The following is a 57671-nucleotide window of genomic DNA, read 5'->3' as shown; positions in this document are numbered from 1 at the left end:
AGTTACTCCTGGAATGAAAAGAGCGACACAAGAGGTATCGATTGAGGTGATTAGTTGCTCGAGCAAGCTTAGCTCGCAAATCGAACGTGGCGTTAAGAACCTTCTCGACAGATCGGTTCGTTTAAGCCATCAAACCCAAGATTCATCTACCTTGGTCTATCCACTAAAAGTCGGCCCCATTCGTTATGGTATTTTCTTCAATAATCGCGGCATGCATTTCGAAAACCTCAGTGATGCCAAGTCCTTTTACCAACAGCTTTCAAAAAGGAAGCTGGTTGAAATACCTAGGCCAGAACTCGGTAATGAGCCTTTTTCAAAGATCCCGTCAGTTATTCAAGATTATGCGGCAAGAGGGGCTATTCAGTACTTTTTACGCCAACGTGTAGAGGGGCTAGATGTGTATATTTTAGATGAAAATAATGCGTTAAATCATTATGTGCAGCAGGGAGCTGATGTTGAAGGGCTGGTAAGCCAGGTGAGTCATCACCATGCATTTAATGATTCAATATTAAAGAGAGAGCAATTTAACATGCCGCAGTTTTTTAAGTTAGAACGCTTGCAAGGCAAGCTGGTAGCATTGCCTTTTGGGCTATCAAAAGACGCTAACGAGGTGGAGTTTTAAACTGAATTTTTAACAGGAAAAAGAGGAGTGTTAGTTCTCCTCTTTTTTATAATGAGCTATTTGATATCTAGTTTTAGTCCACTTTGCTTGAAAATAGACTCGACAACAAATGGCATAAACTCATTGTTATTACGCTGATCTAACCATTTACCGTCGATATAGGCAAAGTGATAACCACCAAACTGTGTTGCCAACCAAATTTCATGCATCGGCTCTTGTTTGTTGATCACTATTTTAGAGTTGCCGTTAAATTCTAATTGTAAAACATTACCTGAACCATCGACATCGACGTCAGCATCTTGCTCGTCAATAAGAACCTCTAGCGCATTATCAATTGCTTGAAACATTTCATCGGCAAGTTGATGAAATTCGAAATCTGTTATAGCCATGCTAATTATTCCTCAGATTTTTAAGATTGCAGCGTTAATGCAGCTAATACTACCAATCCAACCAGTGATTACCAATCACATTAATTTTGGGGTTATTAAGTGCAGCTATAATAAAACGCCGTCGTGTTGTTTATATATTTGTTTTACATAGGGTTATTCTAGTGCTGTTTTCAACGGCTTGACGCATCCTTGATGTCGTGAAATATAGATAAATAGCATGCTAGCGGCTATTAACTCATCAATTTATAGTCTATTACCTATAAATCTTAGTAAAGCCCAACGCCTCTGAAACGAGCATGTTCAAGTAGGACGGGTATAATACTAAATAAGTGCTAAAAACAGCGGATATAAATGCGTTATAGGCTTGACTGATAACGGCCTTGTCTGCAAACATCAAGTATAACTATTTTTGCCACACTGCAAGACGTTGACATGGGTTGCTCCTGTCTGCGGTCATTGCGCTAAAGGGTCAACCGATGTTGAAAAAAATGAGACTGTTTTTGTTGCTGGGGCTTGGTAGCCTAGTACTTTTAGGTTGTGGGCAAAAAAGTGCGTTATTTAGAGCGCCTCCGCAAGATGTTAATCAACAAGCGAGCGATGAAAAGTCGCCTGACGCAGAGCCGAAGCAAAGCGAAGAAAGTAAGAAGGATTAAAGACCTTGGATCATTTTATATATCAAGCAGAAGAGCTGTACGCCGAACAATGTCAAGTCGCTGAATTAGCTCAGCAACATGGCACACCTCTTTACATCTATTCGCGAGCGACATTAGAGCGACATTGGCATGCGTTTGATAATGCTGTTGCTAACCATCCACACCTTATCTGTTATGCAGTTAAGGCGAATTCAAATATTGCAGTACTGAATGTACTGGCACGTTTGGGCAGTGGCTTTGATATTGTTTCAGGCGGTGAGCTTGGCCGAGTGATTGAGGCCGGCGGCGACCCTGCTAAAGTCGTCTTTTCTGGCGTGGGTAAAACCGTTGCTGAGATGGAGATGGCGTTAGAGCTCGGTATCTACTGCTTTAACGTAGAGTCGGCGGCTGAGCTGGAACAACTAAGCATTGTTGCACAACGTCTTGGTAAAGTGGCACCTGTTTCTTTGCGTATTAATCCTGACGTCGATGCGGGCACGCACCCCTACATCTCAACTGGGCTTAAAGAGAATAAGTTTGGTATTGCGATGGAAGAAGCTGAAACCATTTTCCTACGTGCTAAGGCGCTTCCAGGGTTAGAAATTAAAGGTGTAGATTGCCATATCGGTTCTCAGCTTACTGAGATTAAGCCGTTTTTAGACGCAATGGATCGTATGTTGGCCTTAATCGATCGTTTAGCGGTGCTAGGCATCGAGATTAAGCATTTTGATGTGGGTGGCGGTCTTGGTGTCACTTATGATGATGAGATACCACCACAACCTGACGCCTATGCCGCGGCATTGTTAGAACGTTTAGGTGGGCGAAATCTTAAACTTATCTTTGAACCTGGTAGAGCGATTGCGGCCAACGCAGGTATTTTTGTCACGCAAGTGCTATACCTCAAAGAAAACAGCGAGAAGCGCTTTGCCTTAGTCGATGGCGCGATGAACGATTTGATCAGACCTGCGCTTTACAGTGCATGGCAAAAAATTATTCCGGCGATCGATCGTGGCGGCGAAACTCAAAGCTATGACGTCGTTGGACCTGTGTGTGAAACTGGTGATTTCTTAGGTAAGGATCGCCAGCTAAACGTGCAAGCGGGTGATTACTTAGCGATTCGTTCATCTGGCGCGTATGGTTTTACCATGGCGTCTAACTACAATTCGCGCCCTCGAGCGGCAGAGTTGATGGTTGATGGTGATAATGCTTACGTGATCCGCGAAAGAGAAAAGCTTGCACAATTGTGGCAAGGTGAGCAATTACTGCCGTAAACTCAATAACTAGAATGTAGCATGATAAATATTATCCGCTACGGTTACCTTTAAGGAAGTCCATCTTGATTCAATTCACGAAGATGCACGGTTTAGGCAATGACTTTATGGTTGTTGATGGGATCACACAAAATGTGTTCTTCTCACCGGATCAGATCAAGCGTCTAGCAGACCGAAATTTTGGCATCGGCTTCGATCAATTGTTGTTGGTGGAACCACCGTACGATCCCGATCTTGATTTTCATTATCGGATCTTTAATGCCGATGGCAGTGAAGTGGAGCAATGCGGTAATGGCGCCCGTTGTTTTGCTCGATTTGTTAGCAATAAAGGCTTAACGCATAAGCATAAGATTCGAGTGAGTACCTCGTCAGGTAAGATCACCCTGAGACTGGAACGCGACGGTAAAGTCACGGTTAATATGGGTGTGCCAGTACTTGAACCGGCTAAAATTCCTTTTAATGCTAAGAAAGTGGAAAAGACTTACTTATTGATGGCGTCCAGCGGAACTTACCTATGTGGCGCTGTCTCTATGGGCAATCCACACTGTGTCATTGAGGTTGACGATGTGGCTAATACCGATGTCGATGCTATTGGCACTGAACTGACCCAGCATGAACGTTTTCCTAAAGGAGTAAACGTTGGCTTTATGGAAGTGGTCAACGCGGGCTATATCAAACTGCGGGTGTATGAACGCGGCGCGGCCGAAACATTAGCCTGTGGCACTGGCGCTTGCGCTGCGGTAGTTGTCGGTGTTTTGCAAGGTAAGCTCGAACGAAATGTACGGGTTGATCTGCCCGGTGGCACATTAATGATCAACTGGGATGGCGAAGGTAAGCCGTTGTGGATGACTGGACCGGCAGAGCACGTTTATGATGGACAAATTCCTCAATGACAGAAAATACCATGAAGCAACCACCGTTTGACGAGATCTTGATCCGAGAGTATCTGCTGGATAACCCCGATTTTTTTAGTCGCTACCCTGAGTTATTGCTGGCGATGCGTATTCCACATGCTGAGCGTGGGGCCGTATCCTTGGTTGAGCGTCAGCAGGAGTCATTACGCCAACGAGTTTCGCAGCTTGAAGAGGAGATAACAGCCTTGCTATCAATGGCGTCACGAAACGAACAGATCTACATGTTTAACAGTGCATTGTCGATGCAGATGCTAAAATGTGAAGATATGGGCGAGTTGCGTCAAGTATTATCAAGCGGCTTAAAAGAGCAGTTTCAGTTTAGCCACGTTCGACTAATAACCGTACATGACATCGATAGTGAACTGTCGCATATTTGGCGAAAACGCTTAGATTCAGGTTATTATTTTGGCCGCTTAACCATAGAAGAATCGAAACGTTTGTTTGGTTCTGAGGTCGGTTCAGTGGCGTTATCTCGGTTATCGAAGGAGTGTGGACAGGTGATATTTGCTATCGCAAGCACTGACCCTATGCACTTTCATCCAGAGATGGATCATCTGTTACTCTCTCAACTTAAGCAGTTACTGGATTATCAGTTGCCGAAAATTTAACCGCGAGGCTTTATGGCTGACAATAGATCGTCAAGCACGTCACCTTGGCTTATCGATTTTGAGCGTTACCTTAAAACTGAGCGACAAGTCTCAGCCTACACAGTAAGAAATTACCTGTTTGAACTAAAGCGGGTTGAAGCCCTGTTTGCCGAAGACGATAGCTGGCTAGCGTTACAACATGAGTCATTGCAAGCCATGCTGGCCAAGCTACATCGTCAGGGATTAAGCCCGCGCTCATTGTCCCTTACGTTGTCATCGATTAAACAATTCTTCGACTTCCTGCTAAGAGAGCAACAGATCTCAGTTAACCCCGCACTGAATCTTAGCGCACCCAAACAAGCCAAACCCTTACCCAAAAATATGGATGTTGATTCGGTTAGCCATCTGCTGGAAATCGATGCTAACGATCCATTAAGCTATCGAGACAAGGCGATAATGGAGCTGTTTTACTCCTCGGGTTTACGACTGGCGGAATTGGCAGCGCTCAATGTGACTGATATTAAATTTTCCCAAGCGCAAGTTAAAGTGCTCGGTAAGGGCAGTAAAGAGCGAATAGTGCCAATCGGTAAGTTGGCACTGGCTGCTATAACGCAGTGGCTTGATATTCGGCATGACATAGCATGTGAAGATGACGCGCTATTTGTAACGGCCAAAGGCCGGCGCTTAGCCCACCGTAGTATTCAGGCAAGGCTAACTAAGTGGGGCCAGGAGCAAGCGCTCAATGTGAAAGTGCACCCACATAAACTACGTCACTCATTTGCAACGCATATGCTGGAGTCTAGTGCTGACTTACGTGCGGTGCAGGAGCTGCTTGGTCATGCGAATTTATCAACCACCCAGATTTATACCAGTCTGGATTTTCAACATCTGGCCAAGGTATACGATGGTGCGCATCCAAGAGCAAAGAAGCGAGGCAATAAATCATGAAGGTGTTTATCAGGCCGCAAAGCTTTAGCGCTATTAGCTTTGATTTAGATGATACGCTGTATGACAATCGCCCTATCATTCAAAAAGCTGAAGCTGCCTCGCAGCAGTTTTTACAGCAACATTACCCGAAATCTACACAGTGGCAGTTGCGCGATTGGCATAGATTGAAGTTTGATTTGCTTCAGCATGCACCTGAGCTTCGCCATGACACTAGCTTGGCGCGTGTGGTGATGTTGGAGCGTGGCTTACTGATGCTAGGTTATGATGTTGCAGTTGCTAAAGAGGGCGCCAAGGCGGTGCTTGAGCAGTTTATTTTATATCGAAGTCAGTTTGCAGTATCGAAAGAGGTGCTGGAGTTACTGCAAGCATTAAAACGGCGCTATCGCTTAGTCGGGATCACCAATGGCAATGTTGATCACCTGCGTATTGGACTCGACGGAATATTTGAATTTGTGCTACATCCTGGCCAAGGAGTAAAGCAAAAACCGGCCAAAGAGATGTTTGTTCAGGCTGCACAGAGGTTAGGTATTCCACTGGCAAGTCTGCTTCATGTTGGCGACAGCGCGAGTAGCGATGTTGATGGCGCAAGGCGTGCAGGTTGTCAGGCGGTGTGGCTCAACCCAGGATTTGGCTCGGCGACTATAGCGCGAGCAAAAATGCAAGTTCCTCATTTTCAAATCCAATCCATTTTTCAGCTAGAGCAACTTCTTTAGCTCTTCGTGATGGTCGTTTAGACGCTGAAGCTATTTATGATGCTCGCAATGGTGGTGCAAACATGAGTAAATTTATTGATGCTGAACCAAAAATAAGAGAGCTGATTGAGCAACTTATTCAGCAAAAGCAAGCATCAATGAACTGGTCTCCGCTACAACAAACTGCAATTTAATAAAAAGGCTCACCTAAGTGAGCCTTTCCTTTTTATGCGGTTAGCGCAACAGCTTGGGGGAACAACACGTTGTTCTCAATATAGATGTGCTGCTTTAGATCTGCTTGAAATTCAGTAAGTGTGGCATAACAAACTCGCCATGTGGTACACGCATGCTCCGGTGGCTGAAAGCCATTAGTCAGCTCACTGATCTTTGCCATAATCTGCAACGCTTCATCATGCTCATGCAACATGGCATTAATTGGGTTACTGATATGGCCAAAACAAGTTTGGGTTTGCACTTGGTTATGTAGCCCTAGAATGGCCGGAAACAGGATCTGCTCCTCTTTCATTAGATGTGGCATCAAGTCATTGACAAGCGCATTAATCCAGCCTGCTAACGGCTTTATCTCGCTATGATTCTCGCCATGTGCACGGACCATTTTTTGACTGTATTCAATTAGCAGAGGTGTCTTTTCTCGCACATAGGTGTGATGCGTTGCTTCAATATAGTTAAGCAGATCGGGCAGTGGTAACTCCGCAAGCCCTTGGCCCTTTTCTGCGTTTTCGTCTAACGCTAGCAGGGCATTGATAAGTTGGTCTTCATCTGCATCAAAGCGTGTAATCGCGCGTTCTAAAGAGATCCCACCACCGCAACAAAAATCGATACCAAACTGACTAAAAATATGGGCTGTACGGAAGTCACTAGCGACCAATTCTCCGACGCGAGTATTCAGTAACACTTCTTTTGATTGAGACATGATGGCACTCCAAAAACTGCAAATAATATAACATACATATTATTTGCATCTTTTGTTTGTCGCAAACATTACTTGAGTAAAATGCTCGGGTAATCACACTTTTGGGTCAAAAACCTCACTTTAGAGGTATGCAGTGACTTACGCATAATGTCCATGTTCGCTATGAAGTCGATAATAATATTGCTTTAACCGCTGGAGTTGATAACGTATTCGACCGACAAGCGCCGTATCATCAGAGTTACACTGACGGCAACACCAATACTAAGACCTAGGACTTAATCGGGCGTCGCTATTATTTAGCACTGAAATGGGTTTTAAAGCGCAAGCTCGATACTTGCCTAAAGCCTAGGTAGCCAGGGTTAAACATAGGATTAAATATAGGGTCGCACAAAAGGTCAGCAATAGATTTACTCATAACAATAACAATAACAAAAGGTCAGTAATTATTTTGAGCCTAATAAAAAAAATTAAGCGAGTATTATCCGCGCACTTCCTACATAGATGGCTGATGTTGGCACTTGCCGTGCCTATCGTGATCTGGTCGGTTACCGGCAGCTACTTTGTACTAATGGATATTGGTTTTATACGGAGTGACCATATTGACAAGCAGAGTGTTGCCTATATAGACACAAACCAAATTAATTACCCGATATCAGCCGTGTATCAGCGCTATCCAGATGCAGATGACATCAGTTTGAAGCTATTGGCTAGCCATCATTACTACCGCATAAAACTAAAGGGGAAAGTATTTTTACTTAATGCTAATTCAGGCCAATTGTCAGCGGAAATAACAGAGCCGCAAGCGAGAGAAATAACCAAAGGCTTTCAGCATCAACAATCAATTCCACTAGAAGCAAAACTCATCAAGGTCGTACTGCTGCGAGAGGACGGGCCTGCAGAATTGGCCGCGCGTCATCTACCGGTGTGGAAAATGGACTTTGATGACAGCGCTGCCACGACCCTGTACTTGTCTGCCACTACTGGGGAGCTGGTTACTCGTAGGCATGACTACTGGCGCTTGTTCGATCTATTTTGGAAGTGGCATATCATGGATTATGACGATGGAGAATCCATTGACAACAAGCTGCTATTGATCACGGCTATCATTGCCATTATTTCAGTTATCGCCGGGCTACTGCTCACTTGGCAACGTCGACGGAGGTACCTGTAATGACAATTAAAAAACGGCAGGCTAGCGGAAAAATCAGAGCCTCAAACCAGCTTAGTAAGCGTATGAAACGCTGGATCAAAGTGGGTCATTATTGGATAGGCGCCTTGGTTAGCGTTCAGTTACTGTTATGGCTCATTAGCGGGGTTTATTTCAATCTCATCCCCCATGATGAGCTTAAAGGTATGGCGTACAACCACAGCCATCACACAGAGCAAAATCGACATAAATTTGAATCTCAGCGGCTACTCGAAATAGCCCCATTGCTCACTACTCGGCCTGAGACTGAATCAGTTAGCTTAGTCGCTCTAGCAGGGCAGCCTGTTTATCGACTCGATGCCAAAGTGCAGCGCTATGGCCACCAATGCCAGCAGCAGGGTTTAATCGACGCATACTCAGGTAAAACCATAAATATTGATAAGCCGCTGGCGATGCAATTAGCTAGCGATAGTTACATGGGACCCGGCAGCATTAGCAGTATTGAGCAGGTGGCAGCCCCCCATAATGATTGGCCTAAGCAGTGCAACCCTTTGTGGCTGGTGAATATGCAAGATGACCTGTCGACCCGAGTCTATATCAATGCGGTTAATGGCGAGCTGGTTGGTCATAAAAATGACCAAACTGATATCGCAGATTTTATGTTTAAACTGCATTTTATGGATTACCTTAATCAAGGCAGCTTTAACAATCCGTTCAGCTGGCTATTTGGTGTGTTAACGCTACTACTGTCTTTATCGGGGCTTTATTGGGTTGCAGAGAACCTAATGCAAAAACGATATCGCTTCACTGTTAAGCGTGCTGCCAAAAAGGCAAAGGGCTAAAATAAAAGCGCATCACCATCGTTGAGCCCCTGGTTTAACCCGGGTTGCTCAGCATTTTCTATTATGAGTAAGCCGTTGGGCCGAGGGCTATCTAAGATGGAGTCCTCGGCTGTTCTAATGGCAAATATATAACCAACATAGGCAAGATCCTTTAATTTTACACTCCAACTATTCACCGTCAGGCGACCAGCCTTGATCCTTGCTGACAACAAAAGCTTAGCTGGGCTCTATCGTTGAAACCCTGCAAATAAACCCTGCTGTCCTATACTGAGGAAATCTTTAATCAAAAAAATTAAAGTCACCAGAATAAAGGGTAGCAATATGTCAGACACTTTTACGAAAGGTATGGCTCGAAATATCTATTATGGCGGTAGTGTTTTTTTCCTACTGTTGTTTGCCGCACTCACCCTGCATACCACTAGAGAAATGCCCAAATACGACCATCGTGAAAACCTAACTGAGTCAGTCGCAAGAGGTAAAACGGTATGGGAAGACAATAATTGTATCGGTTGCCATACGCTCATCGGAGAGGGCGCCTATTATGCTCCAGAGCTGGGTAATGTTTATTTTCGTCGTGGCGGCGGTGATCTCGATGCATTTAAAGGCTTCATGCAGGGCTGGATGAAGATTCAACCTCTTGGTGTGCCAGGACGGCGTCAGATGCCTCAATTTAATTTGACTGAGCAACAAGTTGATGATTTGGCGGAGTTTTTAAAGTTCACCGCTGAAATGGATGTTAACAGTTGGCCACCGAATATTGAGGGGTAAGCAATGAATACATTAAAATTTCAATCACAATCAGTGGCAACACCTTACTTTGTTTTTGCTTTGATCTTATTTGCTGGCCAGATTTTGTTTGGCCTCATCATGGGTCTTCAATACGTCGTCGGCGACTTTCTCGCTGATGCCATCCCTTTCAATGTGGCCCGTATGGTGCACACTAATTTGCTCATTATTTGGTTGTTATTTGGCTTTATGGGGGCGGCTTATTTCCTCGTACCAGAAGAGTCTGAAACCGAGTTATACAGCCCCAAGTTAGCCATAGTGCTGTTTTGGATATTCGCGGTAGCCGGCACGTTAACCATACTAGGTTACCTATTGGTGCCATACTCAACCCTTGCCCATATCACCGGTAATGAATACTTCCCCACCATGGGGCGCGAGTTCTTAGAGCAACCGACCATCACTAAAATCGGCATTGTTATTGTCTGTCTTGGCTTCCTGTTTAACATTGGTATGACAATACTTCGAGGCCGAAAGACCGTCATCAATATGGTGCTGATAACTGGCCTCATTGGTCTCGCGGTATTCTTCCTATTCTCATTCTATAACCCTGCCAATATTGCCTTGGATAAACTCTTTTGGTGGTTTGTGGTTCACCTGTGGGTTGAAGGTGTGTGGGAATTGATTATGGGTGCCATCTTGGCCTTTATTTTGATTAAAATTACTGGAGTTGACAGAGAGATCATTGAAAAGTGGCTCTACGTGATCATTGCGATGGCGCTGATCTCTGGTCTGCTGGGGACTGGGCATCACTTTTTCTGGTTAGCGACTCCGGGATACTGGCAGTGGATAGGCTCGGTATTCTCAGCCATTGAACCGTTACCTTTCTTTGCTATGGTGCTGTATGCATTCAATATGGTCAATAATCGTCGCCGTGAACATCCTAATAAGGCAGCTACGCTTTGGGCATTGGGCACCGCGGTAATGGCATTTTTAGGCGCGGGCGTTTGGGGTTTCTTACATACCTTGGCACCTGTTAACTTTTATACCCACGGTACACAAATCACCGCCGCCCATGGGCACATGGCCTTCTATGGGGCTTATGCCATGATTGTGCTCACTATCATTTCCTACGCTATGCCCAAACTACGAGGTGTTGGCGAGGCGTCGAGTAATAAGGCGCAGGTGATTGAGATGTGGGGATTCTGGCTGATGACAGTCGCGATGGTCTTTATCACTCTGTTTTTAACGGGAGCCGGAATTTTGCAAGTCTGGTTACAGCGTATTCCGGAAAACGGTGAGGCACTTAACTTTATGGCCACCCAAGATAAACTCTCTATTTTCTACTGGGCAAGAGAAGCCGCGGGGGTGGTATTCTTAATCGGACTGATCACCTATTTGTGTAACTTCTTGGTTGATAGGAAAGCCGTAAAATGATGGGAATAAGTTGAGTGAAAGCGTATCTAATTGATGCTCTGTAAATGGAGATGAAAATGAAGCTGACCCCATTGATTGGTGTCAGCTTCAGCTCAATCTACGGCACAAGGGAGATAATTTAACCTCTTATGGAAGAATGGGTTGGTAGTATCTGGCACAAGTATATTGTGCAAAAGAGCCACACAGAGTTTGATCATGCCCGAGTTGAGTTTGATGATATAAAAAAATCTGCCGGGTTGGTCTTTCGAGCATTAGGTGGCGCGCCGACAAAACGTGTCGAAGCCGCTGTACCTCGTGACTATTATGCTCGCAGAAAACTGCTGGATAAAATTTCGGGTGCTAATCAGCAAATCAGCCTTGCCTGGCAGGATGAAACCAGCCTAAGGCTACCGCAATCGATTGCCATTTTTGATACGCAGCAACTTAATAGAGAACTTTACCTGTGGCTGGTGGCGCTTGCTGCTTATAGCCCAACTCATTTTACGCACTGGGCTAGAGACAATCAGGCGGCAGTGACGGCAGTATTAGCTACTTTCCCGACATTGAGGCCGCGCTATGCACGACTTGCCGCTGCGACGCTCAAGCTACGCACGCCATTAGCGTCATTACCTAAGTCCTTACAACTGCTCGAACATGCTGTCATACAGGCGATTCTTCATCCTGAAACTCCCATTGATTTCCCTGTGGCTAACTATGCTCCTCAAGCGATTTATCTGTGGCTGTATCCCAATGAAAATATTAAGGCTAACCCATTTAACGCGGCAGATATTGATTGTGAAGAGGAGCAAACGTCATCGTTGATGACACCGCAAGAGAGCCTACAAGCAAGGAAAAAGTCTGAGCGAGTTGAAGAGGAGGACAGCAAAGATAGCTTGATGGTGTTTCGATTAGAGAACCTGTTTTCTTGGAGTGAGTTTTCGCGAGTGAACCGTGCCGAAGACGACACTGAAGATGAAGACGCTCAAAGAGTCGCCGAGGATCTTGATATTATTACTGTGGCAAAAGGCTCACGGCAGAAAACAGCCAAACTGAAGCTTGATCTTGATCTGCCCGCTGCCATTGAGGATGACTTGCCACTGGGAAAAGGCATCACCTTGCCAGAGTGGGATTTCAGATCTAATCAATTAATCCCCGCGCACTGCTTGTTGCAACCTATGCTACCTAAAGACAGCCAGCCACTGGCCCTGCCGGCATCATTAGCGTCAGCTGCAAACAAAGTCCGTCAACAATTTCAGCAGTTACAAAGTATTAAAAATTGGCAAAAATCTCAGTCTACAGGCGACGAGATTGATTTAAGCGCTTGGCTGGACTTCCATATTGAAAGTAAAACATCGCTGGCGCGCGATACTGGTCTCTACCTTAGGTTTCAGAGCAGCCAACGCGATATCAGTACTCTTTTATTAGCAGATCTTTCGATGTCCACAGATGCCTATATCAATAATGAGCACCGGGTCATCGATGTCATCAAGGACAGCATGCTGCTATTCAGTGAGGCATTAGCGGCAGTGGGGGACCCTTTTGCGATTTATGGTTTCTCATCGGTAAAACGCCATCATGTTCGCTTTACACTATTGAAGAATTTTGCCGAAGCTTATGATGACCATATTCGTGGGCGCATACTCAGTTTACGTCCGGGGTTTTACACTCGTATGGGCGCGGCGATTCGCCAAGCTAGCCGAATTTTAGCCGAACAGACTCAGCATCGAAAACTATTACTGATTTTGACCGATGGTAAACCCAACGATATCGATAATTACGACGGCAGATATGGCATTGAAGATACCCGCCAAGCCATTATTGCCGCAAGGCGCCTCGGACTCGTGCCATTTTGCATCACCATAGATCAAAAAGCTGACCAATATCTACCCTATATTTTCGGCAGTAACGGCTTCAGTGTGATTGTTAATCCCTGTCAGCTACCGTCAAAGTTGCCGCAGCTTTACCATCAGCTAACCCATTCATCGTGTTAAATGCTATTTACTATCTACAACAACAACAGGAGGAGGGATGATTGAAAAAGTACCCTGTTTGTATTGTCAGACTGAAAATGAGGTTGAGCAAAATGGGCTAGATAGCCCTGCTGTAGGTCAAGTTTGCCAACACTGTGGTATGGCTTTACCTGCCGCCCACCCGAGTAGCAGATTATATAAGACCAAGCTGTTTTTATGGGCCTTTGTTTTCATCGCGCTATTTTGTTTAGTGATGGTCATCTATTTGCCCCGATAACCGATTTTGCAGACAGGTATATAACCATGAACGTAAGAAAATATGATAGAAAGCAAATAGAACAGGCATCCATAATTGCCCTGTGGTCCTTACTGAATCTAACCTTTTTACCTGCGGTCTCATTTCTGGTATTACTGACTAAAATCAATAAATTTACCGCTGAATCTTTTGCTGCTTATCATCTAAATTTTGCCATTAAGCTGAACTTGGCCGCTGCAGCGGCACTAATATTGGTCAGCGGGCTAATGCTATATTTAGGCGGCTTCAACTCTGGGATGACTTGGGTATTTGTTATTACCTATTTTATCTCTATCCATACCGCTTTTATTCTTACTGCCGTATGGATGTTAGTCCGCGCATGGGCGGGGAATAAAATGGGCTACAAGCAAGTCTAGAGTGTGTTATTGAAAGTGCTATAAAGAGTGCTATAGAGAGTGTAATAGGGTGTGTAAGAGTATTATTTGAATTTATATTGCAGTAGAGAGCTAGTTAGAAAACAAGATAAATGAAACCAATAATCAAGGGCAGTAATACAATGTAACCCCGCAATAGATTGCGCCACAATGCAGGGGCTTGTTTCAATTCCATATATACATCAACAATCTGCCATCCCTTTATCACGGTTAAGGCAAGGATCCCCGTTAGGGCCAGCCCCTGCCACTCTGATGACCAAATGTCATCGATACTTCCCATGTATGCAGACGCTATGGTCAGCAAAATAAGATAAAGATAAACCCGTAGAATAACAGCGTGATGATTAAGCATATTACTAACCCTCCTACGATCTGAGTCTAGCTAGTCGATAACGTAAAGTAGTGGGAAGAGTATGATCCATACCAGATCCACCATATGCCAATAGCAAGCGCCAGACTCGAACCCAGACAGATTGCCTCCTTGATAAGCGCCATTGATAGTTCTGAACGCCATAAACCCCAAAATAATCATCCCAAGGATGACATGCAGGAAATGAAAGCCGGTGATAAAAAAGTACAAGGTGAAATAGGTATTACTAGAGAGACCATATCCAAGATCCAGTAGCTGGTTATACTCCCATGTCTTGACTGCCAAATAGACGCTTGCCATTAATAGCGCTGCAGCTAACAGTATCGCTGCGTAGGTATGTCGTGATTGTCTTATGGCATTTAAGCTTAGGGCGACGAAACAGCTACTCGAGATCAAGGCGAAGGTGTTGATCCCACCTGCAGCAGGATGGAGGTAACTTTGGCCCTGTTGGAACATATCGGGATACAGTTGGCGAGTGATCGCAAAGCCAATAAAGAAAATCGCAAATACCGTTAGTTCAGCCAAGATAAAAAACCACATCGCCAAATCACCCGGTAAGTGAGGTTTGCTCAATGGGGTATTCGTGTTCGCTAGAGCGAGTGCTGCCTCATTGTCCAACTCCATTTTCGTCAGCTCCCGCCGCCCTCAATAGTCAAAGTATAAGCGAGCGACGTCCATTAAGGCTTCAACGGTAGTGATATCATCGGATAGGGGCTCAGCAAGACAGCAGCGGCACACGGCAAGTGGCGCCATGCCACTGGAGATCATTCGCGCCGCATAAATCAACAAGCGGGTAGACACCACTTCATCCAAGTCACAGTCTAGTCTACGCAGTGAACCGGCCAGTTCAATTAATTTGACTGCCAAGTCTTGCTCTATTTTGCTTTCAGCGAGCAGAATTTGGCTCTCAAGCAGAGGGTCGGGATAATTAAGCCGCAATGCGACAAAGCGCTGTCGAGTGCTCGCCTTCATGCCTTTGAGAATATTTTGATAACCCGGGTTATAGGACACCACCAACATAAAGCCTTCAGCAGCGGCAAGCTCCTCTCCCGTTCGCTCTATGGGGAGTATGCGTCGATCATCAGCAAGAGGGTGGAGGACGACGGTCGTATCTTTCCGCGCTTCGACGATTTCATCGAGATAGCAGATCCCCCCTTCCCGCACGGCTCTGGTTAATGGCCCATCCTGCCAATAGGTGCCGTTAGGACCAATCAAGTGACGCCCAACGAGATCCGCAGCGGTTAAATCATCATGGCATGCCACTGTGTATAAGGGCCTCGCGAGCTTTTCGGCCATATGCGCGACGAAGCGCGTTTTACCGCACCCTGTAGGGCCTTTAATTAATAAGGGTAACTGATGGGAGAATGCATACTCAAACAGTTGTACTTCATTATCTTGTGGCTGATAAAAAATATCACCCTTAATGGCAATCGCAGAGGTCGTTGAAGAGGTCATATTGCTCCCTAATATTCGGCGTAACTTGAAAAGTAACGCAGTATAAATATAGCATTTATCAGATGTTTGGCCATAAAAGCAGTTATACCAATTCCATTAAATAGTTGCTCGTTCAGCGGGAATTTAAATCACTTTAGACAAGCACGTGGGTTGTAGTTAATAGTTATTCTATATCAAAAGCCACATGCGCTGTATTAAGGGATTTTAAACCCGCACGCAGTGAGCTTCTCAGGACTTTCACTGCTGCGTTACATTGTCTTAAAAGGGAATAACCATTTCTTCCACAATGCGCCTTGAATTGAAAGCCCTGAGAGAGCTCTGAATTGATCACATCTTTAGTGGAATTGGTATTAACTTAACTTGAGCTGTTTATCGTCAAAAAAAGGCGGTCAGTATAATGAGTGAGGGGAAAAAAATAAGGTAGAAACGCATCATTAAACGCAGGTATTTATGGGCGTGGCGCAGTTCCATAAAATGGTCGATAACCATTAAGCCTTTATACATTACGGTGAGTGCCACTAAAACACTGACCAGTGCAGAGGACTCGAACTGTTCCCCCAAAAATGTATTGAACAGGGTGATAGCAATCAATGCTCCCCAATAAAATTCAATTTTGCCAAGTGACTTCATCAGGCCTTACCTCAACACGTACAGCAAGGGGAAAATAAGGATCCACATAAGATCAATCATATGCCAATACATGGCTAATGCTTCTAACCCTGAGTGCTGCTTTGCTGAGTAGGCGCCTTTACGTAAGCGGAAAATTACCCACAATATTGCGCAAGCGGCCCAGCCCACATGCAGAAAGTGATTAAATGTCATGTAGTAATAGATAGTAAAAAACTCACTGGTATTGGTGCTAAAACCCTGCTGGTGATTCCAATAAAACTCGGCCGTTTTTACCACTAAATACCAGCAACCACAGCCAAACGTCAGCCAAAGGTAACGCTCCGACTTGAGTCGATTATCAACACGAATATTGATCATGGCTTTTGCCATAAAGTAGCTGCTGGTCAGCAATATAAGCGTGTTGAGCACGCCGGCGAAGGTGCTAACACTTTTGGGGCCAAGTGAGAAAGCTTCTGGGTAGTTATATTTGGCAATAAAATAAGCCACAAAAAAAATGCCAAATTCGGTCAACTCAGACAAAATACCCACCCAAATGGGAATATGGCCTGGCACTCTTCCTGCCCTCAATTCACTCCATGAGCTAGGGAAAATACCCAAGGGTTGCTTGGGATGTTCATTGTTCACGCTGTTACTACCAGCATAGAGGCTTCACTTGAGTAAATTCTGGTTAGCTTAAGGTTAGTTGAATAATCCTGACTCATGCTAGGTTCTGGGATTATTGCCATTGGTGCGCTCTCTTTAAATCAACTCAAAGAGAAAGGTCAAAGCTGGTGGGGCTTACGTTCCTTACGTTAAGTAACTTATAAAGATAATTATTAGCAGCTCAAAACTGGGATATAGTGACGGCCACTCTCTGTTATTTAACGCGTAAAGCCATTTAGTCGTAGGTTGTTAATTGTTACCACAAGACATCGAAAAAAGTATCAGCCATAGTTGGTTTGGCCAACTGTATTTAGGAAAGCCTAATGCGGTTAAGTTATCCGCTGAGGGTATTGAGTTTAGCTGTACTAAAGGCCAGTTTTTAGGGCTCTACCGTAAACCTCAAACAGCGGTTGATGAAGTACGCATATCTTGGCAGCGGCTATCGTCACCACCTATTTTCTCTTTGAGCTTTTTTGGCACTTTGCTCAATTTTCAAGTTGATGGCAAGCCGCAACAGGTTGCCTTTCTCAGTTACTTGGCCAGATCAAAATTTAAACAACACGTTGAAGTGCTGTGGGCTCAAGCTCATGAGGAGCAGTTATGCAGGTTAATAGCACGTATTGAAAACACCCTAGCAAATAACTATCTACGTGCATCGTTACTAGACAAGATGCAGTTACGAATAGCGCGAGAATATAAGCGCTGGTTTCCTTGGTGCCGATCCTTGTGTAAGCCTTTGCGCGATCCCTCGTGCGATCCCTCGTGCGATCCCTTATATGAGTCGGTTGAGTTATCAACACAGACTAAGCTCGCGCTAGATAAGTTACAGCAGTTTTATCGCTGGGATAAAGCGACGATAAAGCAATTGCGTGAAGGCTATGTTCAATCTCAGTTGCTAAAATATGCTGATTTTTTTGAACATGTTGAAACTAACCCGCTAACGGATAAGCAGCGGCTGGCTTGTGTTATTGATGATGATAACAACTTGCTGTTAGCGGGGGCGGGAACCGGCAAAACCAGTGTCATGGTGGGGCGTGCTGGCTATTTAGTCGAGAGTGGCAAAGCCCAGGCGAGTGATATTCTGCTGCTGGCTTATGGTCGAAAAGCTGCTGATGAGATGGATGCACGGATCAAAGAAAAGCTTGGCACTGATGATATCAAAGCCAGTACTTTCCACAGCCTAGGGTTAAGAGTCATCGCTGAAGTTGAAGCAGCGCAGCCGAGCTTGTCGCCTTGGGTTGATGATGAAAAAGCCAAAGATAAGTGGGTACAACAGACGCTAGAGCATTTGATTGAGGATGTGGGCTACAGAAAGTCGCTGTTTGAGTACTTCAGTCAATACTACTATGTTGAGAGAAGCCCGTTCGAGTTTGAGTCAGAGGGTGAGTATTTTGCATACTTAACTGACAATGATATCCGTACACTCAAAGGTGAACGAGTAAAGAGCTTTGGTGAGTTGTATATCGCTAACTGGCTGTTTAGCAATGGTATCGAATACCAATACGAAGCTAAGTATGAGCACGATGTCAGTAGTATTGATTTTCGTCAGTATCAACCTGATTTTTATCTACCAGAGTACGGTATTTATATCGAGTATTATGGCGTTGATGCGGCTGGCAATACAGCGCCTTTCATCGATAATAGAGCCTATCTTGAGTCAATGGCGTGGAAGCGCCAGTTACACCAACAACGCGATAGCACTTGTGTTGAGCTGTTCTATCATCAGCATCAAAAAGGTTGTTTAATCGCTGAGCTTAAGCAGGCTCTATCTGCCTTTAATGTTCAATACTCGCCACTACCCGATGAAGCCATACTTGAAACATTACATGAGTTAGGACGGGTGACTGAGTTGGCAAAGCTCTTCAGTCAGCTAATCGGACTGTATAAAGCCGCTTGTGTTGATGATAAAGGGCTTGATGCCGTATTTGAAAATGCCGCAGATCCCAAGCAGGTGCGCAAGGCATTCGAACTGTTAGCGCCAATATTGAGCCGCTATCAACAACATTTGTCGACTGCGGGCGTTATCGACTTTGAGGACATGATTGGCAAAGCCCTAAGCTACATTCAAAATGGTCACTTTATTAGCCCTTGGCGCTATATTATGGTTGATGAATTTCAAGATATTTCAGAGCCAAGAGCGCGTTTGGTGCGGGCATTGAGGGACTCATGTTCAGCAAGCTCTAAAACCAAAGCGTCACTGTTTTGTGTGGGTGATGACTGGCAGGCTATTTATCGCTTTAGTGGCGCAGATGTTAGCTTAACCACCAAGTTCACTGAATATTTTGGTGCAACAGCCAAGACTTACCTCGATCGCACCTTTAGATTTAATAGCAGCATCGGTGCTGTTGCCAGCCAGTTTGTCAGCAAGAACCCACTGCAGCTTAAAAAGGATATTCGCTCCAATGTTACTGTTACTCAGCCTGCCATTTCATTGATACAGCGTGGAGAAAATCAAGCGGCGACAATAGAGGAATCCAGCGCTAATGCACTCGAGCAAGCATTGAATGCGATTACAGTCAGAGTAGGGCAAGGCGCAGATGGCGTTAAATCTAAACCTAAGATTAAGCCGACGGTTTACTTACTCGGCCGTTTTTGGTTCCATCTGCCTGATAGCAATGGCTTAAGACAACTTAAGCTGAAATACCCAAGCCTAACCATTGAGTGTCAGTCTTTTCATGCATCAAAAGGCAAAGAGGCTGAATACGTGGTGATCACAGGCATGAAAACCGGTAAGCATGGTTTTCCATCAAAAAAGGTAACGCCGCCCTTGTTAGAGGCCTTTTTGCCTCAGGCAGAAGACTTTGAGTATGCTGAGGAGCGTCGACTGTTTTATGTGGCGCTAACCCGTGCCAAGCATCGTGTCTATATAGCGGCCGATATGACTGATGTGAGTCCGTTTGTGGTTGAGCTTATTCAGGACAGCTATGCAATAGAGCAGCAAGAGTTCAATACTTCACTGGTACAAAAGTTGTTTGAAGAGATCAAATGCGTTCGTTGTACGACGGGGACGCTAAAGCCAAGGACGGGTAAGTTTACCTCGTTTTACTCCTGCTCTCATTTTCCCCTATGCGACCATAAAGAAGAGGGCTGTGACCGTTGTGCTAGCCCGATGACGCGTCAACGTTTTGCAGGCTTTAAAGTCTGCCTAAATGACCGTTGCGGCCATACCACACCACTTTGCCATGTTTGTGATGGCGATATGGTATTGAGAGAAAGTAAGCGAGGGGCTTTTTGGGGCTGTAAAAATTATCGCGGCAATAACTCTCCTAGCTGCCGCAATGCAGTCGACAAATCTAAGCTGGCGCTACCGAGTTAGGGTCAGATGACACTAAAATTGATCATAAATGGCAGAGGTTAGCTCTTCTATTGAGCTTTGACTTGCTAACGTTTGATCGTTTGTAACTCGATTTTGGACAAAAACGAGCTAGTTTACGTCTGACATCTGAGCCAGATCCGTCATCCCGCGACTGAATGGCCGTTGATAGTTCCTACAACAATGGCATTTCCTACGTCCGTGTAGGTCAGATTCAGGAGGTAGAGCAATGCAGGGAGCAATTGCCGAGTGAAGCTTCTGGGCCGGATTCCAGTGCCTTTAAGTCTGAAATTATCAGGCCATATTGAAATTGCAGAGCATGCGCCCTGTGTCTTAGCAAGCCGCCACAAGTACGTCCATGTAGGCTCTGCTAAATCATCCGTGATTTAGAAGCTTGCACGCCCCACAGCACATGCTCTGCCAGCAAGTTCAATGTAGCGTCTGACACGCTTCTGGACAAAAGTGGGTTACCTTCTCGCAAAGGTGGTTCCAATTGCCTGCGGCAGGCGTATGTGCAGATACTGCTGAGGCACGCAGCAAGTTCGTCTGACCTCCAAGGACGGAGGAAATGCCAAATTCTGTATGGAACAGAATTGGCCCTGTGGGCTCTACGATGGCGTCCATGCCATCGAAGGCCTCAGCCGCACCTACACTAGGTTGGAAAGAACATTATCTAGCATTTGAGTTTGAAATAGAAACTCAATATTTGATACACAAACAAACACATAGAACACGCCAATCTTCCTCGTTGGAAATTTTTCTGTTTAAATTTCGCCGGGGCGCTGAGGGACTTCTTTTGTATTAGTTAAGCAAGAGGAGGGCAAGCGCTTTGCCCCTAGGCTCTGCTCTTGATTACAAGAATGGGCGAAGCGCCACGACCTTTCTTTTTATTCATAACGATGTGCAGCTTGATGCTCTTGTGCAGAACCCCAATTGTCGAGTAATACATTGAAGGTCGAAATAATCCCACATCTCCCCACTAAATGGCGTGTAGGCCGATAAAAATGACAAAGGTTAATGCTGAGATCTAGCATGTAAATAATCAGACTTTATTATTATTGTTGTTGCAGAAAATTCACTATCCAGCGTGTTACCAGCTTGCCGTCAACGGGCAGCGACAGTGACTCAATGCCTATTTCGACTCTTTGGTGGGGGATGCGGTCACGGCGCGCATTCATGAGATCTTCTGAGTAACGCTTGCTAAATTCAGGGTGCCCCTGAATACCTAAAAAGTGACTGTTTATCTGGACCATATAAAAAGGGCAGAAGTCACTGGCGGCAATGATCTCAGTATCAGCAGGTAGTTGACTCACCTGGTCTTGATGATTCACCAGCAAAGATACCGCCGCAACGGCGTTGTCCATCCAAGGTTTATGCTGAGTAATTGTTGAGGTTGCCACGCCAACGCCCCAGCCTTTTGGTGATTTGACAACCTTACCTCCTAGCGCCTTAACCATCATCTGGTGACCAAAACAGATCCCAATAAATTTTTTCTTAACGGTATAAAGCTCGGCAATAAAGTGCTGTAACTGCAGAAGCCAGGCCTCATCATCGTTGACGCCGTAACGGCTACCTGTGGTGATATAGGCGTCGCATTCATCCACTGACTTAGGGTAAATGCCATCTATTACGCGGTAAACTGCAAACGTCAATTGAGTGCCAAAGTCCTCAATAAAGTCCTCAAACAGGCGAGTAAACATCTGAGGGTAATTTCCATGCTTAGCTTGTAGTGCGTTGCTGACATCATCGCATTGCAAAATACCTATTTTCATACACGTCTCCTGTGTGAAAACCCTTATAGCAGGCGACCGTTAACCGCATTGCTAAACAGTAATGAATACTCGACATCAGTTAAGGTGATCGGATTACCTGCCGCCGCAGCATCTTGGGCTGCCATTTGACCTATTAAAACCACATCAGCTAAATCTATCTCTATCTCAGCTAAGGTGTGTGGAATATTAAGCTGCTCTCTAAGCGTTAACACCCACGATAGAAAACCATCAAAACTAGCATCATCTAACTGAAGATATCTCGACAAGCGTATGATGCGCTCCTCTATAGCGCTGCGGTTTCGGATCAACACATAGGGCATTAAAATCGCATTTAACAATCCATGATGCTTGTTATACAGGGCACCAAGTGAATGCGCGATGGCATGCATTCCGCCTAAACCTCGTTGAAAGCTGGTGGCGCCCATAGTCGAGGCCACTAGCATCTGCGTTCTTGCTGCAACGTCCTCACCATTGGCCACCGCTCTGGGAAGGTAATCCTTAACTAACCGTATTCCCTCAATAGCGATACCCTCTGCCATCGGGTGAAAAAAAGGCGCGCAATAGGCTTCCAAATTATGGGATAAGGCGTCTAAACCGGTTGCTGCGGTAATATGAGCTGGCAAACTTAAGCTGAGTGTCGGATCGAGCAAAACACTCGCAGGAAGCATATTTGGATGAAAGATAATGCGTTTAATATGATGCGGCCCATCGGTGTCGGTGATGACTGACGCGCGGCCCACTTCAGAACCTGTCCCCGCAGTGGTAGGAACAGCCACCACGGGCAGCATTAAGCTTGCATCGACACGGGTCCAATTACTGCCAATATCTTCCGCTTGCCATAGCGTGATGGTTTGCTTGGCTATCATGGCAATGGCTTTGGCGGCATCTAAACTCGAACCCCCACCGAACGCCACCACACCATCAAAATCGCCAGCGTTTAAAAACAGTGCGCCATCGCGAACATTGTTGCCAGTTGGATTGCCCTGAATATCCGCAAATACATCAGCTTCAAGTCCCGCAGCGATGCAGGATCCAATCGCCTCTTTGACCATAGGAAGGCCGGATAAACCGGGATCGGTGATCAACAACACCTTGGTCATATTAAGGGCCTTGCAGCGCTGGCCTAACAGTACTAAGCAGCCTTCACCTACCGTGATGGCGGTGGGGAAATTCCAACTTGCCTGTAAATCCATGATGACTCCTCGACCCCATACGGGCACTGAGTTAAGTATGCTTAATATGAAATGATTTAGGTCGAGTCAGCTGCTCAAATCCTAACTGAGATAAGGTGCAACCTCGGCCAGATTGCTTAACCCCTGTCCAGGCTAATGCGGGATCTAAGTAATCACAGCGATTGAGGAAAAAAGTCCCCGTCTGCAGGCGCTCGCCTAACGCAATGCCTCGGTCGATATCTTGGGTGAATATACTGGCGGTTAAGCCAAAATCACTGTCGTTCATTAAGCGAATCGCTTGCTCATCAGTCGATACTTTCATTATCCCGACCACGGGGCCAAACGACTCTTGTGTCATCACACTCATTGAGTGATCAACTTGGGTGAGAATTTGCGGGGCAAGGTAGGGTGTGCCTTGCTGACTCATGGGGAAAAGTGTTTCGTCTATCTGCGCGATGGCACCGTTCTTAATTGCATCAGCTATCTGCTGCCGGACAAAGTCTGCAGCTGATGTTCGCACCATAGGGCCGAGAGTAGTGGCGGGATCATCTGCCCGTCCCAATTGGTATTGTTCGGTTAAGGCCACTGCCTTAGTGACAAATTCATCAAAAACGCTGTGGTGGAGGTAGATGCGCTCGATACCGCAGCAAGATTGCCCTGAATTGAAAAAGGCACCGTCGACTAAGGTATCAACAGCATTGTCGATATCGGCATCCTCACGCACATAGGCGGGATCTTTGCCACCAAGCTCCAGACCCACACCAATAAAGCGACCACAAGCGGCTTTTTCTACCCTCTTGCCACCATAAACTGAACCTGTAAAGGCGACATAACTGACTTGCTCATTGGCGATAAGCTTGGCGGTATTATCGTGACTCATATGCAGGTATTGAAAAACGCCTTCAGGTAGCCCCGCATCTCTAAATGCTTGGTATAAGCGCTCGGCACACAAGGGGGTTTGAGCTGAGTGTTTGAGGATCACGCAATTGCCCGCCAGTAAAGCAGGAATAATGGCATTTATCGCGGTTAAAAAAGGGTAGTTCCACGGGGCGATGACGAGTACAACACCTAAGGATTCACGTTTTATGTAACGGGTAAAGCCAGCTTTGTCTTCGAGCTTGATATCGGCTAAGGCTTGTTCGCTCGCGTTGATCATATAGTCGCTGCGCTCGGCAACGCCAGCAAGCTCTGTGCCGCCATATCGTATCGGGCGGCCCATCATCCAGCTCAGCTCTTTGGCTATGTCATCTTTATGACTCAATAACTGCTCGATAGCCTTTTTGCATAGGACTTTACGCTGGGATAGCGGGGTCAGTTTCCAGCTGTACTTGGAACCATTATAGGCCGCAGTTGCTTGCTCTACATAGGCCAATACCTGATGCTCGTCCGCGAGCTGACGGCTAACAAACACACTGCCATCTATGGGCGATACCGTGTTTTGCGTCTCTGTTTTCGACGATAACTGCATAAATAACTCAACTCCAATGCTTTCAATTTCACTATTACTGCAACTTAAAATAAGTGGCTTGAGCAATAAAACCCAGCACCATTAAAAAGAGCATTATTGGTTTAAATTATCTCGAAGTAACGCTCCATCTCCCAGTCGGTAACGTGCTTTCTAAACTCACGCTCTTCCCATTCGCGACTGATGACGTAATGCTCGACAAAGGTCTCACCAAAGCAGCTTTTGGCAGCCGTTGACTGCTTGAATCGCTGCGCCGCATCCCACAGGGTGGCGGGCAGCGCTAGTGAAGCATCGTGAGTCTGCTCGTAAGCGTTACCTTTCACTTGTGCTTGTGGTTCTAACTCGTGCTCTATGCCATAAAGGCCGCTGGCAAGTGCGGCTGCAAGTGCAAGGTAGGGGTTAGCATCGGCGGCACCCAATCGATATTCAACCCGTTGAGATGAAGCAGAGCCGGGAATAACTCTTAGAGCCGTGGTTCTGTTTTCCACCCCCCAAGTGGCATCCGTGGGGGCCCAGAAGCCCGGGATCATCCGCGAGTAACTGTTAATGGTGGGGGCAATCATGCATAGGAATTCAGGCATCAACGCCTGTTGACCGGCCAAAAAGTGTCGCTGTATTTTGCTCATGCAGTGAGTTTGGCTGGGGTCATAAAAAGCAGATGTGCCATCTTTGTGTTGCAAAGATAGGTGAATATGACCGCTTTGCCCCGGATAATCCCCGGACCACTTGGCCATAAAGGTCGCCATCAGATCCCGCCTCTGCGCCAACACCTTCATAAAGGTTTTGAACAGCGCGCCTTTATCGGCAGCTGCTTCCGCACTATCAACGGCAATCGCAGCTTCAATCACCCCTGGACCCGTTTCAGAATGGATCCCTTCAATAGGAAAATCCATGGTCTCAGACATCGATAAAATATCCTGATAAAGATCAGCGTGCACCGAGTTACGGATCATCGAGTAACCGAACCAATCTGGGGTAATCGTCTCCAGATTACGGAAGTTCTTTTCGCGGATTGATTGTGGCGTCTCTTTAAACAGAAAAAACTCATATTCCAATGCTGCAAACGGATTAAAGCCCATGCTTTGCGCTTTCTCTATTACCCGTCTTAGTGTTCCTCGTGGGCAGAGTGCTTCTGCTTCTTCGGCAAACTCGGCGATAAATAGCAGCATTCCCTCTTCACCAATCACATCGCGGCAGGTATGGGGTAATATCCTCACCGGCGCATCGGGATAACCCGTGTGCCAACCGGTATATTTGGCATTGTCGTACAGTTGATCTTTAACATCCCAGCCCAGTACCACATCGCAAAAGGCGAAGCCTTTCTCTAAGGAGGCGACAAACTTGGCCTTGGACATATATTTGCCGCGCATCACGCCGTCTATATCGAATAGGCCGACCTTAATATGGGACAGCCCCCGCTCCTCAATGATGGCAATGGCATCGGCAACATTACTGACTTGTCTCGCTTGCATATTCGCGCTTCCGTGTGACTTATTATATTTTTAATAGTAGTCGCTATAGTCAGTTAGGCGTTTTTTAACTGCAAATAGAGAGGCTATGACTTGGCAAGTCTGCTTATATAAACGGGTATAGCGGGGAGTTAGGAGCTTCAAAAAAACTACGATCGTTTCTTAACTGGGCTAATTAAGTGCTAATGCTGTTTATTCGGCCTTTGCTCTTCGGCTGGGTACATTTCAAACTTCATTAAGATAACCTTATTTGATGGGGTAAGATCTCGTGTTGGATTAAAGCAAATGAATGCTTTAAGTCGGCGCTGTGACTTGAACGTTGGACTGACTGAATAGGAGGAGGTGATTAGCTATTATGAGAAATGCCGAATGAGTGATAACTGAGTGTAACCAGACAACAAAAACGGGCTTTCCATCACTGGAAAGCCCGTTTCAATACAACAGCTTAAGAATTACTTCTTAGTTCATGCCATATTTTTTTAATTTTTTACGCAAAGTACCGCGGTTGATACCTAGCATGTTTGCAGCGCGAGTCTGGTTACCGCGAGTGTGTTGCATGATGATATCTAGCAGAGGTGCTTCAACTTCGCTTAACACCATTTCATAGACTTCTTCTGCTTCTTGCCCGTCCATTTGAGCGAAAAAGTTTGTTACTGCACGTTTTACGGCATCGCGTAATAGCTGTGGCTTAATTGCGCCACTTGCGGTTTCAATTTTGCCAACAGTCAGTGGGTGAACTTCAGTGTGAGTTGTTTGATCAAACATTCGTATTCTGCTCTTTATTAATTTGCTGCAAATTCATCAAAATAGTGTTCCACCATGGAACATTGTTCTTCAACGGTCACGAGCTGATTAAACTCAGCTCGAAAAGCGCGTTGTGATTCTTGGTTTAGATACCATCCAACGTGCTTTCTTGCGAAACGAATGCCCTTATAATCACCATACAATGAGTACAGCATTTTAAGGTGTTCAAGCATCAATTGACGCTTTTCATCCGCCTCGACGGGCGCTAGCTTATTACCTGTCTCCAGATAATGTTGGATCTCCCTAAATATCCAAGGTCGTCCTTGAGCGCCCCGTCCTATCATCAAAGCATCTACACCAGTATAATCCAGCACAAAACGTGCTTTCTCTGGCGTTAAAATGTCTCCGTTTGCGACAACAGGTATCGAGATCTGTTTTTTAATTGCTTTAATCGTGTCGTACTCGGCTTCGCCTTTGTACATGCATTGTCGCGTTCTACCGTGAACGGCTAACGAAGCAATGCCACAATCTTCCGCAATCTGGGCGATATGAACACCATTCCTGTGCTCTGGAACCCAACCCGTTCGAATTTTTAGCGTAACTGGCACATCAACTGCTGCTACTACGGCTTTTAGAATCTCTTCTACTAGCTGTGGATCTTGCAGTAAGGCTGAGCCTGCTAGCTTCCTATTCACTTTCTTTGCTGGACAGCCCATATTGATATCAATGATCTGCGCGCCTTGCTGTACGTTCACAGCAGCGGCATTGGCCATTAACTCAGGGTCTGAACCTGCTATTTGAACCGAACGTATCCCGTCTTCACCTGCGTGTGTCATGCGCAAGCGGCTTTTCTCTGTGTCCCAAACATCAGGATTCGATGAAAGCATCTCTGAAACCGCCATGGCTGCGCCATAACGAATACAAAGATTTCTAAAGGGCTGGTCCGTGACGCCTGCCATTGGGGCCACGATCAGCTGATTTTTCAGTCGATAGGGTCCAATCTGCATTTATCAAATCACCTTGCTCGTCAAAGGGGCGCTATAGTACGTCTTTTTCAAGCCGGTGAAAAGGTCAATAAATGACCTGAGGGCAACTTTTTTGCTTGACTTTTGCGAGGTGAGAAGTCTGTCGCGGCGCAGGGTACGCCGCTCAATACCGTTATTTGCGTATTCCTGTCAAGCGGCTCCAGTCGTCTTTGTGAGCAGGCGCATCCATGTCGAACCACTGGTTGTAAAAGGCTGAAACTTCTTCAGCTTGTTCTTTTAGTAGACCAGAAAGGGCAAGTTGGCCGCCAGGTTTCACTTTTTCGGCAATTAATGGCGCCAATTCACGCAATGGGCCAGCAAGAATGTTGGCGACTAAGATGTCAGCTTTTAGATCGGCGGGCTGGTCTTCTGGCAGGTACAGTGAAAGCCTATCTTGTACGCCGTTACGCTCTGCGTTAGCTTTAGACGCGTCAATTGCTTGGTAATCGATATCGATGCCTGTTACACGCTCAGCACCTAGCTTGAGCGCTGCGACCGCGAGAATGCCTGAGCCACAACCAAAGTCGATAACCTCTTTATTGTGGAATTCGAGTCCATCTAGCCACTCTAAGCATAAAGCCGTCGTTGGGTGGGTACCTGTACCGAAGGCAAGGCCGGGATCTAGGATCACGTTGACCGCGGTAGGATCGGGGATTTCACGCCAGCTTGGGCAGATCCATAATCTGTCACCAAACTTTATTGGGTGGAAGTTATCCATCCATTCGCGTTCCCAGTCTTTGTCTTCAACTTGCTCTATCTTATGGCCGAAGTTTTCACCTAGATAAGGTAGCAGCTTTAGCCGTTCAACCACTGGGGCTAAGTCGTGGTCGGCCTCAAATAGTGCAATGATCACCGTGTGGTTCCACAGTGGTGTCTCACCTAAAGTAGGCTCATAGATAGGGGTGTCTTTACCGTCTTCGAAGGTAATGGAGATTGACCCTTCTTCCATCAGCTGATCGCTAAGCGCGTCTGCGTGTGGACCGTCGGTATCAATTCTTAGTTGGATCCAAGGCATGAGAATTCTCGTTAGCTACATATATCGGCGTATTGTATACCCATCTTACCTAAAGATGCAGGATTCAGTGGGAGTTTAATGGGCTTTAATCACTGTTTCACTTGCGCAATTAGAGACTTATCACTAGCTCGCTGCTGCAATGTTCTACCAAACTATAACTAGATTGTTCTGTTTGAAATGTGAGTTCAAGTTGCTGAAAATATGTGGTTAAAAGGTATGACCACCGTTCTTAATTAGATGCTTTGTTTGTGATCTAACTCTAATAGCTACCCAAAAAAGGGTGAGCAAGGTCACGATTGAAAATGCTGCTGCAACGAGGTGATTAACAACTTGCTAGAGTGTAAATCCCACGCCTATGCACAAGATAAACAAGATAACTACCATGTTAGCATCCTACGTAAGCACAACCGGACATCCCGCATCAGCTAAAGCGGACAAAATACAAAGCATCACCGGGGTATTGATGGGCTGCTTTCTGTTAGCGCATCTGCATTTTGAATCTAGCATCTTGCTGGGGAAAGAGGCGTTTTATACGGTAGTGCAATTTCTTGAAGGGGGCATGTTTAGTTCAACCGGACATGGCTTCCCGATAGTCACTAAGATTTTTTCAGTGTTTATGTTGCTAGTGGTGATGGCGCATGCCGCAGTGGCATTACGTCGCTTTCCTGCTCAACTCGGGCAGTGGCGCGCACTTAGACGCCATATGTCGGTGATTAACCATAAAGACAGCCATGCATGGTTCTGGCAGCTGATTACCGGTTTTGTGTTGTTCTTCCTTGTACCTGTCCATCTTTTTACCATGATAGCAAATCCTGAGATTGGTCCACATCTTTCGGCTGACAGAGTCTATAACCAAAATGCTTGGTTGCTATACGCCTTATTACTGCCAGCTGTGGTGATCCACGCCATGATAGGTCTTTACCGCGTTGCAGTTAAGTGGGGTTTAACCACTAAGCGCACGGGTCTGCGTAAGTTGGCTAAGGGTTTAATTGTTTACCTTATCGCTATCGGCCTGCTTAGCCTTATCTCATATTTAATCATTGGTAGTGATTTGAACTTACCTGTTGAAGCTTATCGCCCAAGTTAGAAGCTGTTGCTAAATCCTTAATAGATAAATTAGCTGCAGCTGGATTAATCACTTTTTTGTTGATCTACCTCACTGTTGAAAAGTTATTTGTGAGCGACATTGGTATCAATGTCGTTATACGAAAAATCAACAACATAGATAGGGAAGCGAATGAGAATAATAAAAAATCGCGAAAAACTAAGTGGTTGGCTTGATATAAGCCAAAGTGCAAGTGGTGTCGTGCTTGCCGTATTTCTGTGGACGCATCTGTTATTAGTGTCATCGATATTATTGGGTGAACAGGCGATGACATGGGTAGCTAACACCATGGAGTTGAGTTTTTTATCGGCTGACGGCCATGGTTACCCTTGGGTAGTGTCGGTCATTGCAGTGGTTATTGCCGCTATCGTTTTAGTTCATGTACTGGTTGCGGCGCACAAAATGCCGCTTAATCTTCGTCAGCAAAAAGCGCTAAAGCGGCAACTCAACATTGTTAACCACGGCGATACTCGTCTGTGGGTCTGGCAAGCTGCCACAGGCGTGTTGATTTTTTTAATGCTGCCAGTGCATTTGTGGCTTATTGGCTCCGCACCGGAAACGATTGGCCCTCATGGTAGCGCCGATAGAATTTGGCAACAGGGCGTATGGCTGCTGTATCTGCCGTTACTGTTTTGTGTTGAGCTACATGCGGCGATAGGTGTCTATCGAGTTGCCGTTAAGTGGGGCGCAGCTAGGGATCTCAATAGCCGCAACAGACTGAAAAAGATTAAGAGTATTGTCAGCGCCATTTTTATCGTGGTAGGCATTGCTTCACTGCTGGCATTTTTGCCTTACGCAAATGCTTCGTAGATAAACGGATTACAACAATACTCAGAAATCAAAACTCAGCAATTAAAACTGAGTAAATATAATTGTCGTTATAACCATAAATTGACTCTGCAGCCGCTTAAGGAGCACGTGTGAAACTGATATATACCGATTCGTTAGTGATCGGCGCTGGACTTGCTGGATTACGAGTAGCTATCGCTTCAAAAGAGCGTGGGCTAGATACTGTTGTGTTGTCATTAATCCCTGCTAAGCGGTCGCATTCGGCTGCTGCGCAAGGTGGCATGCAAGCAAGTTTGGGCAATACCGTCAAAGGTATGGGAGATGATGAAGATGTGCATTTCCAAGACACGGTAAAAGGATCGGATTGGGGCTGCGATCAAGAGGTGGCGCGCATGTTTGCTCATTGTGCACCTAAAGCGGTGCGTGAACTGGCGAACTGGGGCGTACCTTGGACCCGTGTAACTAAAGGCCCACGGCAAGTGGTCGTTAACGCTGAGAAAGTCACTATCGAAGAGGCTGAGGAGGCACACGGTTTAATCAATGCCCGTGACTTTGGTGGTACCAAAAAATGGCGCACCTGTTACACCGCTGATGGTACCGGCCACTCGTTATTATATGCCGTCGATAACAAAGCGATATCGATGGATATACCGGTGCATGAGCGTATGGAAGCGCTGTCGCTTATCCATGATGGTGAACGCTGCCACGGTGTGGTTGCCCGCTGTTTGATAACGGGTGAACTACGTGCCTATGTTGCTAAGTCAACCACGATTGCCACTGGTGGTTACGGTCGTATTTATGAAGTGTCTACCAATGCCATTATCTGTGAAGGAATAGGCCAAGCACTGGCGCTAGAAACCGGGGTGGTCAAGCTCGGTAACATGGAAGCTGTACAGTTCCATCCTACCGCTATCGTGCCGGTTGGGATCTTAACGACAGAGGGTTGTCGCGGTGATGGTGGTCTCCTGCGAGATAAAGATGGTCACCGCTTTATGCCAGATTACGAGCCAGAAAAGAAAGAGCTGGCATCCCGTGATGTAGTATCGCGCCGCATGACTGAACATATGCGCAAGGGTAAGGGTGTTGATAGCCCTTATGGGCCGCACTTATGGCTTGATATCACCTTGCTTGGCCGTAAGCACGTTGAGACTAACTTGCGTGAAGTGAAAGAGATCTGTGAGAACTTTTTAGGCATAGATCCCGCTAAAGATTGGATCCCTGTACGCCCCACTCAGCATTATTCAATGGGCGGTATTCGCACCGATGCAACAGGGCAGAATCCACAGTTAAAAGGCCTATTTAGTGTGGGCGAAGCTGCTTGTTGGGATATGCATGGTTTTAACCGACTCGGCGGCAACTCGCTGGCTGAAACTGTTGTCGGCGGCATGATTATCGGCAAGTACGTTGCTGATTTCTGCCAGCAGAATACCTTAGAGATTGATACTGGTCTGGTTGAGTCTTTTGTTGGCAAAGTGCAAAACGAAATTGATGAATTAATCGATGGTGACGGCACTGAAAGTCCGTTTGAGCTGAAAAAGCAGATGCAGCGGATCATGATGGATTACGTGGGCATTTTCCGTAACGGCCCCGAGCTTGAAAAAGCGGTTAATGAACTACAAGAGTTGCTTAAGCGCGCTAATGCGTTAGGCCTTAAATGTAAAAAGCGCCACGCTAACCCAGAGCTTGTAGAAGCGCTGCGAGTTAAACGTATGCTGAAAGTGGCACTAACAGTTGCTGCTGGCGCGGCAGCACGTACTGAGAGCCGCGGTGCACACGCTCGTGAAGATTTCCCGCAGCGTAATGATAAAGACTGGCTAAATCGTACGCTAGCAAGCTGGCCCGATGCAGAAGCGTTATCGCCGACGCTGGAATATGAACAGCTTGATGTGATGAAGATGGAGCTACCACCAGGGTATCGTGGTTACGGAATTAACAATGCCATAGCGCATCCAGATACCGAAAAACGCGAGCTGCAGATCACTGCAGTGTTGAGCCAATTAGGTGATGATGCCGACCGGCACGAAAGACAAAATGCACTGATGCCTTTTGAGGTTCCAGAGGCATTAACGCCCAAGAATGAACGTTTAAGTGAAATGTTACAACAGCAAGTTGCAGGAGAGGCCAAATGAGCCAACAAGCCCCCAAAGGCCGGATGTTAACCTTTAATATATTCCGCTATGACCCACAAGAGCCGGGCGACAAGCCTAAAATGGTGAAATACCAGCTTGAAGAAACACCGGGTATGACGGTATTTATTGCGCTTAACCGCTTGCGTGAAGAGCAAGATACCTCGCTGCAGTTTGACTTTGTTTGTCGTGCTGGTATTTGTGGTAGCTGCGCTATGGTGATCAATGGATTTCCAACGCTGGCTTGCCGCACATTAACCAGCAAGTATCCGAAAGGTGACATCATGTTGATGCCACTCCCTGGGTTTGAATTGATTGGTGATTTGTCGGTTAATACCGGTAAATTTATGCGTGAGCTGGCTGAGCGCTTGAAGCTATGGCTACACCCTATCAGTGATGATATGGATGTTCACCGTTTAGAAGCACCGATGGATCCCGCGGAAGCGGCCAAGCTTTATGAGCTTGAACGCTGCGTCGAGTGTGGCGTATGTGTATCGGCTTGTGCGACTGCACAGATGCGTGACACCTTTGTCGGTGCTGTCGGCATGATGAAACTGGCACGCTTTGAACTTGATAGCCGCGATGGCCGTGAGCTTGAAGATTTTTACCATGTTATCGGTAATCAAGACGGTGTCTTTGGCTGCATGACCTTGCTGGGTTGCCAAGATAACTGCCCTAAAGATTTGCCGCATATGCAGCAGATTGCCTATCTAAGACGAAAAATGGCAGTCACATTGATTTCGTGAAATAGACATAATTAGCACGCCTTGCCATCCATGGGGCGTGGCATAAATGTTCCTGACATTAAAAAGCCTACATTTTTGTAGGCTTTTTTGTTGCTGATGGTTGTAGAATGATTATCTACAATTAAATCAGATGACATCTCGGTAAATAAGGGAATAAAAATGCAGCTAAACGATCTAACCCTTTTTGTGAGAGTTGCTGATTGTGGCAGCCTAACGGGCGCTGCTGTGGAGTTGGATATCTCATCCGCGGTGGCAAGTGCCGGGCTTAAAAGGTTAGAGAAGGAACTTGGTACCACGCTATTTATTCGCAGTACTCGCAGCCTGAGATTAACGGATGCGGGTGAGCGGTATTTGATCCATTGTCGTTCGGCATTAGCCGATCTTGATATGGGGCAACGGGCCATAAACTCAAGTTTGACGCAGATTTCCGGCACCGTGAGTCTGGCAGTCCCCTCGGACGTAGGCCGTAATGTTGTTTTGCCTTGGCTCGATGAGTTTCTTGCGAAATACCCAGAACTTAATCTACGACTTCATATTGGCGATAATTTATCGGATTTTTATCGAGACAAAATTGATGTTGCTTTGCGCTCAGGTAAACCTAAAGATTCATCGCTGGTGGCCTTTAAAATCTGTGACGCTAAGCGAGTGCTATGCGCTTCCCCTGAGTACATTGAACGTATGGGCGCGGTTCATTCTCTAGAGCAGCTACAACAACATAATTGCTTGTTTTTTATGTTAGATGAACGTACCCATGATCAATGGTTTTTCAGTAAAGAGGGTCAGCAACATAAAGTAAGAGTGAGCTCTAATCGCACCTGTAATGATGCTGATATTGCACGCCGTTGGGCGGTAGCGGGTCAGGGGGTTGTGTTTAAGTCTTGGCTTGATTTAACCGATGACATTGAAGCTGGGCGACTCATTCCGATGCTAACAGACTATGTGGGTGAAGATGCTGACTTGTATCTTGTGTGTCCTGGCCGCGAGCATGTAACCCCTGTGGTATTGCTACTGAGAGACATGTTAAGGACGCGCACAAAAGCGTGGCTGGCGCGAACAAATAACAGATTGATTAAAAACATTCCAAACAGGCAACCAATGAAGAGCGTGAGACAAGCGAGTAGTGCAGATTTAGACAGGATAAAGAGGTTAGCGAAGGAGACGATAGACAAGTGTTATCGCTCTTTCTTAGGTGATGAAGGCGTTGACTGGTTTATCAATGGCGGCGGCTCAGACAGAGAGATCAACCAACACCTTGAAGATATCGTGGTACTTGAGGTTGACGGAACAATACAGGGTTACTGCGCTGCAGAAGAGGGCTTTATCCATAGTTTGATGATTAAACCTCAGTTGCAAGGCACGGGCTTGGGCGGTTATTTATTGGCACAAGTTGAAGCTATGCAACACGCGCAAGGCTATGAGCATCTGCGATTAGAAACCTTTAAAGCTAATGAGCAAGCGCTTAATTTCTATCAGAAACAGGGCTGGTCGATTGCGACGGAAGAGCGAGATGAATCGTTTGGGCTGGTTAGAGTCTTTATGCGAAAAATACTCGACTGACGATAAAAATAACGCTGAATTACATATATCCTCATCCTGAAGATGCATCTTCAGGATGGGGATAAAACAGGCATAAAAAAACCGCATAAATGCGGTTTTTTTTGCAGCTGATGACGCTAGCTAAGTCCTAGTAGATTTAGCTCTTAGCGCGTTTCATTGCAGTAAAGAATTCATTGTTAGTCTTGGTCATTGCCAACTTGTCGATTAAGAATTCCATGCCAGAGACTTCATCCATTGGATGCAAGATCTTACGCAAGATCCACATTTTCTGCAGTTCGTCTGGCGTGGTGAGCTTCTCTTCACGACGTGTTCCTGAGCGGTTGAAATCAATCGCTGGGAATACGCGTTTTTCAGCGGCTTTACGAGAAAGGTGTAACTCTTGGTTACCGGTACCTTTAAACTCTTCGTAAATAACTTCGTCCATCTTAGAGCCGGTATCAACCAACGCAGTAGCGATAATGGTTAAGCTACCACCATGTTCGATGTTACGCGCAGCACCAAAGAAGCGCTTAGGACGGTGCAATGCATTAGCATCAACACCACCGGTAAGAACTTTACCTGATGATGGGATTACAGTGTTATAAGCACGCGCAAGACGGGTAATCGAGTCGAGTAAGATAACCACGTCTTTCTTATGCTCAACTAGGCGTTTAGCTTTCTCAATGACCATCTCAGCCACTTGTACGTGACGGCTCGCTGGCTCATCGAAAGTAGAAGCAATCACTTCACCTTTCACCATGCGTTGCATTTCGGTGACTTCTTCAGGACGTTCGTCAATGAGCAGTACCATTAGCACAACATCTGGGTTGTTATAAGCAATGCTTTGCGCCATGTTTTGCAGTAATAGTGTTTTACCCGCTTTTGGCGGCGCAACAATCAAACCACGTTGACCTTTACCGATAGGAGAGCATAGGTCGAGAATACGTGAAGTGATATCTTCGGTTGAGCCATTACCACGTTCCATACGCATACGTTCTTCAGCATGCAGTGGCGTTAGGTTTTCAAACAGGATCTTGTTGCGAGAGTTTTCAGGCTTATCGAAGTTAACTTCGGTCACTTTTAGCAGAGCAAAATAACGCTCGCCCTCTTTTGGCGGGCGGATCTTGCCAAAAATGCTGTCACCAGTACGCATGTTGAAGCGACGAATTTGGCTAGGTGAGATATAAATATCATCAGGACCCGCTAAATAAGAGCCATCAGAGCTACGTAGGAAACCAAAACCGTCCTGCAAAATCTCTAATACACCGCCACCGAAAATATCTTCACCGCTTTTGGCGTGGGCCTTTAGGATCGAGAAAATAATGTCCTGCTTGCGAGCGCGGGCCATATTTTCTAGCTTCATGTCTTGGGCTAATTGTACTAAATCTGAAATCGGTGTGTCTTTTAATTCTGATAAATTCATCTTGGGGGGTCTTGTTTTCACGTGACGATGCCATCTTAGATCAATGGGTATGAAGCTTATTGAGTATCGATCGGATAGCGGGAAGTGTGTTAGTTAGAATCTCTGTGGTTATTAAAGTAGCACTAACAGGGCAGGGCGTCTAGAAATTTAGTCAAACCCGACACATTTTCTTGTTGAAGCTGTGTCGGGAGTCACTCTAATCTCGCTTTAGTGGAGCATTTCGCCTCTAAAGTCTTACAGTTGTCCGTCAATAAACTCTCTAAGCTGAGTTTTTGAAAGTGCGCCAACTTTAGTCGCCGCTAACTCACCCGCTTTGAATAACAGCAGAGTTGGGATGCCGCGAACACCATATTTAGCGGGTGATACGTTGTTTTGGTCAACGTTTAACTTAGCGACAGTGATCTTGCCAGCATACTCTTCTGCTACGTCATCTAAGATTGGAGCAATCATTTTACAAGGACCACACCACTCAGCCCAAAAATCAACCAGAACGGGAAGTTCAGAGTTAATTACGTCATTTTCGAAGCTATCGTCGCTTAAGTATACAATCTTGTCGCTCATGTTGTTCTCCAGTTTGGTTGCCATTGCTGGTTTGTTAATGGCTTAACCTGTATATTGGGCCGGTAAAATAGCTTTTCAAGCTATGTAAGTTAATCATTTATTAAAGACGCCACTTGAAGTGATCGTAAAACGCTTTAGACAAGTCGGTGAATTATAGGCATAGTGAGCCTAAGTCGACGACGACTAACGCCTAAAAGCGTATTTAGTTCGCCCTAAGAGAACGTTTAATACACGCTAAAATTTCAAGCATCATAATGAAAAGAGGGAATAGTGATTCCGTCACCGATGCTAATAATACCGTGAAAACCGTTTCTCCAAGTGAGCCCCTATTTTCAGCAATAACAATTCTACCGTTATTTCAAACGATCGAGTTTCTTATTGCAACCTTTTACAGGTAAGCCTGCGCTATGAGCGATACACATTTATCTACAAAAAAGTTTGCCGACTTCCCGTTACAAAAAGAAGTTCAACAAGCACTTAACGAAGTGGGCTTTGAGTTTTGTACGCCTATTCAAGCGTTATCATTGCCGATATTATTAGCGAAAAAAGATATCGCAGGACAAGCGCAAACAGGTACAGGTAAAACCCTGGCCTTTTTGGTCGCCACGTTTAACCACCTAATGACTGAGCCTGTTCCTGCTGAACGTCAGATCAGTCAGCCACGAGCCATCATTATGGCGCCAACACGTGAGCTTGCGATTCAAATTGCTAAAGATGCCAACTTACTGGCTAAACATACTGGTCTTAAAGTCGGTATCGTCTATGGCGGTGAAGGCTATGACGCCCAGCGTAAAGTGCTCGATAAGGGCATTGATATCTTAATTGGTACCACGGGCCGTATTATCGATTATGTTCGCCAGGGCGTGATTAACGTCAGTGCGATTCAAGCCGTTGTGCTCGATGAAGCCGATCGTATGTTCGACTTGGGTTTCATTAAAGATATTCGTTTCTTGTTTAGACGTATGCCTGATGCTAAATCACGCTTAAATATGTTGTTTTCAGCGACGCTTTCGATGAAAGTGCAAGAGTTGGCTTACGATCATATGAATGAGCCAGTGAAAGTTGAAGTCGCACCTGATGAGAAAACCTCTAAGAATATTAAAGAGGAGATCTTCTATCCATCAATGGCAGAGAAGATGCCACTGCTACTATCACTGCTAGAAGAAGATTGGCCTGAGAAAGCGATTATTTTCTCAAACACTAAACACAGCTGTGAAAAAGTGTGGTCATGGCTTGAAGGTGATGGACACCGTGTCGGTTTGCTGACGGGTGACGTGCCGCAGAAGAAACGTTTACGTATTCTAGAGCAATTCACTAACGGTGAAATTGATTTTTTGGTCGCGACAGACGTCGCTGCCCGTGGTCTGCATATCGCTGATGTGTCACACGTCTATAACTATGATCTACCTGATGATTGCGAAGATTATGTGCACCGTATTGGTCGTACTGGTCGAGCAGGGAAAAGTGGCGTCTCAATTAGCTTTGCCTGTGAAGAGTATGCATTGAACCTGCCTGCGATTGAGAGCTATATCCAGCACTCAGTGCCAGTAACTTCATACGACAGTGAAGCATTACTTGATGATATCCCTACGCCAAAACGTATTCATCGTAAGCCAAGCAGTCATTCGCGTAATACTCGTGATCGCAATGGTTCTCGTCCACAAGGCGGCCATCGTAACAGTGGTCCGCGTCGTCATGACAGCACCCGCAGACATTCGTAGAAGAGTCTCGCTCAATGACTTCAGCTTGTTATGCCGCTATCACGTTAGGCTCAAATAGTTTTAATATGATGGTGGCTAGAACGGTTAGTCACCAGCCTAAAATTGTTGCCAAATATAAACGTAAAGTGCGTTTAGCAGAAGGTATTGAGGCTGACGGTTCTTTGAACTTGTCAGCAATGACGCGGGGCATCGATTGCCTCGCGATGTTCGCTGATATGCTCAAGAAAGAGGGTGTGTCAGCGGATAATGTTGAGATAATTGCCACCGCCACTTTAAGAAAAATCAGCAATGCTGATGTTTTTTGTCAGCAAGCCGTCAAAGTATTACCTCATCCCATCCGTATTATTTCCGGCATAGAAGAAGCTGAACTTATCTATCAAGGCATGGCTGCGACTACCGCAGGCAGCGGGCGACGCTTAGTCATTGATATTGGCGGTGCCAGCACCGAATTTATTATTGGTGACGGTAATAAAGTGCTGTTAAAAACCAGTCTAACCATGGGCTGCGTCACTTTTAATCATAGCTTCTTTAACCAATTCCCTTTGCAATCATCTGATTTTGATCATGCTAGACGGAATGTTGAAAGCGTACTGGGTGATTACCAGCAAGAGCTGATCAGCTTAGGTTGGCAGAGTGTTGTGGGCGCTTCAGGTAGTGTGCAGTCAGTTGTTGAACTTCTCAGCGCACGAGGAGAATCCACCGATATCACCCTCGATGTTTTACAACAATTGAAGCAAGAAATTCTCATGCAAAGCTCTGCATCAATGCTAGGCATTAATGGTTTAAAGCCAGAGCGAGCCCCCACTTTCGCCGCCGGCGTAGCCATTTTGCTGGCACTTTTTGAGCTCCTTAATATTGAAACCTTACATCTCTCTGGTGGCGCGTTACGTGAAGGAATTTTGCATCAACTAGCCCAACGCAGCAGTTAAATCCCCCCCCAAAAAAAGCAACATTCAAGTTGTAACCATTTCTCCTAAGCGCCACTGCAATACATATAACTTTATATTGTATGCTATTACTAACTGTTCTTAACTATACTTGCTGCTTTTTAAAGCGCAAATGATGGTTTTATAGACTTATTATTTAATCTTTTCTCGAATTATACTCTAAAAGTAATCCCATTATATCGGCACCATATCTGCACATAAAGTCTACAGAATAAAATAGATTGTATACAGTATGTATATAATGTTAATGTGCTGTTGCGAATTTTAACAAGCTCAGTTGTTGGGTAGCAACACTGAAAAAATAAAGAAAATTTGCACAATAACTATAGATAGAATTAAAGGGAAATTGGGTTATGAACGGAATTAACGCTATAAAGCGATTTACGCCAAGAAAAACACTGGCAGCACTTGCTGTCGGTTCAGTTTTATTATTGTCTGCGCCAGCAATGGCTGCGGACTCGAGTGTTATTAAAGGGCAGGTGACCTCCAGTGAAGGCTCTAACCTTTCGAATGCAACAGTAACTCTTAAGCATAAAACAAAAGGGTTGGTATACACCGTTGAGACTAACAACAACGGTGCATACACATTACGTAATATTCCTGTTGGTGATTATGACGTCAGTATTGCTAAAGATGGGTACGGAACAACAAAAGGTTCGTCTGTACGAATATCAATTGGACAGGCGGTAATTCTGGACGGTGAATTATTTTCTGAACAGTTAGATAATGTAGAACGTATTGCTGTTACAGGTAGTATGATCCGCAGGATTGATACTGCCTCTTCAACATCTGGCATGGTATTTAATCAAGATGATTTGAATCTAATGCCGGTCAACAATGGCTTTGAAAGTATGGCTCTGCTTGCCCCTGGTACAGCAGCCCCTGGTGCCGATAGTTTTAATGGTGCCTCTAGTTTTGGTGGTTCTTCATCAGCTGAGAATGCTTACTTCTTAAATGGGCTTAACATCACTAACCTTAAAACGGGTTTAGGCTCGTTAGCATTGCCATGGGAAGCCATTGCACAAACTGAAATTAAAACTGGCGCTATCACTCCAGATTTTGGTGGCGCTATTGGTGGTGTGGTAAATTCAGTTTCGCGTTCAGGCGATAATGAGTTCCATTTTGGCGGCGAAGTACGTTGGGACCCGAGTTCGATGAGAGCAACTCAAGACCCTATCTACAATGCTGCTGGAACAATGGTCGATGTCACTACTCGAGATAGTCAAGACTTTAAACAAGCTAAAATTTGGGCCAGTGGTGCAATTGTTGAAGATAGCTTGTTTTATTATGGTTTGTACGAGCCTCGTGTAGAAGAAGATATTTGGTCAGGACAAACCACGACCTCTGAAAGAAAGAGAACTGCTGATCGCTGGTTTGTTAAATTAGATTGGTTTATCTCTGAAGATCATTCAATTGGCTTCATGGGGATGAACAATGAGCGTAGCTGGGAAACTGATATCTATAGCTATGACTGGGAATCGGATACCGTAGGCGACCGAATCGGTGAGCAAGCCAAAGAAGGTAAAGATGGTGGTCAGCTGTATGGCATCACCTATAACGGTTACTTGGCAGATAATTTTTCGGTTTCAGCAACGGCTGGCCGCGTAGCTGAATCATACGAGACGATTCGCGTTACAAATAACCCGAGTGTTTGGGATGAGCGAAATGGCGGCTTTGTTACTTTAAGTGAACATGTTGATGCGACTATCTATGATGAAGAGTATATCCGCGATCAAGCCCGCGTAGATTTCAGCTGGGATTTAGAGAGCCATACAATTAGTTTTGGTGCAGATTATACTAATCTGCAAGTAAAGTATGATGAAGAGCCAAACGGTGCTGATGCGGCATCGTCTGGATGGTTTAAGACTTATACGTCGAGCAACTCAGGTAATGACTATATAGAGCAAAGAATACGAATTCGCCATACGGATAGTGAAGTAAAAGCAATGGCGCTTTATGTGAATGACTCATGGCAGGTGACGGATAGCCTAGTACTAAATGCGGGTCTGCGAGCAACAAAAACAGAAAACACCCTAAATGATGGCTCTAAGTATGTTGACTTTGACTTCGTCGATCAATTAGCGCCTAGATTGCAAGCGATTTATGATGTCAGCGGTGACGGCTCATCAAAAGTGTTTGCAACTTACGGGCGTTATTTCCAGCCGGTGTCAGCAAACATGAACATTACTCAAGCTGGTGAAACCACTGATATTCGTAGTTACTATCCATTAAATGAATTAGATGCAAATGGCCACCCTCTTTTGCTTGCCGATGGCACCCCTAGTAGAGGTGAAATGCTTGGAGATCCATGGGTTGCGCAAAACACTATCGGGCTACCAGCTGAAAGTATAGCTTCAACAACTTTGAAGCCTATGTATTCGGATGAATTCACACTGGGTTATGAGCAAGAAGTTTTTGAAACCATGTCTGCCGGAGTGAGAGTGACTTATCGTAACCTTGGCCGCGGTGTGGAAGATACAGATATTACAGCACCACTAAATAGAAAGCTGGATGAGCTAGGATATGAGAATGTTTATGGTGTTTGGTTCTTACATAACCCAGGAGAAAGCCTGACGATAGGGCAGAATTTTGATGGTTCAGCAGACGGTAGCCTAGAGAGCGTGACATTAACTGCTGAGGAGATGGAGCTGGATGAAATGGAGCGCGAGTACTGGGGGCTTGAACTGACATTGGATGGCAATATAACTGAAGATTTACGTATTAACAGTTCGTATGTGTATTCTAATAGTCAGGGCAACACCGAAGGTTTGGTTAAGACCGATAATAACCAAGCTGATCCAGGCTGGACAACATCTTACGATTCTGGCGATAAAATGGATAATGGCTACGGAGATTTACCGAATAGTCATGAACATGTATTCAAATTAAATGGTAGTTACAACATCACTGAGTCGTTAATTTTCGGATTCGTTGGTAGCTTGTATTCGGGTCGTCCTCAGAGCTATTACAGCTTCCACCCAACAGATGTCGACGGTTGCGCAGCGGACAGTGTTTGGTCAGCTTGTGCAGCTAACGATTATGGTGATCATACAAGCTTTTACGATGAGAATGGCGATGCGTCTCCACGTGGATCTGAGGGGAATTTACCTTGGGTTAGCCAAATTGATTTATCCTTGACGTACATTGCTGAGGTCTTCGATAATAATTTGACCTTAAAAGCAACCGTTTACAACGTTCTTAACTCTGACACTGCAACTAATATAAATGAGCAGCGTACTATTGGTAGCGAAGGTGATCTATCTGTGAACCCTAACTACGGCGCAGTAACTGAGCGTCAAGCTCCGGTATTCGCCTCGTTCGTAGCTCGTTATGAGTTCTAAGTCCAAATCTAAAATCTAAATATTTAGTTCGTTAGATATAAAAAAGCCGCTGTAATTCAGCGGCTTTTTCTTATCAGTAGAAAAGTGCTTTAGATTAAATTCAGATGAATTTAAAGAGATTAGTTTAATATCTTCGCCAAATCTTTCTCTAACGTCACTTCTGGCTTTTCGATAATGCGACCGATCTCAGCGCCTTTTTGCTCAACAATGAACGTTGGGATACGGCTGAAGTCGAATTTAGCTGCAAGGCCTTGTGGATCTTCTTTAGCTCTATCAACCCCGATATAAGTCACCGTAATATTCGGGTTATTTAAGGCTTCGATAATACGAATGAATCGCGGCGTTTCACGATGGCAGTCTGGGCACCAAGTACCAATAATAACGGTGATTTCAGTCGGCTCTGTTACGGCTTGTAACTGCGTGATGCTTGCTTGGTCAACTTTATAGTCAGTATATTCTAGACTGAACCAATCAAGCACGTTGAGTTGTTCGGTGGTAACGCTACCGGTTAAGATCACTTCTTGTTTCTCCTCAGTACAAGTGGCCATAAAGCCCTCCTGTTGTCCTTCGAATGCACAGCCGCCACTAGCCATGCTTTGGCTACTAAAAAATAATACTGTGGTGGCAAGCAATGCTTTAACGTTATTGTGCATGATTATACCTCGAGCAAGAAGAAATGAATTCGGCTTTATTCAATCATGTCTTAACTACGGGGTGAAGCATGCTCTATAAGTACTGCTATCGCGATCACTGCATGATTGTTGATTTAGTGGCAGGGTTCACACAATAGCGACTTAGCTCAATAAAATGAGTCGGCGCATTGAACTTTATTGGCAAAGGAGGGAAGAGTGAAATTGATGCTCTTGAGAAAATAAAATGCCACTCAATCGAGTGGCATTCTTGTATCTATACCCATCCTACATATGGGTATATAAACGGCTATTTATCTTCTTTTAACCACTGCGCGGCGCGCTTGGCAAAGTAAGTTAGCACGCCATCAGCACCGGCACGTTTAAAGCAAAGCAGAGACTCCATTACGATCGCTTTTTCCGCCAGCCAGCCATTTTGTATCGCGGCCATATGCATCGCATATTCCCCACTCACTTGGTAAGCAAAAGTGGGCACGGCAAGTTCGGTCTTAACGCGGCGGACGATATCTAAGTAAGGCATACCAGGTTTGACCATCACCATGTCGGCGCCTTCTTGAATATCAAGAGCAACTTCATGAAGCGCTTCATCACTGTTAGCAGGATCCATTTGGTAGCTGTGCTTATTGCCACCCTTAAGGTTACCAGCAGAACCGACAGCATCACGGAAAGGGCCGTAGTAGCTCGATGAATACTTAGCTGAGTATGCCATGATCTGCGTGTTGACATGACCAGCGGCTTCTAGTGCTTCGCGAATGGCACCAATACGGCCATCCATCATATCTGATGGGGCTACAATGTCAGCACCCGCTTCGGCATGAGACAGTGCCTGCTTCACCAAAATTTCGGTGGTGATGTCATTCATGATATAGCCTGTGTCATCAATGATGCCGTCTTGACCATGAGTGGTAAACGGATCCAGTGCGACGTCGGTCATAACACCTAGCTGTGGGAAAGCTTCTTTTAAGGCGCGAACGGCACGTTGTGCTAACGCATCGGCATTATAAGCTTCCTCTGCCATTAGGGTTTTTTTCTCTGAAGGCGTCACAGGAAATAGTGCAATAAGTGGGATCCCAAGCTCTACTAATTCAGCTGCTTCTTTTAGTAGCAGATCAATAGAGAGGCGCTCTACACCAGGCATTGAGGCCACTAGCTCTGTACGATTGTTGCCTTCCAATACAAACATCGGATAAATTAAGTCATTTACAGAGAGCTGGTTTTCAGACATGAGACGACGGCTAAACTCATGTTTACGCATACGACGCATTCTACGCTGTGGGTAGGCACTAGTAATAATATTCACATTCGACTCCAGACTTTTTGGTGATGTCAATTTTGCTCAGGGCTGTATTTTGCTCAAGGCTCAATCTTGCTCAGGGCTGTATAGCATGATGCGATTACGCCCTTCGTTCTTGGCGCGATAAAGTGCTTTATCGGCTTGGTCTAATAACAAGGTTGTATGTTGTTCAGAGGAGACAATTTCAACGCTCACTCCAATACTGACCGTGAGAGGAATGGTAATATCCCCCCAATGGATCAGTAATTCAAAAATAGCTTTCCTTATTGACTCAGCAACTTGCAAGGCGCCTTCTTGATTCGTATTCGGTAATATAATAGCAAACTCTTCACCACCAAAACGTGATACTAGATCGGTTGGTCGCTTTAATATTCGCTTTAATTCACCCGCAATGACCCGTAAAGCTTGGTCTCCGGCGAGATGCCCATAGGTGTCATTAATCGATTTAAAGTGGTCTATATCTAACATGAGCACCGCCATTGGCGTTTGTTGCCGGCGGCTAATGCGACCTTCTGCGAGGATACGCTTATCAAATGAATTTCTATTTTTTACACCGGTAAGGCTATCAATGGTTGATTGCTCAGTCAGCTTTTGATTCGCTTCATTGAGCTCTCTTAGCGCGATCTCTAACTCTAAGGTGCGTTCTTGCACCATCTGCCCAAGTTGCTCGCTACTTCTGGCCTCTATTCGCAGTGCATCTTCTCGGGTCGTTTTGACTCTTTGGGCTTGAATTAATGCTTCTTGTTGGATCTGTAGTTTAGCCAGACGTTCATCGTTATAGCGTATCGCCAGTAGCGCCGCCATAAAAATAATTTCGAAACTTAATCCAAGCATAAAAGGGGTCTTTGCTTGCAGCTTAAGTTCAATGTAGCCCAAGTACAACATGCCCGAAATTAAGGCGCCTAACATCATTCCTGCCCAGCCTATGGCGAATAGCTTAGCCAGTTTGTGGCCACGAAACCCTTGAACGAGTGCGATATACATCAGCAGTAAACTGGCGAACATGACGGCGCAGATATCCAATTTTAGCGCAAGGTTGTAATCGAGCAGTAATCCAAGCAAGAGCAGCACGATTGAAATCGCAGCGCCGAGTCGGCAGATCCGCAGCATCGGTTGACTGTGGTATTTCAGTTGCATCACTTTTTCTGAAAAAAGAAAGGCAAATGCCATCGATAAACACAATAGAACCGGTGTTATAAATGCTTGAATAATAGGCCAGTTAGGCCACATGAAACGAAAGGCGATACCATGCAAAGTGGCAACAAAAAGGGTCAAAGAGAGCACATAACCCGCATAATAAGTATAACTAAATGAGTGTGAGGCAATGGCAATAAAGAGACTGAAAAACCCTATCGCTGTTAAGACACCAATTTGAAAACCATAAAACAGTGATTGTTGCTCGGCATCTTGATAGTAGGCATCATCGGTCCAGATCGTGATGGGTAGACTCGAAGATCCTGTGGTGCTAATTCTTAAGTAGAATGTATGAAAATCCTCATTTTTACAGCTAAACGGGTAGGCAAAATCATTACTTATAATCGGTCTTTGCGAGAACGGGATACTGTCGCCCATAATCACTTTATTAATCAAACGGTGTCGATTGAAGTGATATAACTCTATTAGGTCGAGATGTGGATTAGTGATCGACAGTATTCTTTTGGTGGTAATGGAACCACTACTTTGCACGCTAAATTTTATCCAAAAGTGCTTGTCACTCAGGCCGCGAACAACATCAGCTGTGAGTTTGTTCCAATTCGTGGATGATAATTGGCTGACTTGGGTGATGTCACTAGCCTGCGTTGCAGGAGTGTAGTAAGTCCACTCCTGTAGTGCCAACGCTGTCGGAGTATTGCTGTCGATGGTTAAGGTATTCTCGGCGTAGGCAGCGCTTGAAATAAAAATCACAGCGATTGATAAAAAACGGATAAGTAACAGCATTAGTAAGGTAAACCAAAAAATGAGCGGCTGTTCTGATAGGTTTGCAGTGCAAAATCGTCAACGGCTTGACCACGAAGCTTGGCAATATATTCAGCGATGTAAGGTAAGTACTTAGGCTCATTTTTACTCGACTTAGGTTTTGGTCGCATACTTCGAGGCAGTAAGTAAGGGCTATCGGTCTCAATCAAAATACGGTTATCAGGAATAAGTGGCACCAACTCTGCGAGCTCCAAGCCTCTACGTTCATCGCAAACCCAGCCGGTAATCCCCAGATGTAGGTCCAGCTCTAAATAAGCCTCTAGGCTTTCACGGTTTCCGGTAAAGCAGTGCAGTAGGGCGCCAGGTAATGCCGCGCGGTACTCTTTTAATATGGCGAGAAAATCGCTATGGGCATCTCGCTCATGCATTAATACCGGTAGCTTTAGCTCTATTGCCAGTTCAAGCTGCTGGGCAAAAGCTTGTCTCTGTTTGAGTCTTGGTGAGAAGTCTCGATTATAGTCCAAACCACACTCGCCAATGGCAACGACACATTGAGCTAGGCTTAATTGTCTAATTTGATGGCTACTTTGGGCGGTCCATTCACTGGCGTGATGGGGGTGGACACCTGCAGTGCTATAGAGTTGCTCTGGAAATGAGCGACACAAGTCAATTGCGAGTTGGCTCTCCTCAATCTGGCTACCAATCACTATCATTGAGGAGACGCCGACATTGTTGGCTTCCTCAACAACACGTTGCATACTTTTTTCTAAGCTGCTGCCAATGAGATTGACAGCAATATCCATAAAGTGCGGCATTATTTAAGACGTTTAACACGAATCGTAGTGTTGCGATCTTTTGTGCCTAGCATAAAAGAGCCAAGAGCCGCTTTTTCAATAATGACTTCCTGCTCAGGCTTAAGCTTAAAAGTGCGTGAATCCGTTTGCTTCCAAACTTGGCCATTATTAAATTGTATCTTAAGAGCTCCGTAAGGGTCTTTTGTGACCTTACTCACCGTTAGGTTGATGGTATTAATCACTTGCTCATCTTTGTCTTTCTTGAGGTTACCAAACTCCTCTACCGCGTCTGCTTGTGTATTGACAGTGCTGGTGATCACCGCTGTAGATGAAGCAACCGCAATAACTTCAGTGGTGGGGGATTGGCTTACAGCACTTTTTGTCACTAAGGAAGCTGATAGCTTGTCGTAACAGATAAGACGATCAAGTTTGTCTTGTACCGCAGCGCATTGCGTTAGCTGTGCTTCAACAGAGGCATTGGCCAATGTCGATAGCGAAATCGCCGCGGTTGTAAGTAATAACAGAGTTGGCTTAATCATCAAAAATTTCCTTTTATTTTTAGAAAGCAGGCTATTGCATGATTTTATATCAATTCCATCATACATGTAATCAATACAGGGTTTTGCTGTTAACGGGATTAAGAAGTGTAAAAATTCTAATGCCTATGGCTTTTGCGGTGAAATACATGGTGTGTCACGAGTGATAATGTTGGGCATTGGTATTACTGGCTAGGTTGAGAATTTAAGCCAAAAACAAAAAAGGTACTGCCTTCATCAACTGAATGGCAATACCTTTTGTATGCTTCAAAAATTACTTAGCTACTTCTGCTCACTCTCTTCATCTTCATCATCATCAGCTTTACTGTAGAAGCGTGCTGCGATGAGTCCACCTTCAAACAAGATGAGCATTGGGATCGCGAGCATGGTCTGCGAAATAATGTCGGGAGGTGTTAAGAACATCCCTACAATAAAGGCGCCAACCACGATATATGGACGCTTCTTTTTTAGCTCTTCAGGTGTGGTAACACCCGCCCAGCATAAAAGAACCACTGCCACAGGTATTTCAAACGCTAAGCCAAACGCAAAAAATAGTTTGAGAATAAAGCTCAAATAACTACTGATATCGGTCGCGACTTCCACACCTTCAGGTGCCACACTGGTGAAAAAGCCAAACACCACTGGAAATACCACATAATAAGCAAATGCAATACCGAGGTAGAACAGCAATGTGCTACTGGCAAGCAAGGGCATCATCAGGCGTTTTTCGTGCTTATACAGCCCGGGGGCTACAAATGACCATATTTGAAACAGAACATAAGGGATGGCAATAAAAAACGACAGCACTAAGGTCAGTTTAAATGGCGCAAAAAAGGGTGCGGCGACATCTGTTGCAATCATGCTGCTCGATTCGGGCAGCGCTTGCATCAATGGTATGGCCATATAATGGTATATATCATTGGCCCAATAGACCAAACAGATAAACACCAAGAGAACACTACCTATTGCTCGAAGCAGCTTATTGCGCAGCTCAAGCAAGTGACTTATTAATGGCTGTTGTTGTGACATGGACTACCCGTTAGGTTTGTCTGACTTAGCATTTTCTGTTGTAGACGTCTTAGCAGTAGGGGTGTCTTTGGCTGGAGTTTCAGTTGCCGCAGGAACGTCTTCTACTTGATAAGGACGATTAACAGATTGCGCTGCTTGTTTTAGTTGATCGATTGAATCCTGTAACTCAGGCGCAAGGTTTTTTAAGCCTTGGCTTTCTGCTTTTTTCAAATCAGTATGCAATTGCTCGATTTTAAGCTCTTGCTCCAATTCGTCTTTAACTGAGTTGGCCATCTTTTTCATGGCGCGGATCCAGCCTGTGATTGAGCGCACGGCGACAGGAAGTCTTTCAGGACCTAGTACGACTAGCCCCAAGACTCCAATCAACAGCAACTCCAAAAAGCCGATACCGTCGAACATAGTTGATTACGCCTGTTCTTTGTCCTTAGATTCAGCCTTTTTTTCGGCTGTCTCAGTGCCATCAACTGTTTTTTCAGCTGCACTGTCTTCTAGCGCTTTCTTCTCTTCTTCAGAAGACATGGCGTTTTTGAAGCCTTTAACTGCACCGCCTAAATCGCCGCCTAAAGAGCGTAATTTTTTCGTTCCAAACAATAATACGACAATCAATGCAACAATAAGAAGTTGCCAAATGCTAATGCCACCCATGTACGAATCCTCTCAATTTAGATACTGGTTCTATTATGAACCTTTGGTTATTTAGGTCTAGCTAAAGTTTTAGGTTCTTTGGCTTAGATCGCCATCCGAGCAGCCACAATGTGGCGCCTACGCCGATACTGCCGTAAGAAGCCCATAGTGTAGCGTCTTGATTTAACAAAATAGTGCCACAGATCACTAAAATAGCGGATGTGATCAAAAGATAGTTACTTTTATGGGCTTTTTGCTGCTGTTTTAGATACCGATCGAGTAATTTGTTGTGGGTCTTTGCTAGGTTACGCCCCATTTTCAAATTGTCGTAAATGAGTTCAGGCAGTTCGGGCAGTTGCTCTGCCCAGTAAGGCAGCTGTTGCTTAATTTTTCCAACCATGGCTTTAGGGCCAACTTGCTCCGCCATCCAGCCTTCCAGGAAAGGTTTTGCTGTTTTCCACAAATCCAGCTGTGGATATAGCTGACGTCCTAAACCTTCAATATAGAGTAAGGTCTTCTCCAACAATACCAGTTGCGGCTGCACCACCATGTCGAAGCGACGTGCGGTTCGAAATAGCTCAAGTAAAACGTGACCAAATGAAATTTCATCCAATGGTTTATTAAACATCGGCTCACAAACCACTTTAACGGCTTGTTCAAATGCAGCGATATCGGTATCGGCTGACACCCAACCTGATTCAATATAAAGCTGAGCGATACGGCGATAATCACGATTGAAGAAGGCGAGGAAATTCTCAGCCAAATAGCGTTTATCTTCATCGGTCAGGGTGCCCATAATGCCGCAATCTAAGCCGATATAAAAAGGGTCGTTTGGATGTTCGCGGCTGACAAAAATGTTACCTGGATGCATATCTGCATGGAAAAAATTATCGCGAAAAACCTGAGTGAAAAACAGTTCTACACCGCGTTCAGCCAGTAACTTGAAATTGGTGCCTTGGGCTTCAAGCGCGGCTTTATCTGATACTGGTATGCCGTTAATGCGTTCCATCACTATCAGGCGAGTAAAACAGAGCTCTTCATACATAAAAGGGATGTAAAGTGAATCTGAATCCAAGAAGTTATTACGTAACTTAATGGCGTTCAGGGCTTCAAGTTTTAAGTTGAGCTCACCCTCGATGGTGGTGCGGTAATCCTCGATGACTTCGGCTGGGCGGAGACGATTGTTGGCCCCGAGCAGAAACTCTAAAAAGCCAGCGGCTTGTGACATTAGCTGAATGTCGGCGTGCACTTTTTGTTCTACATCTGGGCGCAGTACCTTTAATACGACTTTAGCGCCGTTAGACTTAAGCGTTGCAGTATGCACTTGTGAGATAGAGGCTGATGCGAGAGGAATATCATCGAAGTCATCGAAGTAATCTTCGATGGAGGCATTAAGTTCTAATTCAATGGAGGCGCGAGCAATGGCAGAATCAAACGGGGGCACTCGGTCTTGCAACATCGCCAGCTCTTCGGCCCATTCGTCGCTAAGCAAGTCGCGGCGAGTTGAGAGCATTTGGCCAAACTTAATATAGACAGGCCCAAGCTCTTGCATCGCTAGCTTCAAGCGTTCGCCACCGACTTTGTCTTTGTGTTGGTTTCTGAGCCAGAAGAAGCAAGTTCTTAATAGCTTAAAGTACCAAGGCGTTACCTTTGAGGGGAGTAAATCATCTAATCCATAATGCAATGCGGTGCGGATGACTTGATAAGCGCGCCTGATACTTTTTACTGTCATGGTTTAACTCTTGCCCTATTAAGTAGTTGCTCAATCCGTGTTTCTAAGGCGTCGACCTCGACCGCGATATCTTCGATAGTATCACTTAAGTGAATATATTCGAGTTTATGCGGTGCAAGCCGATACTCTTCGGTCGTTAATTGACTTAGGTGGGAGCGTGTTTTTAGCAACATTTGGCTGATATTTTGTTTAGCTCGCTTAACACCTTGGCTGACAAAGTGAGTTGGAGCGTCACCTATATAACGAGATAGTGGCTCGGCAAAGTCGAATTCAACACCTTGCAGATAGTGGCTAAATGTTTGTAATAAACTGAGGTCACCTTCGATGCTAAGCTTATCTTGTTTGATCAACTCAGTGAGGTTGGCACCTTCAGTGAGTTGATATAACGTGGTGATATCGGCATTAACCTTGGTACTGACATCGCCTTCATATTGGCTGAAAACTTGGATCTCTTTGGCAAACAAGAGATAAAGCGGCCAACTCAGCTGCGTCAGTTGAATGCATAGCACTTTGCCATGCAGACTGCGCAAGGTCGCGTAGTCTTCAGGCGACTGGGCGATTAGCTTGTTTAAGCCAACTTCAATCGCCGCACATGTAAGCAGTGACATGTCACGAGACATAGTGAGTCCAATCAGAATTTGTAACCTTTATGCAAGGCTACAATACCGTCAGTCATATTGGTATAGTTCACCTGCTCAAAACCTGCATCTTCCATCATCTGCTTCAAGGTCTCTTGATCTGGATGCATGCGGATAGATTCTGCAAGATAGGCGTAGCTTTCAGCGTCTTGAGTGATTAACGCGCCCATTTTAGGCATCACTTTAAAGCTATACAAGTCATATATCTTGCGCATAATATCGTGCTTAGGCTTAGAAAACTCAAGCACTAATAATTTTCCGCCTGGCTTTAATACTCTCAGCATTGAAGCAATAGCAGCATCTTTATCGGTGACATTACGTAGACCAAAGGCGATGGTAATAATATCGAAATGATTGTCAGGAAACGGCAGTGCTTCAGCGTTAGCCTGCACATAGTTCACATTGCCAACAATGCCTTTATTTCTTAATTTTTCACGACCGACCTTTAGCATAGAGTCATTAATATCGGCTAAAGTGACTTGGCCTTTTTCACCGACAAGGTGAGAAAACTTAGCGGTTAAATCGCCGGTACCACCGGCTAAATCAAGAACTTTCATGCCTGGACGTGCACCGGCACTTTCGATAGTAAAACGTTTCCACATACGGTGGATACCGAAAGACATGACGTCATTCATGATGTCATATTTAGCGGCAACAGAATGGAATACGCCAGCGACCATATCGGCCTTTTGCTCAGCTTCAACCGTTTTGTAACCGAAGTGAGTGTTCTTTGGAGTGTCCTCTGACATCTATCTATTCCTATACGTTAACAGTTGAATTATCACGATTGTAAGCCATCGAGCCAGATTGCTGAATCTTTCATCTATCACTATGTGATGTATGTTATTTATCAGCCGCCGGACATTGTAAAAATGAGCGATGACACAGGGTTTCGCAAAATTGACTGCGCATTACACCATAATACTCGCCAATGTTGAATCGTTATTATTACTGTATTTGCTACAGTGCATTAATGCGTCCGTTGATATAGCTATAGATCAATTCGGCAATACTTTGTCCTGTTTCACGGTAACCAGCATCGATACCGGCAACATGACAACTAGGAGCTGCCTCAGCTAGATGTAAATAGGCACAGGGGCAATGTTTAGCCACGTAACTAACGTAGTGTAATGCATCGAGCAAGGGGACTCCGGCTGCGGTTGAAGCACTCGTTGGCATATTGGTGATGGCATCTAAATCGAGTTCTACTGCGACAGGAAGTGAGCTGTTATTGAGCTCTTGAACAATTGATTTTAATGCGGTTTCTAAGCTCAACTCTCGGCGCACCCAAATTTGCTGGAAAGTATGCCAGTGGCCACCAAATGCCTTGAGTTGCGCTAATGTCGCTTCGCTATTTTTAAGCTCATGTAAGCCAAGCACATGGTAAGCACCGAGTGCGCCAGAAGCTGCTGCGTAACTAAAGCCATTACCACTGTGGCGCCCCTCTTTTGGCCTGAAATCAGAATGAGGGTCAAGATTAACCGCTGCGATAGGGCGTTTATGGCTGGCTTTAGCGGCCATAAGCAAACCGTAGGCATTGTTATGCCCCCCGCCAATGACAATCGGTTCTAACCCCGCCTGCATTACGCTAGATAACACCTCAATCACTCTTAAATCTAACTGCTCTACATTGTGACGTAGTTGCTCCGCGCTGCTGTTGTTTGGCAGTTGTAAGTCAGCCGTTGCTATTTGGCCTAGGACTAAACATTGCTCGCCACTTAAAAAACGGTTGGATTGAAAGTTGAGGAACTGTTTCATCGCGCTGTCGAAAGCATCAGTAGAACCGCCGCGGCCCAAATTTGCACGGGGACCGATATCTTCACCAATACCGATAATTGCAAAGCGAACATTGCTGGCTTTAGCTTGGGCAAGTATTGTCGGCAGATCATCTGTTGCTGTTGGGAGCTGTACTCGTTGTCCGAGTTTTGTTTCACCTGTTCGAGTGGCGAGGAGGCTCTCAAGCTTAGTGGTAGTGAAAGGGCTGAGGTACTGCATCATTTAGTTATTCTTATATTTAAATACTCATTAGCGACAGTGTAAGCCTTTGGAGATATACCAATCAAATTAAATAAGCGATCGATTTATAGAGGCGTAAGAAAGAGCTTATATTGTAAATTTTGATTAAACCATCGGCCATAAAAAAGCCAGCGCTTCTGGCTGGCTTCGGCTTAGCTGGCACAATCAAATCGAAATTTGATTGTTAGGTGCTAATTAATCAATATCGAGCGGTTCAGGCGATAAAATCATGCCGGTATTATCGGCATAAACATGGTCGCCGGGTAGGAAGGTTACGCCACCGAAATTGACCGGAACTTCAAGTTCACCAACGGAGTTGCTATCGGCGCCAACAGGGATGGAAGCTAATGCTTGCACACCAATGTCTAGATCTTCTAAAGCATCAACATCACGAACTGAACCATAGATGATGATCCCTTCCCAATTGTTGTCCACTGCTACTTGGGCAATCGTCGAATCGAGTAGGCCGCGACGCAGTGAACCACCACCGTCTACCAGCAATACTTTGCCTTCGCCATCTTCCTGGAGAGCCTCAATGATGAGGCCATTATCTTCGAAACATTTGATGGTGCTAATTGAGCCACCGAAAGAGTTACAACCGCCGAAATTACTGAACATGGGTTCGACAACATCAACTACATCGATATAAGTGTCACAAAGTGCCGAGGTGTTGTATTCCATAGGAGCGCTCCTGATTAAATAGGCGTAGCTCAGTAATTTGAGCAAATTAGTTATTTACCCCAGTATATAAGGGATTCTTGAAAAGAAAAGTGTTATCAATCACGCAATTGCTGATAAAGGCACCGTATAGTCGTGTTGTGGTAATATTTCTACATCTTGATTACTAATCCAGCAAAAGTATGACACAGGTCATTATATAACGTTTTTTTATTACTAATATGGATTGTTTTTGTTAGCATGAGCGTAGAAATATTAACTTAACTTAATTTTTGAGTCGCTTTAGGGGCACGGATCCCCCAGTTAGCTTAGGGAAGGCAGAGGGCCTAAAAGGTGCCTTATGGAAGCTATTAATACTATTGAAATCATCGGTTATGCCGCCTCAGTTATGGTCGCAATTTCGCTAATGATGAAAGACATTACCTGGTTGAGATGTTTGAACTTTACCGGTTGTTCACTGTTCGTTATTTACGGTGCATCAATCGAAGCATGGCCTGTTGCAGGCATGAATGCTTTTGTTGCGTGTATCAATATATACCACCTGCAAAAGATCTACCGTAACCGCAATAATGTTGAGCTTGCTGCCGACTAAGCTGCAGGTATGCTCTAGCCTGATTATCAACCGATGATTGGGCTAGTATATTGACTCTAACTCGATAATCTTCCCTTTTCTTTGTTTGCCTCTCCCTGTTATTTTCTTTGTGTCATAAAACTTTAGGCTCGTTGTCACGTTCTCGTCATGGATTTTTCATAGCTTGCTAACCAATAACACATTGGGAGTTTGCAATGATCACCTCAATATCAAAACTAGATCAGAGCTGTTATCGATTTGTGGTTAAGCAGGGGCAAGAGCACGGTTTGCAACCTTTGGCTTTGTCAATATCGGCCTCTGGAAACGGACCCGTTTATTTGTATATGGCAGTGCTGTTTATACTGCTAGATAGTCACGGCGAGTCACTACTCAATATGCTATTAGCGGCTTATCTGGTTGAGTTACCGCTCTATGTGCTACTTAAAAATATCATCCGTCGACAACGACCTTGTCATGCACTTGCTGATGGGGTTGCCCGCTTTGAACCTGCCGACAAATTTAGCTTGCCCTCGGGTCACACCGCCGCTGCATTTGTGATGGCAACTAGCATCTACTTTACCTATCCAGCTCTATTTTATATTGCCGCCTTTTGGGCGGTAAGCATCGGTCTCTCGCGGGTTATTCTTGGGGTTCACTACCCACTGGATATTATCGCAGGAGCATTATTAGGTGTTGCGTCTGTTGTACTTAGTCAGCACATTATTTAGGAGAGAGCATTGAAGATCCTCTATGGGGTACAAGGCACTGGCAACGGTCATTTGAGCCGAGCTAGAGTGATGGCTAAAGCGATGCACAAGCAAGGCGTCGATGTCGACTTTTTCTTTTCAGGGCGTTTGGCTGAACAGTTTTTTGATATGCAGTGTTTTGGGCAGTACAGAGTGCAATCAGGGCTGACATTTGCAACTAAAGATGGCCGGGTGAATGTAGCCCAAACCGCTAAGATGAACGCTTGGTTTGGCTTCCTTAAAGATGTCAAAAACTTAGATTTAAGCGGTTATGATCTAGTGCTTAATGATTTCGAGCCCGTTTCCGCTTGGGCCGCTAAGAATCAAGGCGTACCATCCATTGGCATTAGTCATCAAGCTGCGCTAAATTTTTCGGTGCCTAAAGTGGGTGACAGCTGGTTTAACGAGACCATACTGAACTATTTTGCCCCAGTGGATATAGCGTTAGGCTGTCACTGGCATCACTTCGGTTTCCCGATTTTACCGCCATTTGTTGAGGTCGATAAAGTTGACAAAGAGTTAGCCCATCAAGTCTTGGTTTATCTGCCTTTCGAGTCAGCAGATGCCATTATCGATTTTCTGACGCCTTTTACGGATTACACATTTTTGGTATACCACACTGGGAACCCAATTAAGCCGATGCCAGCGCATATTAAATGGCATGGTTTTGACCGCAATGGCTTTAAAGCGGCAATGGCAAGTTGTGGAGGTGTGATTGGTAATGCAGGTTTTGAGCTTGCCAGTGAAGCGCTAACCTTGGGTAAAAAATTGCTGATTAAACCGCTGCTAGGGCAGTTTGAACAGCTATCTAATGTGGCAGCTCTTGAGCTACTCGGGGCTGCAGAGTGCATGAAAACCTGTTTAGATCCTGATGCACTGCGCCGATGGCTGAAGTCACCAACACCGGAAGCTATTCACTATCCTCAAGTGGGAGATGCACTCGTCGCTTGGTTACTTAAGGGCGATTGGAGCCAACCTGAGGTGTTATGCCAGTCACTATGGTCGCAAGTTAATTTGCCGTTAAGCTGGCAAAAAAAGAGCCCTTAGGTTAACGGAGACTATGAGGGCTGAGGCATTGGCTTTAAAAGAGGTATAATGTTTATGTCTTTCGCCTAACGTAAATAAAACCGACACTATTATGCAGCTAAAACCACTTGAGAAAGGGCGCTTTCATTCATTATGGCAACAAGAGCATGCTGCTATTGAGCAGATAATGCGTGAGTGCATCAGCGAGACAAAATCCGTTGCCGCACAACATCGATTGATGGAACAAGGTCAACAGGTGAGCGACCTAATACTGGT

The 57671-nt window shown here is 45.2% G+C and carries 55 protein-coding genes and 1 pseudogene (1 of these 56 running past the window's edge); 27 read left to right on the top strand and 29 right to left on the bottom strand.

Annotation, left to right across the window (positions count from 1 at the left end; genetic code table 11):
- On the top strand, positions 1 to 622 hold the final stretch of the coding sequence (locus L2755_RS11120; protein ID WP_248980764.1) for a class I adenylate cyclase. 1802 nt of this gene lie to the left of the window's left edge; only the last 622 of its 2424 coding nucleotides appear in the window; its start codon lies off the left edge, out of view; the stop codon is at positions 620 to 622.
- A gap of 56 nt (positions 623 to 678) precedes the next feature.
- On the opposite strand, the gene cyaY is transcribed toward L2755_RS11120, so the two are convergent.
- Positions 679 to 1011, bottom strand: a complete 333-nt coding sequence (gene cyaY, locus L2755_RS11115; RefSeq protein WP_248980763.1) for an iron donor protein CyaY — start codon at positions 1009 to 1011, stop codon at positions 679 to 681.
- A gap of 476 nt (positions 1012 to 1487) precedes the next feature.
- Here cyaY and L2755_RS11110 point away from each other — a divergent pair, with 476 nt between their 5' ends.
- The 6 genes from L2755_RS11110 to L2755_RS11085 all read left to right on the top strand — a co-directional run bounded on the left by L2755_RS11110 (position 1488) and on the right by L2755_RS11085 (position 6076).
- The gene (locus L2755_RS11110; protein WP_248980762.1) at positions 1488 to 1664 is read left to right on the top strand and encodes a hypothetical protein; all 177 of its coding nucleotides are present in this window, start codon (positions 1488 to 1490) and stop codon (positions 1662 to 1664) included.
- 5 nt (positions 1665 to 1669) lie between these two features.
- The gene (gene lysA, locus L2755_RS11105) at positions 1670 to 2914 is read left to right on the top strand and encodes a diaminopimelate decarboxylase (RefSeq protein WP_248980761.1); all 1245 of its coding nucleotides are present in this window, start codon (positions 1670 to 1672) and stop codon (positions 2912 to 2914) included.
- 65 nt (positions 2915 to 2979) lie between these two features.
- Positions 2980 to 3807 carry a diaminopimelate epimerase gene (gene dapF / locus L2755_RS11100; protein WP_248980760.1) on the top strand — a complete coding sequence of 276 codons (828 nt, stop codon included), beginning with the start codon at positions 2980 to 2982 and terminating at the stop codon, positions 3805 to 3807.
- Positions 3804 to 4436, top strand: coding sequence for a DUF484 family protein (locus tag L2755_RS11095; protein WP_248980759.1), 633 nt, complete (start codon positions 3804 to 3806; stop codon positions 4434 to 4436). The genes dapF and L2755_RS11095 overlap by 4 nt, the downstream gene beginning before the upstream one ends.
- 12 nt (positions 4437 to 4448) lie before the next feature.
- Entirely contained in the window at positions 4449 to 5363 is a 915-nt protein-coding gene (xerC, locus tag L2755_RS11090; RefSeq protein WP_248980758.1) for a tyrosine recombinase XerC, read from the top strand.
- Positions 5360 to 6076 (top strand): HAD-IA family hydrolase, encoded by a 717-nt coding sequence (locus L2755_RS11085; protein ID WP_248980757.1) that lies wholly within the window; start codon positions 5360 to 5362, stop codon positions 6074 to 6076. Before xerC ends, L2755_RS11085 begins: the two co-directional genes overlap by 4 nt.
- Before the next feature lie 205 nt (positions 6077 to 6281).
- On the opposite strand, the gene ric is transcribed toward L2755_RS11085, so the two are convergent.
- Entirely contained in the window at positions 6282 to 6989 is a 708-nt protein-coding gene (gene ric, locus L2755_RS11080) for an iron-sulfur cluster repair di-iron protein (RefSeq protein ID WP_248980756.1), read from the bottom strand.
- A 448-nt stretch (positions 6990 to 7437) separates the two neighbouring features.
- On the opposite strand from ric, the gene L2755_RS11075 reads away from it, so the two are divergent.
- The 7 genes from L2755_RS11075 (at position 7438) to L2755_RS11045 (ending at position 13759) form a co-directional block, all read left to right on the top strand.
- The gene (locus L2755_RS11075; protein ID WP_248980755.1) at positions 7438 to 8160 is read left to right on the top strand and encodes a peptidase; all 723 of its coding nucleotides are present in this window, start codon (positions 7438 to 7440) and stop codon (positions 8158 to 8160) included.
- Complete coding sequence (locus L2755_RS11070; protein ID WP_248980754.1) at positions 8160 to 8978, top strand: PepSY domain-containing protein; 819 nt, start codon at positions 8160 to 8162, stop codon at positions 8976 to 8978. Before L2755_RS11075 ends, L2755_RS11070 begins: the two co-directional genes overlap by 1 nt.
- A 321-nt stretch (positions 8979 to 9299) precedes the next feature.
- Positions 9300 to 9746 (top strand): c-type cytochrome, encoded by a 447-nt coding sequence (locus tag L2755_RS11065; protein ID WP_248980753.1) that lies wholly within the window; start codon positions 9300 to 9302, stop codon positions 9744 to 9746.
- 3 nt (positions 9747 to 9749) lie between these two features.
- The gene (locus L2755_RS11060; protein WP_248980752.1) at positions 9750 to 11138 is read left to right on the top strand and encodes a cbb3-type cytochrome c oxidase subunit I; all 1389 of its coding nucleotides are present in this window, start codon (positions 9750 to 9752) and stop codon (positions 11136 to 11138) included.
- A gap of 128 nt (positions 11139 to 11266) precedes the next feature.
- Positions 11267 to 13108, top strand: coding sequence for a nitric oxide reductase activation protein NorD (locus L2755_RS11055; protein ID WP_248980751.1), 1842 nt, complete (start codon positions 11267 to 11269; stop codon positions 13106 to 13108).
- Positions 13109 to 13145: 37 nt separating this feature from the next.
- Complete coding sequence (locus L2755_RS11050) at positions 13146 to 13364, top strand: DnrP protein (protein WP_248980750.1); 219 nt, start codon at positions 13146 to 13148, stop codon at positions 13362 to 13364.
- Between the two features lie 26 nt (positions 13365 to 13390).
- The gene (locus tag L2755_RS11045) at positions 13391 to 13759 is read left to right on the top strand and encodes a hypothetical protein (RefSeq protein WP_248980749.1); all 369 of its coding nucleotides are present in this window, start codon (positions 13391 to 13393) and stop codon (positions 13757 to 13759) included.
- 94 nt (positions 13760 to 13853) lie between these two features.
- Here L2755_RS11045 and L2755_RS11040 read toward each other — a convergent pair whose 3' ends face one another.
- The 5 genes from L2755_RS11040 to L2755_RS11020 all read right to left on the bottom strand — a co-directional run bounded on the left by L2755_RS11040 (position 13854) and on the right by L2755_RS11020 (position 16856).
- Positions 13854 to 14129: a cytochrome C oxidase subunit IV family protein gene (locus L2755_RS11040; RefSeq protein WP_248980748.1), complete on the bottom strand. Its 276-nt coding sequence runs from the start codon at positions 14127 to 14129 to the stop codon at positions 13854 to 13856.
- Positions 14130 to 14159: 30 nt separating this feature from the next.
- Positions 14160 to 14771, bottom strand: coding sequence for a cytochrome c oxidase subunit 3 family protein (locus L2755_RS11035; protein WP_248980747.1), 612 nt, complete (start codon positions 14769 to 14771; stop codon positions 14160 to 14162).
- A 21-nt stretch (positions 14772 to 14792) separates the two neighbouring features.
- Positions 14793 to 15602, bottom strand: a complete 810-nt coding sequence (locus L2755_RS11030; protein WP_248980746.1) for a CbbQ/NirQ/NorQ/GpvN family protein — start codon at positions 15600 to 15602, stop codon at positions 14793 to 14795.
- A gap of 375 nt (positions 15603 to 15977) precedes the next feature.
- On the bottom strand, positions 15978 to 16232 hold the full coding sequence (locus tag L2755_RS11025; RefSeq protein WP_248980745.1) for a cytochrome C oxidase subunit IV family protein: 255 nt from the start codon (positions 16230 to 16232) through the stop codon (positions 15978 to 15980).
- 6 nt (positions 16233 to 16238) lie between these two features.
- On the bottom strand, positions 16239 to 16856 hold the full coding sequence (locus L2755_RS11020; RefSeq protein ID WP_248980744.1) for a cytochrome c oxidase subunit 3 family protein: 618 nt from the start codon (positions 16854 to 16856) through the stop codon (positions 16239 to 16241).
- Between the two features lie 271 nt (positions 16857 to 17127).
- Between L2755_RS11020 and L2755_RS11015 the strand changes: the two genes are divergently transcribed.
- Positions 17128 to 20190 carry a UvrD-helicase domain-containing protein gene (locus L2755_RS11015; RefSeq protein ID WP_248980743.1) on the top strand — a complete coding sequence of 1021 codons (3063 nt, stop codon included), beginning with the start codon at positions 17128 to 17130 and terminating at the stop codon, positions 20188 to 20190.
- Positions 20191 to 21242: 1052 nt separating this feature from the next.
- Here L2755_RS11015 and L2755_RS11010 read toward each other — a convergent pair.
- From L2755_RS11010 to prmA, 7 genes are all read right to left on the bottom strand, one after another.
- On the bottom strand, positions 21243 to 21959 hold the full coding sequence (locus L2755_RS11010; RefSeq protein WP_248980742.1) for a glutamine amidotransferase-related protein: 717 nt from the start codon (positions 21957 to 21959) through the stop codon (positions 21243 to 21245).
- A 23-nt stretch (positions 21960 to 21982) separates the two neighbouring features.
- Positions 21983 to 23152 carry an iron-containing alcohol dehydrogenase gene (locus L2755_RS11005; RefSeq protein WP_248980741.1) on the bottom strand — a complete coding sequence of 390 codons (1170 nt, stop codon included), beginning with the start codon at positions 23150 to 23152 and terminating at the stop codon, positions 21983 to 21985.
- A gap of 31 nt (positions 23153 to 23183) precedes the next feature.
- Complete coding sequence (locus L2755_RS11000; protein ID WP_248980740.1) at positions 23184 to 24599, bottom strand: aldehyde dehydrogenase family protein; 1416 nt, start codon at positions 24597 to 24599, stop codon at positions 23184 to 23186.
- A 101-nt stretch (positions 24600 to 24700) separates the two neighbouring features.
- Entirely contained in the window at positions 24701 to 26068 is a 1368-nt protein-coding gene (locus tag L2755_RS10995) for a glutamine synthetase family protein (protein WP_248980739.1), read from the bottom strand.
- A 456-nt stretch (positions 26069 to 26524) separates the two neighbouring features.
- The gene (fis, locus tag L2755_RS10990) at positions 26525 to 26830 is read right to left on the bottom strand and encodes a DNA-binding transcriptional regulator Fis (RefSeq protein WP_012153658.1); all 306 of its coding nucleotides are present in this window, start codon (positions 26828 to 26830) and stop codon (positions 26525 to 26527) included.
- Between the two features lie 17 nt (positions 26831 to 26847).
- The gene (gene dusB, locus L2755_RS10985) at positions 26848 to 27816 is read right to left on the bottom strand and encodes a tRNA dihydrouridine synthase DusB (RefSeq protein WP_248980738.1); all 969 of its coding nucleotides are present in this window, start codon (positions 27814 to 27816) and stop codon (positions 26848 to 26850) included.
- 151 nt (positions 27817 to 27967) lie between these two features.
- Positions 27968 to 28849: a 50S ribosomal protein L11 methyltransferase gene (prmA, locus tag L2755_RS10980; protein WP_248980737.1), complete on the bottom strand. Its 882-nt coding sequence runs from the start codon at positions 28847 to 28849 to the stop codon at positions 27968 to 27970.
- 382 nt (positions 28850 to 29231) lie between these two features.
- Here prmA and L2755_RS10975 point away from each other — a divergent pair, with 382 nt between their 5' ends.
- The 6 genes and pseudogenes from L2755_RS10975 to L2755_RS10950 all read left to right on the top strand — a co-directional run bounded on the left by L2755_RS10975 (position 29232) and on the right by L2755_RS10950 (position 35172).
- Positions 29232 to 29936 carry a fumarate reductase cytochrome b subunit gene (locus tag L2755_RS10975; protein ID WP_248980736.1) on the top strand — a complete coding sequence of 235 codons (705 nt, stop codon included), beginning with the start codon at positions 29232 to 29234 and terminating at the stop codon, positions 29934 to 29936.
- Between the two features lie 150 nt (positions 29937 to 30086).
- Positions 30087 to 30764, top strand: coding sequence for a fumarate reductase cytochrome b subunit (locus L2755_RS10970; RefSeq protein WP_248980735.1), 678 nt, complete (start codon positions 30087 to 30089; stop codon positions 30762 to 30764).
- A gap of 110 nt (positions 30765 to 30874) precedes the next feature.
- Entirely contained in the window at positions 30875 to 32872 is a 1998-nt protein-coding gene (locus L2755_RS10965) for a fumarate reductase flavoprotein subunit (RefSeq protein WP_248980734.1), read from the top strand.
- Positions 32869 to 33615, top strand: coding sequence for a fumarate reductase iron-sulfur subunit (locus tag L2755_RS10960; RefSeq protein ID WP_248980733.1), 747 nt, complete (start codon positions 32869 to 32871; stop codon positions 33613 to 33615). Before L2755_RS10965 ends, L2755_RS10960 begins: the two co-directional genes overlap by 4 nt.
- Positions 33616 to 33774: 159 nt before the next feature.
- Positions 33775 to 34656 (top strand): annotated as a pseudogene (locus L2755_RS10955) (LysR family transcriptional regulator); the annotation flags it as partial.
- On the top strand, positions 34633 to 35172 hold the full coding sequence (locus L2755_RS10950; RefSeq protein ID WP_346348090.1) for a GNAT family N-acetyltransferase: 540 nt from the start codon (positions 34633 to 34635) through the stop codon (positions 35170 to 35172). The pseudogene L2755_RS10955 and the gene L2755_RS10950, both read left to right, overlap by 24 nt.
- A gap of 136 nt (positions 35173 to 35308) precedes the next feature.
- On the opposite strand, the gene rho is transcribed toward L2755_RS10950, so the two are convergent.
- The gene (gene rho / locus L2755_RS10945; protein WP_248980732.1) at positions 35309 to 36574 is read right to left on the bottom strand and encodes a transcription termination factor Rho; all 1266 of its coding nucleotides are present in this window, start codon (positions 36572 to 36574) and stop codon (positions 35309 to 35311) included.
- 234 nt (positions 36575 to 36808) lie between these two features.
- The gene (gene trxA, locus L2755_RS10940; RefSeq protein ID WP_101089788.1) at positions 36809 to 37135 is read right to left on the bottom strand and encodes a thioredoxin TrxA; all 327 of its coding nucleotides are present in this window, start codon (positions 37133 to 37135) and stop codon (positions 36809 to 36811) included.
- A 407-nt stretch (positions 37136 to 37542) separates the two neighbouring features.
- Between trxA and rhlB the strand changes: the two genes are divergently transcribed.
- The 3 genes from rhlB (at position 37543) to L2755_RS10925 (ending at position 43144) form a co-directional block, all read left to right on the top strand.
- Positions 37543 to 38856 (top strand): ATP-dependent RNA helicase RhlB, encoded by a 1314-nt coding sequence (gene rhlB, locus L2755_RS10935; RefSeq protein ID WP_248980731.1) that lies wholly within the window; start codon positions 37543 to 37545, stop codon positions 38854 to 38856.
- A 14-nt stretch (positions 38857 to 38870) separates the two neighbouring features.
- Positions 38871 to 39785 (top strand): Ppx/GppA phosphatase family protein, encoded by a 915-nt coding sequence (locus L2755_RS10930; RefSeq protein WP_248980730.1) that lies wholly within the window; start codon positions 38871 to 38873, stop codon positions 39783 to 39785.
- Positions 39786 to 40156: 371 nt separating this feature from the next.
- The gene (locus L2755_RS10925; RefSeq protein WP_248980729.1) at positions 40157 to 43144 is read left to right on the top strand and encodes a TonB-dependent receptor; all 2988 of its coding nucleotides are present in this window, start codon (positions 40157 to 40159) and stop codon (positions 43142 to 43144) included.
- Positions 43145 to 43263: 119 nt separating this feature from the next.
- Here the strand turns inward: L2755_RS10925 and L2755_RS10920 are convergent, their stop codons facing one another.
- From L2755_RS10920 to rraA, 13 genes are all read right to left on the bottom strand, one after another.
- Positions 43264 to 43797, bottom strand: coding sequence for a thioredoxin family protein (locus L2755_RS10920; RefSeq protein WP_248980728.1), 534 nt, complete (start codon positions 43795 to 43797; stop codon positions 43264 to 43266).
- Between the two features lie 286 nt (positions 43798 to 44083).
- Complete coding sequence (gene hemB, locus L2755_RS10915) at positions 44084 to 45094, bottom strand: porphobilinogen synthase (protein WP_248980727.1); 1011 nt, start codon at positions 45092 to 45094, stop codon at positions 44084 to 44086.
- A gap of 60 nt (positions 45095 to 45154) precedes the next feature.
- Positions 45155 to 47026: a sensor domain-containing diguanylate cyclase gene (locus L2755_RS10910; protein WP_248980726.1), complete on the bottom strand. Its 1872-nt coding sequence runs from the start codon at positions 47024 to 47026 to the stop codon at positions 45155 to 45157.
- Entirely contained in the window at positions 47026 to 47820 is a 795-nt protein-coding gene (locus tag L2755_RS10905) for a TatD family hydrolase (RefSeq protein WP_248980725.1), read from the bottom strand. Before L2755_RS10905 ends, L2755_RS10910 begins: the two co-directional genes overlap by 1 nt.
- The gene (locus L2755_RS10900) at positions 47820 to 48338 is read right to left on the bottom strand and encodes a hypothetical protein (protein ID WP_248980724.1); all 519 of its coding nucleotides are present in this window, start codon (positions 48336 to 48338) and stop codon (positions 47820 to 47822) included. The genes L2755_RS10905 and L2755_RS10900 overlap by 1 nt, the downstream gene beginning before the upstream one ends.
- A 279-nt stretch (positions 48339 to 48617) precedes the next feature.
- On the bottom strand, positions 48618 to 49364 hold the full coding sequence (tatC, locus tag L2755_RS10895) for a twin-arginine translocase subunit TatC (RefSeq protein ID WP_248980723.1): 747 nt from the start codon (positions 49362 to 49364) through the stop codon (positions 48618 to 48620).
- Positions 49365 to 49367: 3 nt separating this feature from the next.
- Complete coding sequence (gene tatB, locus L2755_RS10890; RefSeq protein WP_248980722.1) at positions 49368 to 49763, bottom strand: Sec-independent protein translocase protein TatB; 396 nt, start codon at positions 49761 to 49763, stop codon at positions 49368 to 49370.
- Positions 49764 to 49769: 6 nt separating this feature from the next.
- Positions 49770 to 50009 (bottom strand): Sec-independent protein translocase subunit TatA, encoded by a 240-nt coding sequence (tatA, locus tag L2755_RS10885; protein WP_248980721.1) that lies wholly within the window; start codon positions 50007 to 50009, stop codon positions 49770 to 49772.
- 61 nt (positions 50010 to 50070) lie between these two features.
- Positions 50071 to 51720: a ubiquinone biosynthesis regulatory protein kinase UbiB gene (gene ubiB, locus L2755_RS10880; protein ID WP_248980720.1), complete on the bottom strand. Its 1650-nt coding sequence runs from the start codon at positions 51718 to 51720 to the stop codon at positions 50071 to 50073.
- Positions 51717 to 52340 (bottom strand): ubiquinone biosynthesis accessory factor UbiJ, encoded by a 624-nt coding sequence (locus L2755_RS10875; protein ID WP_248980719.1) that lies wholly within the window; start codon positions 52338 to 52340, stop codon positions 51717 to 51719. Before L2755_RS10875 ends, ubiB begins: the two co-directional genes overlap by 4 nt.
- An 11-nt stretch (positions 52341 to 52351) precedes the next feature.
- Complete coding sequence (gene ubiE / locus L2755_RS10870; protein WP_248980718.1) at positions 52352 to 53107, bottom strand: bifunctional demethylmenaquinone methyltransferase/2-methoxy-6-polyprenyl-1,4-benzoquinol methylase UbiE; 756 nt, start codon at positions 53105 to 53107, stop codon at positions 52352 to 52354.
- Positions 53108 to 53318: 211 nt separating this feature from the next.
- Complete coding sequence (locus L2755_RS10865; RefSeq protein WP_248980771.1) at positions 53319 to 54353, bottom strand: formimidoylglutamase; 1035 nt, start codon at positions 54351 to 54353, stop codon at positions 53319 to 53321.
- Between the two features lie 216 nt (positions 54354 to 54569).
- Positions 54570 to 55055 (bottom strand): ribonuclease E activity regulator RraA, encoded by a 486-nt coding sequence (rraA, locus tag L2755_RS10860; RefSeq protein ID WP_248980717.1) that lies wholly within the window; start codon positions 55053 to 55055, stop codon positions 54570 to 54572.
- Positions 55056 to 55392: 337 nt separating this feature from the next.
- On the opposite strand from rraA, the gene L2755_RS10855 reads away from it, so the two are divergent.
- The 3 genes from L2755_RS10855 (at position 55393) to L2755_RS10845 (ending at position 57416) form a co-directional block, all read left to right on the top strand.
- Positions 55393 to 55644, top strand: a complete 252-nt coding sequence (locus L2755_RS10855) for a uroporphyrinogen decarboxylase (protein WP_248980716.1) — start codon at positions 55393 to 55395, stop codon at positions 55642 to 55644.
- 194 nt (positions 55645 to 55838) lie between these two features.
- A complete protein-coding gene (locus tag L2755_RS10850; RefSeq protein ID WP_248980715.1) occupies positions 55839 to 56351 on the top strand; it encodes a phosphatase PAP2 family protein in 513 nt (170 codons plus the stop codon).
- Between the two features lie 9 nt (positions 56352 to 56360).
- Positions 56361 to 57416 (top strand): MJ1255/VC2487 family glycosyltransferase, encoded by a 1056-nt coding sequence (locus tag L2755_RS10845; RefSeq protein ID WP_248980714.1) that lies wholly within the window; start codon positions 56361 to 56363, stop codon positions 57414 to 57416.
- The last annotated feature ends 255 nt before the right edge of the window (positions 57417 to 57671 follow it).

The sequence above is a fragment of the Shewanella abyssi genome, assembly GCF_023284025.1.
GTDB classification, from domain to species: domain Bacteria; phylum Pseudomonadota; class Gammaproteobacteria; order Enterobacterales; family Shewanellaceae; genus Shewanella; species Shewanella abyssi.
The sequence above is the reverse complement of the archived record's forward strand: the minus strand, read 5'-3'. Positions and strand labels throughout refer to the sequence as shown.

Coding starts and splice junctions, on each gene's coding strand:
- L2755_RS11010 (WP_248980742.1), bottom strand. CDS start 21,959: ATGAAAATAGGTATTTTGCAATGCGATGATGTCAGCAACGCACTACAA.
- L2755_RS10950 (WP_346348090.1), top strand. CDS start 34,633: ATGTTAAGGACGCGCACAAAAGCGTGGCTGGCGCGAACAAATAACAGA.
- L2755_RS11070 (WP_248980754.1), top strand. CDS start 8,160: ATGACAATTAAAAAACGGCAGGCTAGCGGAAAAATCAGAGCCTCAAAC.
- rho (WP_248980732.1), bottom strand. CDS start 36,574: ATGAATTTATCAGAATTAAAAGACACACCGATTTCAGATTTAGTACAA.
- trxA (WP_101089788.1), bottom strand. CDS start 37,135: ATGAGCGACAAGATTGTATACTTAAGCGACGATAGCTTCGAAAATGAC.
- L2755_RS11110 (WP_248980762.1), top strand. CDS start 1,488: ATGTTGAAAAAAATGAGACTGTTTTTGTTGCTGGGGCTTGGTAGCCTA.
- xerC (WP_248980758.1), top strand. CDS start 4,449: ATGGCTGACAATAGATCGTCAAGCACGTCACCTTGGCTTATCGATTTT.
- L2755_RS10905 (WP_248980725.1), bottom strand. CDS start 47,820: ATGCCGCACTTTATGGATATTGCTGTCAATCTCATTGGCAGCAGCTTA.
- L2755_RS11035 (WP_248980747.1), bottom strand. CDS start 14,771: ATGGAGTTGGACAATGAGGCAGCACTCGCTCTAGCGAACACGAATACC.
- L2755_RS10920 (WP_248980728.1), bottom strand. CDS start 43,797: ATGCACAATAACGTTAAAGCATTGCTTGCCACCACAGTATTATTTTTT.
- ric (WP_248980756.1), bottom strand. CDS start 6,989: ATGTCTCAATCAAAAGAAGTGTTACTGAATACTCGCGTCGGAGAATTG.
- L2755_RS11000 (WP_248980740.1), bottom strand. CDS start 24,599: ATGCAGTTATCGTCGAAAACAGAGACGCAAAACACGGTATCGCCCATA.
- tatC (WP_248980723.1), bottom strand. CDS start 49,364: ATGTCACAACAACAGCCATTAATAAGTCACTTGCTTGAGCTGCGCAAT.
- L2755_RS10875 (WP_248980719.1), bottom strand. CDS start 52,340: ATGTCTCGTGACATGTCACTGCTTACATGTGCGGCGATTGAAGTTGGC.
- L2755_RS11045 (WP_248980749.1), top strand. CDS start 13,391: ATGAACGTAAGAAAATATGATAGAAAGCAAATAGAACAGGCATCCATA.
- L2755_RS10975 (WP_248980736.1), top strand. CDS start 29,232: ATGTTAGCATCCTACGTAAGCACAACCGGACATCCCGCATCAGCTAAA.
- ubiB (WP_248980720.1), bottom strand. CDS start 51,720: ATGACAGTAAAAAGTATCAGGCGCGCTTATCAAGTCATCCGCACCGCA.
- L2755_RS11085 (WP_248980757.1), top strand. CDS start 5,360: ATGAAGGTGTTTATCAGGCCGCAAAGCTTTAGCGCTATTAGCTTTGAT.
- L2755_RS11060 (WP_248980752.1), top strand. CDS start 9,750: ATGAATACATTAAAATTTCAATCACAATCAGTGGCAACACCTTACTTT.
- L2755_RS10900 (WP_248980724.1), bottom strand. CDS start 48,338: ATGATTAAGCCAACTCTGTTATTACTTACAACCGCGGCGATTTCGCTA.
- L2755_RS10865 (WP_248980771.1), bottom strand. CDS start 54,353: ATGCAGTACCTCAGCCCTTTCACTACCACTAAGCTTGAGAGCCTCCTC.
- L2755_RS10960 (WP_248980733.1), top strand. CDS start 32,869: ATGAGCCAACAAGCCCCCAAAGGCCGGATGTTAACCTTTAATATATTC.
- L2755_RS11095 (WP_248980759.1), top strand. CDS start 3,804: ATGACAGAAAATACCATGAAGCAACCACCGTTTGACGAGATCTTGATC.
- L2755_RS11050 (WP_248980750.1), top strand. CDS start 13,146: ATGATTGAAAAAGTACCCTGTTTGTATTGTCAGACTGAAAATGAGGTT.
- L2755_RS11005 (WP_248980741.1), bottom strand. CDS start 23,152: ATGGATTTACAGGCAAGTTGGAATTTCCCCACCGCCATCACGGTAGGT.
- L2755_RS10850 (WP_248980715.1), top strand. CDS start 55,839: ATGATCACCTCAATATCAAAACTAGATCAGAGCTGTTATCGATTTGTG.
- cyaY (WP_248980763.1), bottom strand. CDS start 1,011: ATGGCTATAACAGATTTCGAATTTCATCAACTTGCCGATGAAATGTTT.
- L2755_RS10930 (WP_248980730.1), top strand. CDS start 38,871: ATGACTTCAGCTTGTTATGCCGCTATCACGTTAGGCTCAAATAGTTTT.
- L2755_RS10910 (WP_248980726.1), bottom strand. CDS start 47,026: ATGCTGTTACTTATCCGTTTTTTATCAATCGCTGTGATTTTTATTTCA.
- L2755_RS10995 (WP_248980739.1), bottom strand. CDS start 26,068: ATGCAAGCGAGACAAGTCAGTAATGTTGCCGATGCCATTGCCATCATT.
- L2755_RS11025 (WP_248980745.1), bottom strand. CDS start 16,232: ATGAAGTCACTTGGCAAAATTGAATTTTATTGGGGAGCATTGATTGCT.
- L2755_RS11040 (WP_248980748.1), bottom strand. CDS start 14,129: ATGCTTAATCATCACGCTGTTATTCTACGGGTTTATCTTTATCTTATT.
- L2755_RS10925 (WP_248980729.1), top strand. CDS start 40,157: ATGAACGGAATTAACGCTATAAAGCGATTTACGCCAAGAAAAACACTG.
- tatB (WP_248980722.1), bottom strand. CDS start 49,763: ATGTTCGACGGTATCGGCTTTTTGGAGTTGCTGTTGATTGGAGTCTTG.
- prmA (WP_248980737.1), bottom strand. CDS start 28,849: ATGCCTTGGATCCAACTAAGAATTGATACCGACGGTCCACACGCAGAC.
- tatA (WP_248980721.1), bottom strand. CDS start 50,009: ATGGGTGGCATTAGCATTTGGCAACTTCTTATTGTTGCATTGATTGTC.
- L2755_RS11065 (WP_248980753.1), top strand. CDS start 9,300: ATGTCAGACACTTTTACGAAAGGTATGGCTCGAAATATCTATTATGGC.
- rraA (WP_248980717.1), bottom strand. CDS start 55,055: ATGGAATACAACACCTCGGCACTTTGTGACACTTATATCGATGTAGTT.
- L2755_RS10970 (WP_248980735.1), top strand. CDS start 30,087: ATGAGAATAATAAAAAATCGCGAAAAACTAAGTGGTTGGCTTGATATA.
- ubiE (WP_248980718.1), bottom strand. CDS start 53,107: ATGTCAGAGGACACTCCAAAGAACACTCACTTCGGTTACAAAACGGTT.
- rhlB (WP_248980731.1), top strand. CDS start 37,543: ATGAGCGATACACATTTATCTACAAAAAAGTTTGCCGACTTCCCGTTA.
- fis (WP_012153658.1), bottom strand. CDS start 26,830: ATGTTTGATCAAACAACTCACACTGAAGTTCACCCACTGACTGTTGGC.
- L2755_RS11030 (WP_248980746.1), bottom strand. CDS start 15,602: ATGACCTCTTCAACGACCTCTGCGATTGCCATTAAGGGTGATATTTTT.
- L2755_RS10855 (WP_248980716.1), top strand. CDS start 55,393: ATGGAAGCTATTAATACTATTGAAATCATCGGTTATGCCGCCTCAGTT.
- L2755_RS11055 (WP_248980751.1), top strand. CDS start 11,267: ATGGAAGAATGGGTTGGTAGTATCTGGCACAAGTATATTGTGCAAAAG.
- dusB (WP_248980738.1), bottom strand. CDS start 27,816: ATGCAGATTGGACCCTATCGACTGAAAAATCAGCTGATCGTGGCCCCA.